Raw genomic sequence first — 57,671 nt, forward strand, 5'->3', positions numbered from 1 at the left:
ATCCTGCTCGATACGAGACTTCGCGGCCGGTCGCTTCCCACATCCGAATGAATCTCCAGCTGCGCGGCAATGTCGGCCGCCATCCGCATGTCGAACTCGACATAGACCGCAAGCAGAGGACGATCGGGGCTGGCCGTCGATTCCATCCGAAACGGAACAGGGACCGACACCGCCAGATAATGGTCTTCATCGTACAGGTAGACCTCTCGTTCGAGGATGCCTCGCTTGCTTCCCTGCAGGACAAACACCGCACCCGGTTCATAAAGTACCGGGACGTCGTGAAGCACCGCCTCGGTCCGGAGCACGCGCACACGCTCGAGCGCGGTCGCATTATAGCCAACACGGTCGGCGATAGCTCCGGCCAACTCGACCAGCTTTCGTCTTCGCCCGATGTCCGCCCTGATAGGATTTGGCAAGCCATTCATAGGAACCGCAATCGTGGACGTTACCGCACCATACTATTTGCCAAGCTGCACTCCATCAATGAAGGACCGCAGATCATGGCAAAAAAGACCTTCTTCATCACTGGCGCCAATTCGGGCTTCGGCCTCGCCATCGCTTCCGCCGCCATCCAGATGGGCCATACGGTCATTGGCACCGTCCGGACCGAGACGTCACGCGCGGCACTTGCCGGATCCCTCCCAGCGATCCGCACCGTCATCTGCGATGTCACGGAGTTCGACCGCGTGCCGGACGTCGTCGCGCAGGCGGAGGAAGAGCACGGGCCCGTCGACGTCCTGATCAACAATGCCGGCTATGGCCACGAGGGCGTGCTCGAAGAGTCACCGCTCGAAGAGATGCGGCGTCAGTTCGATGTGAACGTCTTCGGCGCCGTGGCGGCCGCCAAGGCGTTTCTTCCCAGGTTCCGCGAGCGACGCCGCGGCTTCATCGTCAACGTCACGTCGATGGGCGGCATGATCACAATGCCGGGCATCGCTTACTATTGTGGCAGCAAGTTCGCGCTTCAGGGCATATCGGAAGTGATGCGTTCCGAAATGGCCCCATTGGGCGTTCGCGTTGCCGCCGTCTGCCCAGGCTCCTTCCGGACGGACTGGGCCGGACGTTCCATGGTCCGGACCGGGAGGTCTATCAGCGATTACGATGCGCTGTTCGATCCGATCCGGGAGGCCCGACAGGCGAAAAGCGGCAAGCAAATTGGCGATCCGGACAAGCTTGCAACGGCCGTATTGGCCCTGGTCGAAACCGAAGCCCCGCCGCCGCAGCTTCTGCTTGGCAGCGACGCCCTCAAGCTCGTGTCCGAGCGAATCCAGCGGCTGCAGCAAGAGATCGATGCCTGGAAAGCCGTAACTATCTCGACCGACAGCTGACCGCATAGCGACAAAGGCAAACGCGGTCAGGGGCATTCGGCAAGCCTGACCTTGCCGAGTGTTCGGCGGGGGGGCCATCGACGGGGCGAGTTTCGGACCAGCCTCACCGTCCGCATTGCCTTCCGCGCCGGCTCGCACAATAGTCGGGCCGATGTTCGAGGCGATTGCGAGTCACTGGTCGACGCTTATCCTGATCCTGTCGCTGGCGATGGCGGCGGTGGGCATCGTCCACGCCATCATGACGAAGGAAGACGTGCGCGCGGCCACCGGCTGGGTGGGCGTGATGCTTCTGTCGCCTTTCCTCGGCGCGATCATCTACGCCATTGCCGGCATCAACCGGATCCGCCGCGCGACGATCAGCGCCATGCGGCCGGTTTCGCCCGAGGCCGCTGCCGCCAGGCATGACCGGGACGTCGCGCTGGAAGCCTTGATCAACGCCGAATTCGGCCAGCGTTTCACCGGGCTGAAGACGCTTGGCGACAGAGTGGCGCGGCGCCCGCTCACCTCGGGAAACACCATCGCCGTGCTCAAGACAGGCGACGAAGCCTATACGGCGATGTGCCGGGCGATCGATGCGGCGCAACGAAGCGTCCTTCTGGAAACCTATATTTTCGACAATGACGCGGTCGGGGCGCTTTTCGTCCAGTCGCTCGGCAACGCCGTCAAGCGCGGCGTCACCGTGCGCGTGCTGATCGACGCCGTCGGCGTACGCTATTCGGTGCCCAGCATCCTGAAGCAGCTCAAGGAATCCGACGTCACGGTCGATCTCTTCAACGGCAACATCGTCATGGGCCTGAGACTTCCCTATGCCAATCTCAGGACCCACAGGAAGATACTGATTATCGACGGCACGGTGGCGTTCACGGGAGGCATGAACATCCGCAAGGGATTCTCGGCCGAGCTCGCCGGTTCCGACAGTTCGCGTGACACGCATTTCGAGGTCACCGGGCCGGTGGTGGCCGATCTGTTCTCGGTGGCCGCCGAGGACTGGCGCTTCGCCGGCAACGAGGCCCTGAAGGACGGGCCCTGGCAGGTCGAGCGTGTCGTGCCGCCGCCAGGGCAGCCGATGCTGGTGCGCGCGGTCGCGACCGGGCCGGACGCGTCTAACGAAACCAATCTCAAGTTGCTGATGGGAGCGTTTTCGGTCGCCCGCAAATCGATCCGCATCATGTCGCCCTATTTCCTGCCGGACCGGGAGTTCATCAGCGCGCTGACCACGGCCGGCCGGCGCGGCGTCGAAATCGACATCGTCGTGCCGGCGGTGAACAACCTCTTCCTCGTCGACCATGCGATGACGGCGCAGTTCGACCAGGTTTTGAAGCACTATTGCCGCGTCTGGCGCCACGAAGGCGCGTTCGACCATTCGAAGCTGATGGCGATCGACGGCGTGTGGGCCTATGTCGGCTCTTCCAATCTGGACGCCCGCTCGCTGAGGCTGAATTTCGAGATCGACTTGGAAGTGCTGGATAAAAATTTCGCCGCCGAGATCGACGCCCGTATCGCGGCCGCCATCTCGACCGCGCAGCCGGTGACGCTGCAGACGCTGAAGGCAAGGCCGTTCGCAATCCGCGTCTTCGACCGTTTGCTGTGGCTGGGATCGCCCTATCTTTAGAGCAGGAAATCGAGCATCGGGATCATGGAGATAGACGACATCAAAGGACGCAGCCTGCCCGAGACCGTGCTGCTCTCGATCCGCAGCAGAAGCGCACGCAAGGCGAAGGCGACGCCGCGCAAGCGCGTCAACGACACGGAAATCGTCGTTGCCTCCTACAACGTCCACAAATGCATCGGCACCGACCGCAGATTCGACCCCGAACGGACGGCGCGCGTCATCCGCGAAATGAGCCCCGACGTGATCGCGCTGCAGGAGGCCGACAACCGCTTCGGCGACAGGGCCGGGCTGCTCGACCTGGCCCGCCTGGAGCTGGAAACGGGGCTGGTGCCAGTGCCGGTCAGCGGCAACGGCAAGGGGCATGGCTGGCGCGGCAATGTGCTGTTGTTCAAGCGCGGCACCGTGCGCGACGTCCACCAGCTCAAGCTGCCCGGACTGGAGCCGCGCGGCGCGCTGGTCGCCGAGATCGATCTCGACGAGAAACGATCGCTGCGCGTCATTGCCGCCCATCTCGGCCTGCTGCGCCGCTCGCGCTCGGAACAGGCCCGCGTCGTGCTCGACATCATGAGCAGCGCCGACGAGAGGCCGACGCTGCTTCTGGGCGACCTCAACGAATGGCGGCTCGGCAACCGCTCGGCACTGAACACGCTGCACACGACCTTCGGCCCGACGCCGGCGGTGCCGACTTTCCCATCCGGCCTGCCGGTGCTGGCACTCGACCGCATCATGGGCAACCGGCACGACCTGGTTTCAGACGTCGAGGCGCATGACACGCCGCTGTCGCGGGTCGCCTCCGACCACCTGCCGCTGACGGCCTTCGTGCATCTTTGAGATAGGCCGCCTTCACCCTTCCCGCAGCCAGACCAGCATCTCGCCGGGATCGCGATTGTCCCAGGCAAAATACGGGACCGCCTTGAGCTTCGTTTCCTGCGTCACCGGCGGTTCGGGGCGGTAGAGATCGGCACCCCAGTTCTCGGTCTCGGCCCGGCTGCCGATGGCCGAGAGGGTGACGACGCCGCCGAGCAGGTTCGGTTCTTTGTGCGCCTCGAGCCTTGCCTCGCGCGGCAGGGCGATGCGATGCAGCCCGCCGCCATTGTCGGTTTCCTCGACGCAATAGATCAGCGGGCCGCGCGCCAGCGCCACGCGGCCGATGTCCTGGCGCACCTGCGGATTGGCGAAGAGGCGCGCCATCGACATTTCGAGGTCGAGCTCGACCTCGTCGCCCTTTTGCCATTCGCGGTGGATGGCGGCATAGCCGTCGACCGTCGCCGCTTCGAGATCGACGAGCTTGCCGTTGACGCGCAACGCCGCCTTGCGGCACCAGGCGGGTATGCGCAGGTGAAGCGTGAACTCTACGGGCGCCTCCGGCCCGATCTCGATCGCAATCGCGCCGTCCCAGGGATAGCTGCTGGTCTGGACGAGCGTCACCTGCCGGCCGGCGATCTCGAAGCGCGCAGTCGAATCGCCATAGAGGTGCACCGCCAGCGCATCGTCGGCGAGACCGTAGAAATAGCTGCCGATGGACGCCACCATGCGGCCGATATTGGGTGGGCAGCACGGGCAGCGGTGCCACTTCCAGCGATGATGGCCGCCGCGGCTCTCCAGCGGATTCTCGTAGAAGAACAGCGAGCCGTCGAGCGACAGGCCCGAGATCGAGCCATTGTACAAAGCCCGCTCCATCATGTCGGCATAGCGGGCGTTCGGCCCCATGCCGAGCATGCGGCTTGCCCAGAACACCAGACCGACCGAGGCGCAGGTCTCGGCATAGGCGGTGTCGTTGGGCAGGTCGTAGTCGCTCGTAAAACCTTCATTGTGCGCCGACGGACCGAGGCCGCCGGTGACATAGAGGCTCTTCGTCGTGAGATCGTCCCACAGGCGGTCAAGCGCGACCCTGAGCGTGTCGTCGCCATATTCGGTGGCGATGTCGGCCATGCCGGAATAGAGATACATCGCCCTCACCGCATGGCCGACGACCTTGTCCTGCTCGCGCACCGGCTTGTGCGACTGGTTGTATTCATAGGTCTTGAAGTGATAGGCTTTGGGATCGGCGCCGCGGGCGCGCGCCTCCTCGTCGAAATAATGCGGCTGCTGACCGCGCTGGTCGATGAAATATTTCGCCAGGTCCATGTACTTCTTCTCGCCAGTCACCCGAGCGAGCTTGACCAGCGCCAGCTCGATTTCCTCATGGCCGCAATAGCCCTTCTTCTTGCCGGGCTCGGGACCGAACGTCGAGGCGATGTGGTCGGCGTAGCGGCTCATGATGTCGAGCAGCTTGCGCTTGCCCGTCGCCTGAAAGTAGGCGACCGCGCCCTCGATCAGATGGCCGGCGCAGTAGAGCTCGTGGCAGTCGCGCAAATTGGTCCAGCGCAGGCCGGGCTGGATGCGCTGGTACCAGCTGGAGAGATAGCCGTCCTCCTGCTGCAGCTTGCCGAACATGTCGATGACGGCGTCGATCTTCTTCTCGAGCTCGGGATTGCGGCGACGGTAGAGCGAATAGGCCGCGGTCTCGATGGTCTTGCCCCAGTCGGAGTCCCAGAACATCTGTGTCGTCACAGTCGAGCCGGTGAAGGTAGGATTGGCTGCCTCGTCCGGCGACGGCGAATGGAAGGGAATGACGACGCCCGGCGACGGCACGTCCGGATCGATCTGCTCCAGCATGCGCGCCTCGACGCAGCGGTCGTAGAGGATCTCGGCGGTGCGCGTCGCGACCGCGTCGACACGGTCGCCCCAGAAGCCGCGGACATCGACCTGCGGTACTGGCAACGGGCGGAAGGCGAGCTTCGGCCTGGCGGAGGGCTGCGCGGCGGGCTGCGATGCGGTCATGATTTCACTCCATTCGAATTACTTGACGGCCCCGGCCATGAGGCCGCGGATGTAGAAGCGCTGCAGCGCCAGGAACAGGATCAGGCAGGGCACCATCATCACCGTGACGCCGGCCTGCACCGCGCCCCAGTCAATCGCGCCGAAGCGGCCGGACTGAAGTGCGGTCATCATCACCGGCAACGTGAATTTGGACTGGTCGGTCATCAGCACGAGCGCCGCCAGGAATTCGTTCCAGGCGCCGAGGAAGGCGAACAGCGCGATGGTGACGACACCCGGCCAGACGAGTGGCAGCATCACCTTGATGAGCATGGTGACGTTGTTGGCGCCATCCATGCGCGCGGCCTCCTCGATCTCGCGCGGCACGGCGTCGAAGGCGTTGCGCATCATGAAGATCGAGAAGGGCAGCTGCAGCGTGACATAGACGCAGACCAGGCCGGTCAGCGTGTTGTGCAGGCCAAGCTTCGTCAACACCAGGAAGATCGGCGTCAGGATCGACTGGAACGGGATCATGATCGTCGACAGGATCAGGACGAAGAAGAAATCCCGCAACGGGAAGCGGAAGCGCGAGAAACCGTAGCCGGCAAGCACGCTGACCAGCACCGAGAGCAGCACCGTCATAACCGAGACATAGATGCTGTTCTGCGCCGAGACCCAGAGCCCGTCGCCGAAGGAGTTCAGCGTCTGATAATTCTCGATCGAGAAACCGGTGGTCGGCCAGGGCGGCAGCGGCGGCTGGCGTGCCTCCTGCGCCGGCTTGAAGGTCGACAGCACCGTCCAGACGATCGGCGCCAGGAACAGCACCGAGGCGATGATGCCGGTGGAGTGCCTGGCCAGGCTGAAGCCGACTTTCCGGTTTTGCGACATCGCCTCGGCCATCAGTCGAGCCCCTCCGGCTTGCGCAGCAGCCAGAGCTGGATGAGGCTGAGCGCCACCAGGATGACCAGCAGCACCATCGAGAGCGCGGCGCCGTAACCGAGCTTGAACGAGACGAAGGACTGGTTGAAGATCCAGTAGACCGCCGTCAGCGTCTGGTTGCGCGGGCCGCCGCGCAGGATGATGTAGAACTGGTCGAAGGCAAGGATCGAGCCCGCCACCGACAGGATCAGCGCCAGCGCCAGCGTGCGGCGCATCAAGGGCAAGGTGATCGCCCTGAACCTGGCGAACGGCCCTGCCCCGTCGATGACGGCCGCCTCCTGCAGGTCCTGCGGGATCGATTGCAGGCCGGTCATCAGGATGATCATGGTGAAGCCGGCGACCTTCCACACCACCATGGCGATGATCGACCAGAAGGCCGGCTGGAAGGTGGCGAGAAGATTGACCTTCCTTTCGGTCAGGCCGAGGTCGTAAGCGGCCGGGCTGAACAGGCCGGAATCGACATTCAAGAGCCAGGACCAGAGCAGGCTCGCCGAGGCGAAGCCGACCACCGCCGGCATGAAGAAGGCGGTGCGGTAGAGGTTGGTCAGCGGACGCGGTTTTTCGATGAAGATCGCCAGCGGGAAGGCGACGGCGAAGATCGCGATGGTGACGATCACCGTATAGTAGAAGGTGAATTTCAGCGCATTCCAGAAGCGCGTGTCGCGCAGGATGGCAAAGTAGTTGTCGAGGCCGATGAAGGCATGCTCACCCATCAGCGGCCAATTGTGCAGCGACATCCAGGCGGTCATGCCGAGCGGAATGACGAAGAAGACGGTGACCAGGGCGACGGCCGGCAGAACATAGAGCAGGCCCACCCATTGCCGACGGCTGACGCCGATGCGTAAGCGGGCGGGAGCGGAGGTTGCGGTGATGGCGGTCATGGCCGGGCTCCTCCTTCTCCCCTTGTGGGAGAAGGTGGATCGGCGCGTAGCGCCGAGACGGATGAGGGGTGTTCCAGGGAACGCCAACGCCTCACTCCGCTGGAACACCCCTCATCCATCGCCTTCGGCGACACCTTCTCCCACGAGGGGAGAAGGGGGAGCGAACGTCGCGGCGCCGCAAATTGGTGAGCGTGCTTTCTCAACGCGATAAAACCCTGCCATTCAGCGATGCAGTCCCCGGCCGCCCGGCCAGGGAGACGGGGCGGGCGGCCGGTCAGAGCCTTGGCAGCGAGGCGTTGCGCTATCCTCGCCGCCGGCTGGCCCTGGTGTCTACTTGTTCGGCGCCTGGTCGATAATCGACTGCATCGTCTCCTGCGCGTTCTTGATGGCGCCATCGACATCGTCGCCGAAGAACACCTCGTTGATCATCTGCGTCCACGGCCCGTTTGCGGAGTTGATCAGGTCGTTGAACACCACCGAATAGGGCGTCCTGCCCTTGGCCATCGCTTCGGCCGCCACCTGGTAGCGCGGGTCGAGATCCTTCAGCGCGTCCTTGGCGATGTCGTTTCGCACCGGCAGGCTGCCATATTTGGCCAGAATGGTCTGGCCCTCCAGCGAATAGGCGAAGTCCAAAAACTCCTTCACCACGGCGATCTTCTTGGTGCCCTTGGTGACGACGAAATTGTCGCCGCCGGCAAAGGACGACCAGCCGCCATCCTTACCCGGCAGGAAGGTGATGCCGTAGTCGACGTCCGGGTATTGCGTGTTGAGCGCGCCGATGGCGAAGGCGCCGGACGGCGAGATGCCGATCTTGCCGCCGGCGAAGGCGGCGAAGAAATTGGCGCCGGTGTCGGTCTGCGCGCCCTCGGGCACCAGCCCCTTCTTGACCATCGAGCGATAGAGGTCGATCGCGCCGCGCAGTTGCGGGCTGTCCAGCGTCGCCTTCGAGCCGTCCTCGGACAGGATGTCGCCGCCCGAGGCCCAGATCAGCGGCGTGAAGGTGAAGATGTTGCAGCCGCCGCAATTGCCGGAGAAGTAGAAGCCCTTGATATCGCCGCCGAGCGCGTTGACCTTCTCGGCGTCGGCCTCGATCTCGGCCCAGTTGGTCGGGCCCTTCTCAGGATCGAGCCCGGCCTGCTTGAACAGCTTCTTGTTCCAGATCAGCACCGAGGCGTCGGCCGAGAACGGCAGGCCGTAGATGCGGTCCTTGTAGGTGCCGGTCTTCACATGCGCCGGCGACAGGCTGGCGAAATAGGGCAAGGATTTCGCCCAATCTGTGATGTCCTCCAACTGGCCGGCGGCGGCGAAGGACGGCGTGTAGATGAGGTCGAGCGAGAGCGCGTCGGGCGCGGTGCCGCCGGCGGCGGCGGCGCCATATTTCGGGATGATCTCGGCATTGGGAATGATATCGAGCTTGATCTGGTCCTTGTTGGCCTTGTTGAAGGCGTCGACGATGCGCGGCATGAAGTTCGAGCCGTCGGCGCGCACCCAGATGTTGGCGGTCTCGGCGGACGCCGCCTGCAGGCCGCCGCCGATGACGGCCGCGGCTAAAGCCAGCTTGGCAAACATGGTCTTCATTTTACTCCTCCTCATGGTTCTCCTCCCTGTTTTGGCCCGCCGCCCGGTCTAACCGGGCGCGTAGCCTTGTTGCTTCATTGCGGCGGACTGCCGCATGACTGACGCACCACCAGCCGGCACGGCAGTTTCCTGATGCCCGGCGCGGCCGGGTGGCCGTCGACGAGCGAAAGCAGGGCAAGCCCGGCCTCGCGGCCGAGGCTCGCCAGGTTCATGTCGATGGAAGTCAGCGGCGGGCGCGTCGCCTCGGCCACGATCTCCCAATTGTCGAAGCCGATGACGCCGACATCCTCGGGCACGCGGATACCGCGCTCGCGCAGCGCATCGATGACGCCGCGGGCAATCTGGTCGTTGCCGCAGAAGACGGCGTCCGGCCATCCTTCCCTGCCCGCCTTGCCGAACAGTCTTGCCACCGCATCGCGGCCCCAGGCCTCCGACCAGGCGCCGAGCAGCGGCTCGGCTGTGGCCAAGCCGTTCTCCCTCAGGACGTCGCGATAAGCCTCGGCCCGCGCGTGCACCACGGCGAAGCTCGCCGGGCCGCTGACATGGGCGATGCGGCGGCGGCCGAGCCGCAAGAACTGCTCGACCGCCAGCCGCGCGCCGCCGGCATCGTCGGAGACGAGGCCGACCGCGCCGGGATCCGGCTGGGTGAAGGCGTAGACTACCGGGATGCGCAGGTTGGAGAGATCGACCGGCAGATGGCGGTCGATGCGTTTTCCGGTGGCGACGATGCCGTCGACGCGCTTGTCGAGCATGGCCTCGACATGCAGCTGGCCGAGCCGCTGGTCATCCTCGACATTGCACAGGAACACCGACACGCCCTTGTCGACCAGCGCATCCGAAACGCCGGCCATGAGCGGCAGCGAGAAGCGGCCATAGGTATCGTTGGTGAGCAGGCCGACGGTGAAGGAGCGCTTTCGCAACAGGCTCTGCGCCAGGCTGTTCGGCCGGAAGCCGAGCAGCCGCGCCGTCTCGCGGATGCGCTCGCGCGTCTCCGCCGTCATCCGCCCCTGCCCGTTCAGCGCCTTCGACGCCGTCGCCACGCTGACGCCGGCCGCGGCGGCGACCTCGCGCAGGGTGACCGGCGGCTTGGCGGAAACTGGCGCTGGCTCGGCGTCGGCGGACATGATTGCGGCGGATTCCCTTAGCTGGGAAAAGGTTTTCTCTTATCGCCCTGCGCCGCGATGACGGGTGAGGTCAGCCGGCGCGGAGCGGGTTGGGAAAAGGTTTTCTCAGGGGGAGATTAGGGGAAGGTGGCGGGGTTGGCAAGGGGTGGGAGACAAGTGAATGGGGCCGAAGGCTGTCGGTCCGCTGTTGAGGCGAGCTCGGCGAATAGCTGCCATTCGGCAACTGACCCCGAAGCTGACGGGCCAACCGCACAGCGTTAATGACAGCTCTGCTTGCATGCGCACTCAGTTGCGATCGATCGGCTTTCAGAAGCGGCCCTTTTTGGATTTGACCGGAGTAGCGCCCGACCGCTCGAAACGCGTCAAGATGTACGGAAGCCGCCTTTGCAATACCAACTTGATGACGCCATTGCCTCGTATAGAGCCGCCTGCCATGAGTTGCCGCCCGACTTAAGCCGAGAACGGCATTTGCGCTCAAGATGAGCCGCTACGTCAGCGAAACCACCAGCTTGGAAGACCTCTTCGAGTTCCTCTGCTATCCCTGCAATCTCCTCAGTAGCGACGTTTGAATAGAGTTGCGCCAGATCGAGTGCATCGAATTGATGCAGCACGCGCGCTCGAAGATTGGAATGGAAGCCAGGAGTAATTCCTACGGAGAACAGAGCCGCAGCCGGCGTCGTCTCAACGATTTCGGCAATAAGCCAACGTTGGTCATCAACTTCGTCGAAATACGGGTGAACCGCGCAGTCCTTAGGCCCAGTCGGGACTGCAGCATGTTTGCCTTTGTTGCAACGATTACAACTCCCTACCAAATTTTTTGGAGCGACTGAGAGACCTGGATAGGACTCCTTGGGCAAAACATGATCAAGCGTCTCGATTGTGCCATATTGGCAGAAAGGACATCGATCGTGCCTTGGCAGGATTTTCAACGCGTCGTAGATAGCGCGGGCGGGCATCTTCTTGCCCACCATGCGACCCGTGTAGTTCTTGATAAGGTCAGCTCCTTCAACTGCACCGATGCCCTTTTTATGAGTTTCAATGAGATACAGTTTCCCGAGTTTTGCATAAGCATCGTACTCGGTGGAAAGATCAACGATCTCTTGCCTGATTCCCTTCATTTTGGCTCGTAGAACGGCCGACTTAATACGGTCCGCGCACAAATCGAATGTCGCGCCTGATTCGAACGAAGGCGACTTGACGGACCACATCACTAACCGTCCCGGCGGCCACGCTGAGCCAGGAGTGCCCGGATCAAGGCTTGTCCCTGCCCACCAATCTCATCGTCGAAGCGAGCCATCACGCCTTCAAAAGTATGTTCTCCTGCAACGATCTCGCCGATTATTCGATGAAAGCCAGATCGGTCGACCTCCAATCCGAAAACTTCGCGGGTCAACACGTTGACGGCCTCTGCAAATGTCTCAACTTCTGGTCTGCTAGCTGCAGAAGCGAGGCCATGTCTGGCAATCTTCCAAACGCACGATGCTGGAACCTCCTGAACGACGACCGGGGAATGGGTTGCAATAATGGCTACGCCGTTCCGATTGGTTAGGAGGTCCGAGAGTGCGCGCACAAAAGCCGCTAACAACGGCGGGTGAAGATGTGCCTCCGGTTCATCCATGAGGACAAGTGTCCGCTCCTCAACCAATTCAACTAATCTAGTGGTGGTGAGCAGAACGATCTTATGACCGGAGCTGAGTTTGCCGTAGAGAGCTTTCGCCTCGTCAACGAATGTTTCTTCGTCGTCGATTTCTGCAAGTTCGGCAACGCCGATTTCGGCAAAGAGATTGTCGGTCTCCAACGTTTGCAACGCGGCTCGCCAACGCTTCCGACGAACACCTTTAGCGCAGACACGGACACTCTTCGCAAAGTCGCCAGCTAGGCGGTCGATGTTTTGAGTAATGACGGCTGTTGTTCCATCGCGTTTGATGAGTTTACGAAGGCCAACATTTTCGTAGCCGATTTTGGCCTCTTCCTTCGCAGCGGTTTGCTGAACGGTCAGGAACTCGTCAAAGGCACTGAAGGTCACACTAACGAGGTTCGCGAACGTCTCATCCGCATCGCCGATCAAATCGACATCCAACGCTTCAAAAGAGAACGAACCGTCCCTTCGCTTCGTGGTTGAAGCGTCAACCAACGCACGTGTCATACCATTCAGAAGGCGTGTCTTACCAACCCCATTACGACCTACAAGCACATGAATATTAGTCGGTGGGAATGCTCCAGGTTTCACCTTGAATTCTAGTTCGACAGGATCAGTTAGAGAGCCGACCGTTTTGGCGGCCCGGTACGAGAACTCGTATGGTGTCAGTTCGACGCCCTCGTCCAGCACTCGTCGATACTGAATTTCGACATTGCGTGCACTAGATGAGCGCATGAGAGATGTCGTCATTACATCCTCTTCTAGAGCCCGCGCGTAAAGTATTTGATCGGCCGCAACGTCACGCAGAGCAATGAGTATCTCGGAGCGCTCCTCTTCATCAATTTCCATCAAGGCCTTGTAGTAGTCGACATCCTGGCCGAGTGAAAAGAACTCCTCTGGAAGTCTCACAAATTCTTTGGGTAGCGCGGGACGCCGCTGTTTTTCTGGCCAACCAAACTCACCTATCTTTACTTGGCCGATTTCATGTTTCTGGCCCGCTCGGTCGAAATAAGTTAGGTAATAGAGGGTATTATAGGTGAACCAATCATCCCAATTGTCTGTCCAAAGGTAGCCGGTTGCGACTCCGCTATCCGGGGCATGATTGGCGCTATTAGGGCGGACTACAAACGTCATTTTTATATTTAGCGTTTCCGCATATTGGAACCTTCAACCATCGAAGCACTATCCCGGATCAGCGTTCTGGTCGACTCACTAATGGCTCAAATACCGTGGATAAGTCGAAACGCTCATAGTGGACATGAATTTCATCGATAGACATTCCCAGCTCAGTCAGGCGATGCTGGCGAAGACCGTGGACTGCGCAGCCCCGTACTGCAAATTCGCCCAGAGTTATGTCCGCATTCCGGCGTCATGGTGAATGCCGGAAACGAACCGACATGAGGCGCAACGCTACCGATCATGTAGTGGAAAGCGCACATCGGCTCCGAGGCAATACAGACCAATCAGAGTTTGTCCTCCGACAAAAGCCACGTGCGGTCGGCGGCCCGCCCGCCATTCCACCGCGTCCCGCTTTCTGCTTGAATATCCACTCCACCCACCTCGGAGCCCCGCCAACTCCACCGACCCCTTCGCCCCTCTTCGCCAACGTTTCCTCGCTCGCTGCGCTGATCAGCTCGCGGAGCTGAAGGCCATTGCGCTTCAGGCCACTCTCCTGCCCGGCAACGATCCGCTGATCCGATTCACCCATTCGCTGGCCGGCGCGGGCACGTTCGGCTTTGCGGGGATCAGCGGGCGGGCTCCAGTGCTGGAGACGCTGCTTATCGAGCAGGCGGATGGCGCAAGCGTCCGTGCGGCGCTGGATGCGCTTATCGCTGAGATCGAGCGGGCGCTGGCGTGAATGGCGCTGGCCTGAGCGGGTCGGCCGCGCCTATTTCTGCGCGCCGCAGGGCAAGATTGGCCAAGAGTGAGCGCCAGATCTCGGTCATGACTTTCCAGCTCCTTTTTGCCGATAGATACCGGCAAAACCTATCCGAGGTCTAAAGAGCCCTGCGCATCGCCCGCGCTGGAGTGATTACCGCCTCGGGCTGGCCGTTTTGGGAACATCGCCTGCTTGCACCTGTCGTAACGGCAGTTTGCCCATGGGTGTGGTATTTTTGCCACCCCAAATTCCCACAACCCCTGCTAGAACCTCGACGGGTTTAATTGGGGTTATGGGCTATGCTTCTTCGTATTTCTGCGAAATCCGTTTTGTTGGGCGCCGTTTCGGCCGTCGCTTTGATGTCGGCCGCACAGGCCGCCGACGTGGTCCAGGAGCAGGCGGCTCCGGGCTTCAACTGGAGCGGCGTCTATGTCGGGTTCGGCCTCGGCGCCGGCGCCAATGTGCACAAGCTCAGCAGTGATTTTGTACCTGTTTCGCTGAACGGCATCGGTGGCGAAGGCGTCTACGGCCAGGTGACTGCCGGCTATGATTACATGGTCTCGCAGCGCTTCCTGCTCGGCGGCCTGATCGACGCGCATGTCGGCACGATCAAGACTTCGCTCGATGCCGGCGGCCTCAATGCCGATATCAAGGAAACTTACGGCTTCGATGTTGGCGTTCGCGCCGGCTACCTGTTGACGCCTACCACGCTCGGCTATGTCCTGGGCGGCTATGCCTGGCAGAAGTACAAGCTCGACACCAATGCCGGCTTCGGTTTCGATTGGGATCAGGGCGGCTACTTTGTCGGCGCCGGTGTCGAAACGGCGATCAACAGCAACTGGACGCTGAAGGGCGAGTACCGCTACACCCGCTTCAGCACCAACGACAGCCTGCTCTCGGATGCAGGCCTGCCGGTGCCGGACGGCACGCTCAACCTCGACACCTCGCGCCATACATTCGAGGTCGCCGCCAGCTATCGCTTCAACGCCAATGACGGCGGCGGCGCCAGCTTCGAGACGCCTTCCTACAACTGGACCGGCTTCTATGTCGGCGGTGGGCTCGGCGCCGGCGCGGTCGTGCACCAGATCGAGATTCCGCCGCTCGCCGGCGCCAAGTTCAATGGCCTCGGCGGCGAAGGCGTGTTCGGCGAAGCCAGCATCGGCTTCGATCAGGACATGGGCAGCTGGGTGGTCGGCGGCCTCGTCGACGCGCGTCTCTCCGGCATCAAGTCGAAGCTTGAGCTGGGCGGGTTCCTGGGTGTCGACTCGATCAGCCTCAATACCGATTATGGTTTCGACGTGCTCGGCCGCATCGGCATGAAGGTCAACGAGGCGACGCTGGCCTACGCGCTCGCTGGCTATAGCTGGCAGCACTTCAAGCTCGATGCTCCGGCACCGCTCGACGTCGATTGGGGCTCCAATGGCTTCTCGGTCGGCGCGGGCCTGGAAACTGCCCTGTCGGACAAGATGACCGTCGGCATCGAATACCGTTACTCGCAATTTGAGAAGGAAGACTTCTCGGATGCATTGCCGATCCCGAGCGGTCTCGCGATGGCGACCCCGTCCTTCCACACCGTTCGGATCGACGCCAAGTACAAGTTCAACTAAGCCAAGGCCTCCAGCCAAAGCGAAAGCCCGCCGGTCATTCCGGCGGGCTTTTTTATTTTGTCGGGAACGCGCCGGCGTGGCCGTCCTATGGTGCGAGACCTAACCAATAGAGGATGCCATGAGAAAGCTCATCGTCACCGAATTCATCACCATCGACGGAGTCGCCGAGCACGAGAGGCTGCCGAACGTCGCCTGGACCGACGAGATGCAGGCCTTCAAGGAGGATGAGCTTGCCGACAGCGGCGCCATGCTTCTCGGACGCGTCACCTACGAAATCTTTGCCGGCCACTGGCCTGCGGAAAAAGGCGACTTCGCCGACCGCTTCAACGCGCTGCCGAAATATGTCGCCTCGACGACCTTGAAAGCGGTCGATTGGCATCCGGCCGAATTGCTCGAAGGCCCCGTTACCGATGCGGTCACCCGGCTGAAGCAACGAAGCGGCGGCAACATCTATGTGCATGGCAGCGTGACTCTCGCCCGGCAACTGCTCGGCGTTGGCCTTGTCGATACCCTCAGACTGCTCGTTTATCCGGCAGCCGCGGGCCAGGGCGAACGGCTCTTTCCTTCGGGCAAACAGACCGCGCTCGAGCTTGTCTCGGCCGTGCCGTTCAGCAATGGCGTGGTGGCGATGGAATACAGGGCGGTCGCGAAAGCTTAGATTAGATCAGGATGACGTTTCGTTGAATCGCCATCCTGATCTAACTCTTTGTTGGAGCATGATCTTCTCCGAAAACCGGTTCCCACTTTTCGGGATCATGCTCTAGAGGGGCGGTTTTCCGTCCGGAATTGCGTCAAAACAAAGCGATAGGCGTTTCGCCGTTTCCGTGAACGGTGAAACGTACTGGTGGCCTACTGTCTAAATGCCCGGCTGATCTGATCCTGCAGCGGCTTGACCAGATAAGACATCACCGAGCGATCCTCGGTCCTGATGAAGGATTCCACCGGCATGCCGGGAACCAGCTTGACCTCGCCGAGCCGCGCGACCTCCGCGGCCGTCGTGGTAATGCGCACCGTGTAATAGCTGACGCCCGTGCGCTGGTCGGTGGTGATGTCGGGCGAGGTCCGCTCGACGACGCCGTTGATCTGCGGCGTGGTGCGCTGGTTGAAGGCCGAAAAGCGCAGCGAAGCGGGCTGGCCGACCCACAGCTGGTCGATGTCGCTCGGCGCGATCTTGGCTTCCACCGCAAGGCTGTCATTGTCGGGCACGACCTGCATGATGGTCTCGCCCGGCTTCACCACGCCGCCGATCGTATAGGCGATCGACTGCTGCACGACGCCGTCCTGCGGCGCGCGGATGTCAACCCGCTTCAGCTGGTCCTCGGCGGCGACCTTGCGCTCCAGAAGCTCGCCCATCTGGCCGTCGACGTCGCGCAGATCCTTGTTCACTTCGGTGCTGAGGTCGAGATCGATCTGGATGATCTGCAGCTTGATCTCGGCGATCCGTCCCTGCGCCTGAGCCTGGGCCGCAATCAGCTGGCCGCGCTCGCCGTCGAGGCGCGTGGCCTCTCGCTCGGTCTGGGTCAGCCGGTCGATGGAGATGAGCTTCTTGGCCCAGAGCGTACGCACCGAGGCAAGCTCCTTCTGCACCAGCTCTATCTCCTTGCTCTTGGCCTCAGCCTGCGCCGTGTCGCCAGCGATCTCCTTCTCGAGCTGGGCGATGCGTTCCCCAAGCTGGCTCTTCTGGCCCGCGCGGGACGTGCGCCGCGTCTCGAAATGCTGCTTTTCGCCTGCCACCGCCTCGGCGACGTCAGGATCGGCAATGCGGTCCAAAAGCTCGTTCGGAAAGATAATGGCGTCGCTGCCGCGGCGCTCCGAATCGAGGCGCGCCTTGCGCGCGGCGAGCTGGTCGAGCGCCTTGCTCACCACGCCAAGGTTGGCTGCCGGCACGGTGCGGTCGAGACGAACCAGAAGATCTCCCGCTTTCACGTGGTCGCCGTCCCGGGCATCGATCTCCGCAACGATGCCGCCGGTGGAATGCTGCACGTCCTTGACGTGGGAATCGACGACGAGGGCGCCGGGGGCGATGACCGCGCCGGCGATCTCGGTGACCGATGCCCAGCCACCGACGCCGCCCGCAAGCAGGAGCACCACGCCGACGCCAAGCCGCGTGTAGAAGCGGATGGATAAATGCGAGGCGCCTGATATAGCCATGTCAGCGCCCTGCCTCGGTTCCGTCGGCAACGGCCAGATGGGGACCGTCGGAAGCCACTCTCAGTTGCGGCGCGCCGGTCGGCACTGGCCGCAGCGTCGGGAACATCTTGGCGAACACCTCGTCCTTCGGGCCGAAGGCATGGACGCGCCCCTGATTCATCGCCAGCACGAAATCGACGGCCGCCAGCACGTTCGGCCGGTGCGCGACGAGCACGACAACCCCGCCCCGTTCGCGGACGGCCAACATGGCCTTGATCAGGGCCTGCTCGCCATCCATGTCGAGGTTGGAATTCGGCTCGTCCAGGACCACGAGGAAAGGATCGCGATAGAGCGCGCGCGCCAGCGCGATGCGCTGGCGCTGACCGGCCGAGACCGCCTCGCCATGCTCGCCGATCTCGGTCTCGTAGCCTTCGCGAAAACCGACGATCAGCTCGTGCGCGCCCGCCGCCTTCGCCGCGGCGATGATGGCGCCGGCGTCCGCGTCCGGCTCGAAGCGCGCGATGTTCTCGGCCACGGTGCCGGCGAAGAGCTCGACATCTTGCGGCAGGTATCCGATATGGCGGCCGCGCTCCGCCTGCGACCATTGATCGAGGTCGGCGCCGTCCAGCTTGATGCGGCCGGCGACCGGTTGCCAGGCGCCGACGAGCGCGCGCACCAGCGTGGATTTTCCCGACCCGCTCGGTCCGATGATGCCGACGCCATGGCCCGCCTCCAGAGCGAAGCTTGCATCGTGGACCAGCAGTCTCTGGGTGCCCGGGGCGCCGACCGAGACGTTTTGCATGCCGACATTCGCGCTCGGCGGCGGCAGCAACATCGGCTCGGTTTCAGCCGGCAGCGCCGCCAGCACCCTGTTCAGCCGCTGCCAGCCCTGGCGCGCGGTGACGAAGCCCTTCCAGTTGGCGATCGCAAGATCGACCGGAGCCAGCGCGCGGCCGCTGAGGATCGAGGCGGTGATGATAATACCCGCCGTTGCCTGCCCCTCGATGACCAGCCAGGCGCCGAGGCCGAGCATCGACGACTGCAGCAGCATGCGCAGGACCTTCGATATCGCGCCGAAGCCGCCGGCCACGTCGCTCACCTTGCGCTGCTCGGCGATGTAATCGAGGTTGGCGTCTTCCCACCGCGCGGTCAGACCGCCTGCCATGCCCATGGCGGCAACGACCTCGGCGTTGCGGCTCCCAGCCGAGATCAGACCGTTGCGCCGAATACCGGTCAAAGTCCCGGACGACACAGGCTTTCGCGTCAATCGCTCGGCAAGCACGGTCAGAGCCACCAGCACGATCGCCCCAAGCAGCGCTGTCACGCCTAGCAACCAATGGAACATGAAGATGATGACAAGGTAGAGCGGCAGCCAGGGCAAATCGAAGAGCGCCGTCGGCCCCATGCCGGACAGGAAAGCACGCACGCTGTCGAGGTCGCGCATCGGCTGCAGGCTATCGCCCGCGCGCCCGTTTTTCAGCGGCAACTGCAGCATCGACGCATAGACACGGCGGCCCAGCGCCTCATCCAAGGCTCCGCCAATGCGCACAAGCACGCGACCGCGCACGAAATCGAGAATGCCCTGGCCGCAATAGAGGATGACCAACAACACGGTGATGCCGATGAGTGTCGGCAGGCTGCGGCTCGGCAACACGCGATCATAGACCTCGAGCATGTAGAGCGAGCCCGCAAGCATCAACACGTTGAGCACGCCGCTGAACAACCCGACCGCGAGGAAAGCCGACCGGCAGGAGCGAAGCGCCTCGGCGAGTTCGGAGCGCGCGGATTGCGCTCGCCGGCCTGTCGGTTTTGCCGGCCGCTTGCCGCCTATAGGCGCATTGGTTTGCCTGGCGATATCGCCGATGCTGCTGTCCGGCGTGGGCCGGCGCGCGCGAAACAAAGCCAAGCCGCCGAAGCCCACCATCGCCACACCAAAAAGCGTCTCCCCCATCGAACCGGGCCGTCCTGGCGAAAGCCAGCCGTTGCCGCCGAGAAGGAGCAGCACAGCGCAAGCAACTAGGACCAGGCCGGCGAGCCTTACCTTTGCCTGCGCTGAACCAGATGCTGCCTTGGCTACCATTGTCGAAGCGACACTGAACAAAACACTCCGGTCATCCAACCTGCCTGTCGCACGTCATGGCTCGACAGGCCGACCGCTGCCTCAGCCGCCGTCATTGGCGTAGACATGCAGTATCGCCCCTTCGAAGGTCATGCCGGTATTGTTGTAGAAATCGAGCTCCTGGTGGATGAGGTTTCCGGAGAGCTCCAACCCGGCGGGGGACTCGTCATCCAGTCCCACGTTCCAGGCTGCGCTGCTCGCCTTCACGGCACTCCCACCGCCCCAGTCCTCGAAGTGAGAGGAAGAATTCCCGCCATTCGTGACCTGCAGCCAGTCGATCGCCTGGTCGAGATATTTGTGCGGGCTGTTGGGATCGGAGGCATCGCCGATCGGATTCCCGGCGAGGTAGTTGAGCCAGGTCGCGACCGCGTCGCGGGCAAGGACGAAGCGTGTATCCTGCTGATCCTTGACGGACGCATCGATCACCTTGAGCGCGTCGGCGTAGGAAATGAAGAACGTGTCCTCACCGGCGTCGGTCAAGCCGTTCTTGTTGTAGTCGCCGATCAAGAGGCCTGGCTTGCCCGGATCCAGCGTTCCGTTGTGATCGGCATCGACAACATAGCGCAATTCACCGGAGGCGAAGTTCGGGCCGGATTTGTCGGCGCCTGCGACGCCATCCCAGAATGATTTGCCGAGATTGGTCCAGAAGCCCGGCGTGCGCACGCCGGGACCTGCGAATGATTGGACCGTCGCGGTATCATTGGCGGAAACATCATTGGTGGTATCGTCGTCATGGGCATGCACCACGACCGTGTTGGTTCGCGAGTCGGCATTGGGAAGCAAGTTGAACGAGCTGTTGGCCGTGAAGACCCAAGTCTCGTTGCTGTCGACCTGATAGTCGTTGTCGAGATCGCCGGACACATAGTGAGTGCCATGCGAACTGTTGGCCACGAAGCCGCTGAGCAGGTTGATGTCGTCACCGGTATTTCCCGGTGTGCCATTGTCGTCGACGAGTGAGGTCAGCGTCAGCGGATCGAATGCACCGGCTGCGCTCGTGTTGGTTATCTCATAGTGATAGGTGACGTTCTGTGCACCCGACTGGACCGTTTCGGACGAGTGGAAAATACCGTCATGATCGGCATCGACGGTCTTCTCGATGGCCACTGATGGCGCGACATCCTTCACCGTCACGGTCGCGTCGTCGGTAGCATACACGTCGCTGGTGCTGTCGTCGTCATGGGCGTGCACGACCACCGTGTTGGTAATGCTGCCCGCATTGTGAGCATCGACGCCGACGGTGGCGCTGAACACCCACTTCTCGTCGCTGTCGACAAGGTAGTCGCCATCGGTGTCGCCCGACACATAGTGCGTGCCATGGTCGGAGCCGGCGACAAAGCCGGTCAGCAGGTCGATGTCATCGCTGGTGTCGCCAGGTGTCGCATCGTCGTCGATCAACGAAGTCAGCATCAGCGGATCGAAGGCGCCGGCCGCGCTCGTGTTGGTCACCTCGTACGTGTAGGTGACGTCAGCGGCCGAGCCCTCGTTGATCGAAGTCGGGTCGGCGGTCTTCTCAATGGCGATCGATGGCGCGACGTCGTTGACCGTCACGGTCGCAGTGTCGTTGGCGGACACGTCATTGGTGCTGTCGTCGTCGTGAGCATGCACCACCACCGTGTTGGTGATGGTGCTGCCGGTGGCATGAGCGTCAATGTTGACGTCAGCGCTGAATATCCAGGTCTCGTTGCTGTCGACAAGGTAATCGTTGTCTGTATCGCCCGACACGTAGTGGGTGCCATGCGAGCTGTTGGCGACGAAACCGCTCAACAGGTTGATATCGTCGCTGGTGTCTCCCGGCGTCGCATTGTCGTCTACCAGCGAGGTCAGCGTCAGAGGATCGCCGGCGCCATCAGCGCTCGTATTGGTCACCTTGTAGGTGTAGGTGACCGTCGTCGACTCGCCTTCATCTATTGAGCTCGGATCGACCGTCTTCTCGACCGCGACCGCGGGAGCGTGATCCACACTGGCTTTTGCGATGACGCCCCATTCCTCAAACCCGCCATCCGAGTCACTTGGGCTCCCGAAAGCCGAATAGAGATAGACGTAGTTACCGGTTGCCCCGGCGAAGAAACTGGTCGGAATGTAGACAAACAGATCGCCCACCCCGCTGCCTGCGGGCGCGTCCTTTCCAGCGTCCAACTGAACCGTCACGTCACCGTCGGTGGCATTTCCATCAACATTATAGAGTAGTTGCTGCGCCTGAAGCGTCGCAAGGGTGGTGATATTTGGATCCGTCGCCGAATATATCTGTAATGAGTTGAGCGACAGCAGCGATCCCTTGTCGCTGTTCGGCTCATTGGCGTCGAGCTTGAAGACGTAGTAATCGTGGCCGTTCACGGACACTACCTGCATATCGCTCAGGAGAAGCGCATTGGTGTGCTCCTGCTGCTTGTCATCCAGCGGCAGCGGAGAACCATCGGTGTTGAAGCCGCTCTCGGTGCCGTTCGCGCCAAGCACGAGGAAGCTATTGTAGTTGCCCGTGCCAGCACCGCTTTGCTGTTCAGCCGAAAATACGGTGCCGTCGGTCAAAGTCTGCGACGTTGTCCCGTTGGTCAGATCAACCACTGTGGCCATGTTCAACTCCCTTAGCGCCTAGGCGCGCCACTTGTTGGCCGCCTAAGGCGGCTGATTTACCCCATGCCAATAGCACCGAGATCGGCGCCCAATTCCGTGCGGGAGGAGGATCGACGTGGCATCCAGCAAGCAGCGAGCACCGGCCGGCAGCAAGCGCCACATACAAGATGGCTGCTCACGACTGCTGGTGGCTCGATGTGATGGCTGTAGCGGCACAGATGCCGCGCTGCGTTCCCCTACCCCAGTAGCGCAGTATCTCGTTGTTGCCGATCTCGAGATTGTTCACGCTACTATATTAGGATATTATTAACTCTACCGCAGCGTGCGTCAACGGGCAATTCGATGAAGAGTTAATGACAGAACTCAAATCCGGGTGCGAATTCGACCATTCGGCATAAAGAATACTGTGCTCTATTCTTAGGTCTTATTTTATAAGGGACCTTTGCGCCGACCATTCAGACTTCGGTTGTCGGACCTTCGTCGACGTCATATGCGCCTGAAGCGATGCGGCTGGAGGAGGCTCTCAAACCGCCTTCTTGTTGTCCTGCCTGCCGCCATGCGCTTCCACGGCCTTCTCCACGGCGCGCTTCAGCTCATCCTTGATCTCCGCCGTCTCGGCCATCAGCGCCTCGATCTTGAGAAAATCGAGCACGCGGTACTTCGAGACTTTTGGGCGGATCAGGATGTCGGGGCTGGACTGCTGCAGCTTGTTGGCGATGATCGACTGCATCATCAACTGCGAGGCGCCATACATCAGGTCGACCGTAGTCGGATGCTTGCGCTCGGCGTCGCTCGGCGCACCGACCACGTCGATTGCGATGATGATATCGGCATCCTTTTCGAGGAGATCGAAGGGGACGGGATTGTAGATGCCGCCATCGATCAGCAGGCAATCATTGCGCACCACAGGGCGGAACACCGCGGGAATGGCGGCCGAGGCCGCAAGCGCCGAATGCAATTCACCCTCGGCGAACACGGCGAGCTTGTGGCCGAAATAGTCGGTCGCCGTCACCTTGAGCGGAATCTTCAGCTCTTCGAAGGTGGCGGGGATATCCTGAGGCAGGAACGCCTTCAGGATGCGCTCTATATTGAACTGGCCGACGCGGATGCCGCCCTGCATGGCTTCGGCGATCGTGCCCGGCCGCGACCGCCACATGCGCGCCGCCACTTCGGCCCGGCTGCCGAGGATCGACCGGGCATAATCGTGAATCTCGGCACCCTTCATGCCCGCGGCCATGCCGGCGCCCATGATGGCGCCGATCGACGAGCCGGCGATCGCCGCCGGCTTGATGCCAAGCTCGTCGAGAGCCTCGATGATATGGATATGCGCAAGACCGCGCGCGCCGCCGCCGCCGAAGGCCACCCCGAAGGTCGGGCTCATCTCTTGCGGCCTCCCGCCACCTGAACCAGCGGCGGCCCGATGACCATCACCGCCGGATCGGAGGACAGGAGCTTCTTTGCCGCCGCCTTGACGTCGGCCAGCGTCACCGCGTTGATGAAAGCCGCGCGCCGCTTGATATAATCGATGCCGAGATGATCGATCTGCAGCTCCACCAGCGTCGCGGCAATGGAGCTGGACGAATCCAGATTGCTGATGGCGTAGGCGCCGACCATGTATTTCTTGGTCGCCGCGAGCTCCTCCTCCGAGGGGCCGTTCTCAGCCATGTCCTTCACCACCTGGCGCACGATCGCAAGCGTTTGGGCCGCGCGGTCGGAACGCGTCGCCGTCGTCACCAGCAGCGCGTTGGAATGCTCGTGATCGACGAGATCGGAGCTGACGCTATAGGCAAGGCCGCGCTTCTCGCGCACCTCTTCGTAGAGACGCGACGTGAACGTCGAGCCGCCGAGTATCTCGTTCATCAGCGCGGCGGCGTAGAAATCGGGATCGCTTCGCTTCACGCCCGGCCAGGCAAGCTGCAGGGAGGTCTGCGGCAAGTCGTAATTCACTTCGAGCTGCTGGCCGAGCTTGGGCGTGACGTCGACAATCGGCGCCAGCGCCTGCTTGTCCGGCAGGTCGCCGAACACCTCGTCGAGCCTGCCGCTCAACGTGGCGGCGTCGATATCGCCCACCACCGCCACATGCAGGCCGCCGCGGGCGAAATTTGCTTTGTGGAAGGCCCTGAGGTCGTCGGCAGTGATGGTGGCGAGGCTGTCTTTGTTGCCCTCGTCCGGCCGCGCATAGGGATGCTGGCCGTAGATCGCGCGCAGCCAACGCTGCTGGCCGATCGTGTTGGGGTCCCGCTCATTGGCGAGGATGCCGGACAGTATCTGGGCGCGGATGCGGTCGATCGGCGCCTGGTCGAAGCGCGGACTGTTCACCGCCAGCTTCAGCAGGCCGAAAGCCTCATCCTTCTGGTCGGACAACATGCGCATCGAGCCATAGGTGCCATCGCGGGCGGCCTGAAAACTCATCTCGGCGCCGGCATCGTCGAGCTTCACCTGGAAGCCCTCGCTGTCGAGGTCGCCGGCGCCCTCGTCGAACAGCCCGGTCATCAGGTTGACCAGGCCTTCCTTGCCGGCCGGATCCTGCGCCGTGCCGCCGTCGAAGACGAAACGGATCGCAACCAGCGGGATCGAATGGTCTTCCACCAGCCAGGCGGTGACGCCCTTCTTGGACTTCACCTCCTGGATGTTCATCTCGGCGCGCGCGGCAAGCGCCGGCAAAAGCAGGAAGAACAGGGCGAAGCAAAGGATGGCAACGGCGCGATAGACGCGCCCACCTTCTCCCCTTGTGGGAGAAGGAAAGGTGCTCGTGCGGCCAAGAACCATGCTCATCATCAATTCCCCGCCTGCTGCTGCGGCAAGAGATAGCCACTGGTTGAGCGATCGAGCACCAGATAGCGGGCGGCGACCGCCTTGACCTCATCGGCGGTTACCTTGCGGATGCGGTCGGGCCATTCCTGGACGTCCTTGACATTGCCGCCCGTCGCAAGCGTCGAGCCGTACATGTTGGCCATGTCGTCCTGCTTGTCGCGCGCAAAGATCATGGAGCGCACATAGCGGGTCTTGGCCCGCTCCAGCTCATCGTCGCTCACGCCGTCCTTGACGATGCGGGCGATCTCGGCATCGGCCGCCGCCTCGATATCGACAAGCTTGGCGTCGCCGCGCGGGGCGCCATAGACGGTGAAGTTGGTGGCGTCGAGCATGGTGCCCTGGAAATAGGCGCCGGCCTCGGAAGCGATACCCTGCTTGACGACGAGCTGCTGGTACAACCTGCTGCGGTTGTCGCCGCCGAGGATCTCGGCAAGCAGGTCGAGCGCCTCGGCTTCGCCGGGCTTGGCCGTGTGATAGGACGGCACCACCCATTGCGTCGAAAAACTCGGCACCGAGACGCGCGCGTCGGTCAGCGTCACCGTGCGCTTCGTGTTCTGCTCGGGCTCGACGGGACGGATGCGCGGCCGCAGGTCCGGGCCGCGGGCGACCTTGCCGTAGGTCCTTTCGGCCATCGCCTTCACCGCGTTGGGATCGACGTCGCCCACCACCACCAGCACGGCGTTGTTCGGCCGATAATAGGCGTCGTAGAAGGCTTTCGCGTCCGGACGGTTCAACTGCTCCATCTCCTGCATCCAGCCGATCACCGGAATGCGGTAAGGCTGGTTCTGCCAGAGCGTCGCGTCGACCTCCTCGTCGAGCACCGCCTGCGGGTTGCCGTCGATGCGCGAGCGGCGCTCCTCCAGGATCACGTCGCGCTCGGTCTTGATGACATCGTCGGTCAGGATGAGGTTACGCATGCGATCGGCCTCGAAGCCCATCATCTGCTCGAGCGCCGAAGGCGGCACCGTCTCGTGGAAGGCGGTGTAGTCGTAAGAGGTGAAGGCGTTGTTGGAGCCGCCGATCTCGGACACGGCGCGGTCGAACTCGCCGGCGGCGTGATTTGTCGTGGCCTTGAACATCAGGTGCTCGAAGAAATGCGCGATGCCGGATTTGCCGGGCGGCTCGTCGGCGCTGCCGATCTTGTACCAGACCATGTGGGTGACGATCGGGGCGCGATGGTCCGGGATGATGACCACTTCCATGCCGTTGTCGAGCAGGAAATCCTTGACCTCGCCGTCATCGGCCGCGCGGGCCGGAGCAGCCGCGGCAAGCCCCAGCGCGCCCGCCAGAAGCGCTGCGCGCAGCCCAATCCCTGTTTGTCTCATCAAGTTCTCCGGTCGCGGTTGCGCGACGATAGGCAAGGTTCGCTGGTGAGGCAAAGTGATTTGTTCGGCATTTTCGAGGCGAGACTAGTTGGCCTCGACGAAGCGGATGACCGTTTCGCCGTAATTGCGCTCGTCCATCACGGAAAAACCGGCGCCCGGTTCGAACGCCGCCGAGGCAGCCTCCTCGACGACGCAGAGCGCGCCAGGCAGAAGCCAGCCGCCGGCCTTGGCCGAGCGCAGCGCCCGCTCGCCGAGCCCTTTGCCATAGGGCGGGTCGGCGAAGATCAGGCCGAAGGGCGAGATCGTGCCGGCTTCCCCCAAATGAGCGGCGTCGCGACGAAAGATCTTGGTGCGGCCGGTGAGCCCATAGGCCTCGACATTCTCGCGGATCAGGCCTCGCCCTTCGGTCGATTCTTCGATGAAGACGCAGTAGGAGGCGCCGCGCGACAGCGCCTCAAGTCCGAGCGCGCCGGTGCCGGCGAAAAGGTCGAGCACGCGGCCGCCCTCGAGCTTTTCCGCGTAGCGATGCGCCAGGACGTTGAACACCGCCTCGCGGGTGCGGTCGGTGGTCGGGCGGATTGCGTTGCTTTTCGGCGTCGCCAGCGGACGCCCGCGGAACTCACCGCCGACGATCCGCATCGCCGCCCCTCTTCGGACCGCGCGGCCTGTCGCCGCCATCGCCTTCAGGACGCTCGCCGCGAGGCTTGCCGAACGGCTTCGCGCCCGGCTTGCCCTTGCCGCCCGGCTTGTAGGATGCCTTGCGCGCCTTCGCCTCGGCGGCCTTGGCGGCATCGGCCTCCGCCCTGCCCTTGCCGATCGGCCGGGCGCCCGGCGCCATCCAGACATTGGCCTTGCGTTGGCCCGGCGGCTCGATCGGCCGCTGCTCGCGCTCGGATTTCTTGCCCCCAAACCGCGGCTTGTCGCCGAAACCGCCGCGGTCGGATTTCGGGCCGCGCTCGCCGAACGCCCTGTCCGGCCCAAATGCCCTGTCCGGCTTTGTCGAGAGCTTGCTCAGCGCCTCGTCGCGGCTGCCTTCGCGGCGCTTGCGCGCCTTGATCAGCCCGCCCTCGCCGATCGGTCGATGGTCGCCGTCGCGCGTGAATTTCGGCCGGTCGGTCTCTTCACGGCGAGGCCCGCCGCCGCGCACCGGCTTGTTGGAGAACGGCTTTTGGATCTCGGCATCGAAATTGGCGCCGGACTCCTCGATCAGCCGCTCGCCAAGCTGTTCGCGCAACACGCGGCCCCTGATCTCGAGCACATGGCCCTCCGGCAGGTCCTCGAGCTGGAACGGCCCGTAGGAGATGCGGATCAGCCGCGTCACGTCGAGGCCAAGCGCGCCGAGTATGTTCTTCACCTCGCGGTTCTTGCCTTCGCGCAGGCCGAGCGTCAGCCACGCATTGGAGCCCTGCTCGCGATCCAGCGAGGCTTCGATCGAGCCGTAGAAGACGCCGTCGACGGCGATGCCTTCGCGCAGGCCGGCGAGCGCGCTCTCCTCGACCCTGCCGTGGACGCGCGCACGATAGCGCCGCAGCCAGCCGGTCGCCGGCAATTCGAGCACGCGCGACAGCCCGCCGTCATTGGTCAAGAGCAGCAGGCCCTCGGTGTTGATGTCGAGCCGGCCGATCGTCATCAGCCGCGGCAGGTCGGGCGGCAGCACGTCGAAGACGGTCCCGCGGCCTTCCGGATCGCGGTTGGTGGTGACGACGCCCGCCGGCTTGTGGAACAGGAAGAGGCGCGTGCGCTCGATCGGCGGGATCTCGGTGCCGTCGAGATGGATAACGTCGTTGGCGCCGACATTGAAGGCCGGCGAGTCCAGCACCTTGCCGTTGACCTTGACGCGGCCGGCCGCGATCAGCTCTTCGGCGTCGCGGCGCGAGGCGATGCCGGCGCGCGCCAGCCGCTTGGCGATACGCTCGCTGCTCTCCGGCGCGGCTTCCGAGGGACGCGGCCGCGGCTTGAAGCCGCCTTCCGGTTTCCTTGCGATGCTATCGCGCTGCGGACGATCGCTGAAGTCTCGCTTCGGCCGGTCGGCGAAATCGCGTTTGGGACCGTCATCGAACGCGCGCTTGGGGCGATCGAAACGTCGTTCGCCCCGCTCGCCTTCAGCCGCCACCGGCCGCTCGCCCCGCGGCGTATAGGGCTTGCGGCTCTCACGCTTGTCGAAGGGCTTGCCGTCGCGCGGCGGACCTTTGCGGAACGGCCTGTCGCCTCGCTCCCCGCCTTCCCCCGTTTCACGCGGCTTGTAGCTGCGCTTGAAGTCGCGGGCCGGGCGCTCACCTTCGGCCGCCATCGGCCGGTCGCCGCGCGGCGTGTAAGGCTTGCGGCCATCGCGCTTCTCGAATGGCTTGCCGTCGGGACGCGGACCTTTGTTGAACGGCTTTTCGGCGCGCCCGGCGCCCTCGCTCGTTTCGCGTGGCTTATAGCTACGCTCGCCATAGCGGCGCTCGCCTTCGGCAGCCGCGGGCCGCTCATGCTTGGCGAACGGCTTCTTGGTGCCATAGGCCGGCTTGCCGTCTCGCCGGCCCGCCGGTTTCGAGCCGCCTTTGCGAGGCCCGCGTGGAGATTTCTTGTCGTCGTTCATTACTTTGCTCGTTTTTGCCTGCTACGACGCCGCGCGCCCTTGCGGACGCCCAACGCAGGCAGTGTCATTCTTGATTTTGCGCATATGCCAGCGCGGCAAAAACCGATTCCGGTTTTCAAGGTCTCGCGCTAGATAACAGGATCGCTGTCGGGTGGCGAGGAGTAATCGGAATGGAGACCGCTTGAAACGACCGGATTTCATGGCCCTGGCGCTCGAAGAGGCCGAAGCGGCCGCCGGCCGCGGCGAAGTGCCGGTCGGCGCCGTGATCGCGAATGGCGGCACGGTGATCGCGAAAGCCGGCAACCGCACGCGCGAATTCTCGGACCCGACCGCGCATGCCGAGATGCTGGCGATCCGCGAGGCCTGCCGGAAGCTCGCAAGCGAGCGTCTCACCGGCCACGATCTCTATGTGACGCTGGAGCCCTGCGCGATGTGCGCCGGCGCGATCTCCTTCGCCCGGCTGCGGCGGCTCTATTTCGGCGCCGCCGACGAGAAAGGCGGCGCCGTGGTCAACGGCGCGCGCTTCTTCGCCTCGCCCACCTGCCATCACGCGCCGGATGTCTATGCGGGGATCGGCGAAAGCGACGCCGCCCTCATCCTCAAGGATTTTTTTCGCGAGAAACGGGATGGCGGGTGAAGTGGAGTGAGTAGTGAGTAGGTGACTACTGACTATTCAGAGCCCCAGCCAGTCGAACCAGCCGCCCTTCTTGCCTTCGGCCTGCGCCTTGAGACGGCGCTCCTTCTTGTACTCGTCCTCGCCGAGCTCGTTCTGCGGCGCGGTGGCGGCCGCCTGACGATAGGCAAGCGGCGGCTCGCTCAGATATTTGCGAGTGGTCGGATCGCCCTGCTTCTGTTCGGCCAGCCGGCGCTGAACCTCGGCGCGGCGCGTGGCGCTGGAATCATCCGGCGACCAGCGCGGCGGGTGGCTGGAACCCGAATCCGCCATCGCCTTCTTCACCGCTTCGGGATCGGTCTGGACATCCTCGGCCGCTTCAGGCTGGTAGTTCGGATCGTTCTGGTGCGCGGTGGCGTCGGCGCGGATGCGGGCGCGGCGCGCCTCCGGCGATTCGGGCCAGTCGGCGCTCGCCGTCTGGATGCTCTGCTGCGGCGCGGGCAAGCTTTCCTTCTGCCCAGGAGCTGGCTTCACCAGTTCAGGACGCGGCTTGTAGTCGATCGGATCGCGACGCTTCGGCGTGATCGCGGCAGCGCCGGAAACATCATCGAAGAGCTGCGCGGCAGCGGTCTTGCCGGTCCCGTAGGTGGGCGAGCTCACGCAGCCGGACATTGCGATGGCCGATACCACAAGCGGCGCCATCAGCGCGGCGCGCGCAAACGTTCTGTCGGTCATGCCAAAAAGTCCCACTCTAACAGCCTTTCGGTCGCCACCGGCCAAGGGCACGGTCCCCTGCTTCCCCGCATTTGCGATGGAAATCCGGCGACAATTTGTCTGCCGGAGTGTCGCGTGTTTACCTCAACCGCTCGTCAAGGGCAACGCACGGGCGGGTTTCCGGCCACCCGGCGCGCTGCTTTTGCACCGGCTTATAAACGGCCAAGCGCCTTCAGCTCGTGCAGCACGGCCGCATCGCGGGCCGAAACGTCCGGGAATTCCGGGTCCTGGCCGACATCGGCGGTGTAGCGCCAGGAGCGCGCGCATTTGACCAGACCGCGATCCTCGGCTTTCTCCACCACCACCGCCACGCCCTTGACGTCGTCGAGCGTGAAGGCGCCTTCCGGGGCTTTGCCATGCTTGACGACGAGGTCGCTGGTGATCGCCATCTCGGCCATGTCGACATCGGCGATCGCTGCTTCCAGCACCGCGTCGTCGAGCGTCACCACCGGCACCGCTTCGAGCGACGAACCGATCAGCTTCTCGGCGCGCGCGATCTCAAGCGCGCCGGTGACGACACGGCGCACTTGCCTTACCTTGCGCCATTTCTCGGCCAGCGCCTCGTTGCGCCAGTTCTGCGGGATCGCCGGGAACTGATCGAGATGCACCGATACGGCTTGCGGATGGCGGTCGAGCCAGGCTTCCTCGGTGGTGAAGGGCAGCATCGGCGCCAGCCACTTCACCAGGCATTCGAAGAGGTGGCGCACCACCTGCACGGCCGCCCTGCGGCGCAGGCTCGACGGCGCGTCGCAGTAGAGCGCGTCCTTGCGGATGTCGAAATAGAAGGCCGAAAGCTCCACCACCATGAAGTCCAGCAGCGTGCGGGTGATGCGCTTAAACTCGAACGCGTCGTAGCCCTGGCGCACCACCTCGTCCAGCTCGGACAGCCGATGCAGCATCAGCCGTTCCAGTTCCGGCATCGCCTCGACCGGCACATCCTGGCCGTCGTCATGAGCGAGCGTGCCCAGCATCCAGCGGATGGTGTTCCTGAGCTTGCGGTAGGCGTCGATATTGGTCTGCAGCACGTTCTTGCCGAGGCGCTGGTCTTCCCAATAATCGGTCGTCACCACCCAGAGCCTCAGGATATCGGCGCCGGACTGTTTGATGACGTCCTGCGGCACGACGGTGTTGCCGAGCGACTTCGACATCTTGCGGCCTTCCTCGTCCATGGTGAAGCCATGGGTGATGACCGTGTCGTAAGGCGCCCTGCCCCTGGTCCCGCAGCTTTCGAGCAGCGAGGAATGGAACCAGCCGCGATGCTGATCCGAGCCCTCGAGATAGACGTCGGCCGGCCATTTGAGATCCGGACGGTCTTCCAACGTGAAGACATGCGTCGAGCCGGAATCGAACCAGACGTCGAGGATGTCCATCACCTGGTGCCATTTCGAGGCATCGTGATTGCCGAGGAAGCGCGCCTTGGCGCCTTCGGCGAACCAGGCGTCGGCGCCTTCCTTCTCGAAAGCGTCCATGATGCGCCGGTTGACGGCCTCGTCCTTCAGCACATTGCCGTCCTCATCGGCGAAGACGGCGATCGGCACACCCCAGGCGCGCTGGCGCGACAGCACCCAGTCGGGGCGCTCCTCGATCATGGCGCGGATGCGGTTCTGGCCCGCCGCCGGCACGAAGCGGGTGTCGTCGATCGCCTTCAGCGCGCGGCCGCGCAGCGTCGTGCCGTCGCCAAGGTCCTTGTCCATATAGACGAACCATTGCGGCGTGTTGCGGAAGATGACCGGCTTCTTGGAGCGCCAGGAGTGCGGGTAGCTGTGCTTCAGCCGGCCGCGCGCGAAGAGCGCGTTGCGCTTGATCAGCTCGTCGATCACCGCCTGATTGGCATTGCCCTTCTTGCCGTTGTCATCGATGACGCGCGCTGCACCGCCGTCGTGTCCGGGGCCGAAGCCCGGCGCGTCCTTGGTGAAGAAGCCGGCATCGTCGACCGTGAAGGGGATCGCGGTATCGACGCCGCGCGCCCTCAGTTCGCTCGCGGCTTCCATCCAGGCGTCGAAATCCTCGCGGCCATGGCCGGGCGCGGTGTGCACGAAGCCGGTGCCGGCATCGTCGGTGACGTGCTCGCCGGCAACCATCGGCACCGGGAATTCATAACCGCCGCCGAGCCCCTTGAAAGGATGCGAAAGCGTAAGCTGACCAAGCTGTTCGGCCGAGACGCTGTGAAGCCTGTTGAACGTGACCTTGGCCTTGGCCGCACAGTCCTCGGCCAGCGCGTCGGCAAAAATCAGCTTCTCGCCGGGCTGCGGGCCGAATGCGTTCTCGGCCGCCGTCACCTCATAGAGGCCATAGGCGATGCGCGGCGAATAGCTCACGGCGCGGTTGCCGGGGATGGTCCAGGGCGTGGTCGTCCAGATGACGACATGCGCCTCGACCAGATCGAGCGCGGCCTCGTCCAGCGCCGGCGCGGCGCCGGCGACCGGCTGGGCGAGACTCGCGACGGGGAACTTCACCCAGATCGTGTCGCTCTCATAATCCTGATACTCGACCTCGGCCTCGGCGAGCGCGGTACGCTCGACCACGCTCCACATCACCGGCTTCGAGCCGCGGTAGAGCTGACCGGACATGGCGAATTTCAACAGTTCGCCGGCAATGCGCGACTCGGCATGGTAAGCCATGGTCGTATAGGGATTGTCGAAATCGCCGATGACGCCGAGGCGCTGGAACTCGTCGCCCTGCACCTTGATCCAATGAGCGGCGAAGTCGCGGCATTCCTTGCGGAACTCGTTGACCGGCACCTCGTCCTTGTTCTTGCCCTTGGCGCGATACTGCTCCTCGATCTTCCATTCGATCGGCAGGCCGTGGCAGTCCCAACCCGGCACGTAGTTGGCGTCATAGCCGCGCATCTGGAAGGAGCGGTTGATGACGTCCTTGAGGATCTTGTTCAGCGCATGGCCGATATGAATGTTGCCGTTGGCGTAGGGCGGACCGTCATGCAGCACGAATTTCTCGCGGCCGGCGGCCTCCTCGCGCAGCTTTCTGTAAAGGTCCATGTCCTGCCAGCGCTTGACCAGGCCAGGCTCCTTCTCGGGCAGGCCGGCGCGCATGGGGAAATCCGTCTGCGGCAAATAAAGCGTTTTGGAATAGTCGATCATCTCAACAGTGTCGGTCATTGATCTGCCATCTCAGGGGTACCCGACGACAAAAGCCGGGCGTTCAGGTCTTGCCTTGACGCATATCGTTTTCCCAAAACCGAAGCCACCTTCGGGCGATATGCGTTGATGTTCATGAAAAAAACGCGAGGGGCGCGCGCGAAAACTCCCGGCGGCTCCAGCGGCGCTCAGGCCGCCCGGAACACCGGGCCCGTAATTCGTATCGCGATCGCGAAAAGGCGCGAAAAGCTCATCATGGCGTGGCTTTTAGCGGATGGCGCGGCAGGAATAAAGCGCGGATTTCAAGGCATGAGGCCGCTTTCGCGACCTACATCGTGAAATTGAAGCGGTAAGTGGTCGAGACACCGAAGGTCCACTGGTTGCGGTCGCCCCGTTCCTTGACCAGGCTGGAATCGGCAGCCGGCCCCATCAGGCGCGAATATTCGGTGAAGACGCTCGCCGTCATCGGCTCGGTCACCTTCCAGGTGATCGCGCCGCCGAGACCTGTCGACTTCACACCGCCGCCCGGATGGTACTCGCTCAAGCCCGAAGCCGCCGCTTCCTTGGCATTGACGCCGTAATAGGCGTCGAAATAGTCCGACGAGGCGAAGGAAACGCGCGGACCGCCGGAGATGCGAACGGTCGGCGTGATGTCGTAGAAGGCGTCGGCCGCGATATCGGCGACGAAGCCGTTGTGGGAGCGTATGCCATGCCGCAACTCGGCCCGCGCGCGCAGCCAGTCCAGCGGATAAAATTCGAAGAAGCCGCCCACCTCGCCGCCGAAGCGCACCGGATCGAGCCCCTTGAGCTCATCCTTGCTCTCGCGCGAGAATATGAATTTGCCGGTCAAGCCGGCGCGAACGGAACCGTCATCGATCAGCGCCAGCGAGATGTTGTCGTTGCGCGAGGTGAAACGCGCCTCCGGACCGACCTTGCCGAGCGAAATGATCGGCTGGGCGCTGAGCATGTATTTCTTGCCGCCCTCGAAATTCGGCGCGACCAGCGCTGTGGCGCCGAGCGTCAGATACCAGTCGCCGGATATCCAGCTGCCCTCGCCCGCCTGGGCGACGGGCGCGGTGGACAGGCCCATGGCAACGGCCAGCGGAATCGTCCCGACAATACGCATCGTCACCCCTTACGCGAAACGCGCCGGTAGCACCACCTGCCAGCACTCAAGCCATGCCGTGCGTTCGGTAAAATTTGACTTAAAGTCGTAACGTCGGAACCAGCGGAATCGACGGCGAATTAGGCGACACGCCGGGTGCGGCGAGACGTCTCTATCAGATCGCAGGCCGCTTCCAGTCCGCCGGTAAGCGGATTTGATGCCCCGTAGGCAAGAGCCGCCTTGTGCCATTGCGCGGGGACCGCCGGGTTGCCGGCCTTCAGGATTGCCTGCCGCCAGATTTCAGGATCGTCGCGGTTGGCCACAACCAGCCCCGCTCCGCTGGCTTCGACATATTTTGCATATCCGCAGGCGTCCGATGCGATGACGGGCAAGCCGTTTGCGAGTGCCTCGAGGATCACCGTGCCTGTATTTTCAAGACGAGCCGGATGCAGCATGAAATCGCTTGCAACCACAATCGCCGGAATGTCTTCCTGGATGCCCAGCAGGGTAACCCGTTCCGACATGCCGGATTTGGCAATCAGGGCGCGAAGTCGCGTTTCCTCCTCGCTGCCTTTTCGAAGACCGGCGATCAGCCAATGGATATCCGGGAACGGCTGAAGGCCCTTTACCGCCCGGTCGAGACCCTTCACCTTCAATCTGTTGGCGATGGTCAAGGCAATGACGGATTTGCGGGGAAGCCCAAAACGATCGCGGATCTCATTGCGGTCGACAGTGAGCAGTTCCGGTCTGCGGCGTTTCGGATCGAGCGTCGGGCCGACGACGTGAATGCGCGATTCCTCGGTTCGCCAGAAGTCTCGGTAAAGCGCTGCCTGGTTTTCGCTGAGCGCAATGATCTGCACGGTGTTGCCAGGGGCAAAGATCATCGATTCGAGGTTCTGCTGGCGCATGAAGCGGGGCGAAAACGGCCGCCACCATCCGAGCTTCGACACAAAATAGGGCGGATCGCCGGCATAGTAGATGTCCAGACCCGCCATCTTGTTGAAACCGACCACGCAGTCGAAGTCGCGCCTGGCCGTCAGCACCGACCTTCCCAGCGCATATTCGGTGCCCGGATTGGAGAGAACCCTTGCCGGCTGGATTTTTATCGTAGCCGAACTCTCGACATGACCCACCTGGCGCGTCGTCAGGATCGTCACGCTGTGGCCGCGCCCGACCAATCGATCGCTGATATTGAGACAATCCCTCTGCAGACCCCCATTCATGAAGAGGGTAGAGATTGCGCAGCAGATTCTCATCGCGTTTTCCGGAGCGCCACCCCACCCCCAGGTCAGATCGGAGAGAGACCCCGGGTGCGCCATTCAAACAAACACGCCGGGCGCTCAAATGTTGGTCGTGTTGAAAAGACGCATATGCTGTATATAGCCCGTTATCAAGAGACCTGGATGCTGTTGCATTCGAGCTTTTTCAAAAAACTCAATTGGAGCGCGCATGAAAATTCCACGGGGCGATCATGGCTGCCACGCCGGGTCCGACTGAAAGCGGCGGCCGTGCCAAAGGCCCTGCGCGAATATGACTTGCGGCAATGGCTGAGGCTGCAGCCGCTGCTGCATGCCGTCAAGAGTGCCCGTTACCGGAAAATCGACCGGAGGTTTCTGCGTCAGCCGCTCAAGAATGGCGACATCCAAGGGATCCGTGCCGCCGCCCGCGATCGGTGTGTCCTGATTACCGTCGCTTTCGGCGATGCTCAGTGCCTGGAATTGCAGTTGCGGCTGACGAGACGATTCGTTCGCCATGATCTCCACATCGTTGCCGACAACAGCATCAGCGAAGCTTCCGCACGCGACAACAGGCAGGTATGCGCAACCCATGGCGCCGCGCATGTCAGGCTGCCGACCAATCCGTGGACCGCAAGAAGCCCGAGCCGGTCCCATGGCGCGGCGCTCAACTGGATGTGGCACAATATTCTGAAGCCTGCCGCGCCGACCGCGTTCGGATTCCTGGACCAGGATCTTTTCCCGACGCAGCCATGCGACCCTTTCGAGCCTCTTGAAGTTGCGCCGTTTCACGGCGACCTCCGCAGGGCAGGCTCGCGATGGTATTTGTGGGCTGGCTATTGCTTCTTCCGATTCGACGCCGTCGGCCGCAAGCCTCTCGATTTCGGGCTCGACTGGTTCGCCGGCCTCGACACCGGCGGAGCCAACTGGGAGGCGCTCTATCGGTATGTGGATCCGAGCACAGTTCCGCAACGGCCGATAACCGCATTCGCGGCCTTGCCTGGGGTTGAGCTCAGACGGGCCTATTGCGAATGGCGGGGAAGCTGGCTTCATGAAGTCGGCCTCGATGGCGACCTCTCGTTGAAGGCGAAAAAGCGTGAGGCGGTGCTGCGGCTGCTCGCGCCCGCACTTGAGGTCCCGCTCGGATCGGCGCGACAAGGAAATTGACGGTCGACAGACCGAGGAAACTTTGGAATTGGAATTTTGAAGCCAGGCTGCCGACATCCGAGAATTCAACGGCCATTCGGTCGCGACCAATCATCGCAAGGAAAGTTCCATTGCCGATAGTAAGCGTCATCATTCCGGTGCGAGACGGCGCGCAATATGTCGGCGAGGCCCTGCAAAGCATCCTGGACCAGGATCTGGCGGATATCGAAATCATCGTTGTCGACGACGGATCTTGCGACGACAGCGCCGCGATCGCGACATCGATCGGCAACCGTGATGGCCGCGTCAAAGTTGTCGCCAACCACGGCAAGGGGATCGTCGATGCGCTGAACATGGGGATTTCGCTCGCGCGGGCCCCTCTTGCCGCGCGCATGGATTGCGACGATATCTCGCTGTCCGACAGGTTGCGCCTGCAGGTGGCGTGTTTCCAGGCCGACGCCGATTTGCAGTTGCTCGGCACGGCGGGATTGCAGGTCGACCGGGACGGAAACCCGTTGGGGCCGATAGACGTTCCGGCCGGCAACGACCAGTTGCGGGACGCGCTTGCCAGGTACAATCCGATGCTTCATCCGACGGTGATGTTCCGGACCGAGGCCGTCCGGCGCGCGGGAGGCTACCGTCGGGCGTTCACCTATGCGGAGGACTACGATCTTTGGCTGCGGCTTTCCGAGACCGGAAAACTGGCCAACATGGATGCGCGGCTCGTGAAGCTGAGATCGCATCCGGGACAGGTATCGCGCATGAAGCAGGACCAGCAGAAGGCTGCCGCGGCATTGGCCAGGCAGTCGGCGCTGCTGCGTCGCAATCGCACCGAGCCGTTCGACGCCAACAGCCAACCCGCGCAGGCCATCGCGAGCTTTCTGGCATCGCGCGCCGCCACAGGGGCCGGCATCTCCAGCCTGGAAAGACGCGACATCGAGTTGCTGTTGCGAACCGCGGGCATACCCATGGCGGTCACTTGCAAGCTGCTGTTCCTGGCGGCTGTCGGCGCCCCTTCCTTCAGGACGCTTGCGCTGGGACCTCGACTGGCCTGGCGCAGGATGATCGCGCGCCCTGCAAGAATTCGGCCCAGCTGATGCGGCTTGTCGTCGATCTCTCGAGCATGGTGCGCTGGCTCGGCCCCCCGGTCGGCCTGGTCCGCGTGCAACGCCACTACGCAGCCGCGGCGGCCGCATTCAAGGCCTCCGAGGTGGCATTCACGGTGTTCGACCCGATCGAGCGGGTGCTTAGACAGGTTTCGCCGACCATGGCGGCGGAGATCATCGCCGGCAACATTTCGTGCGACATGAGCTTTTACCCGGACCCTGCCCGCTTCAAGACGCGGTTTTACGATCGCTGGCCGAACTGGGCCCGGCGGTCGCTGATGGCGATCATCAGACCGCGCCGGATCCTGATAATGGAAATCGGCGCGTTCGGCCGACGCAATCCCGGCAGCCCTTTGCATCGTTTCCTCGAGCGGATCGAAAACCGGCTGATGAAGGAAACCGAGCGGCGGCAAGTCGCTGGCGTGGGCGGTTCACGCGCCCGGATCGTCCCGCTCAGGACCGTGGCCGGCAACAAATACGACCTTTCGCCCGGCGACCATCTGCTCTTGATGAACAACGACTGGGCGCACACCGATATCGAGGTCATTTCGCGTGAGGCGCGCTTGGCCGGCGCAAAGCTGATCGTGCTGTTGAACGACATCATTCCGATCCAGTTTCCCGAATGGTACAAGCCGCACGACGTCAAGAGATTCACGGATTATGTGGATCTGGCGATGAGGCTGGCAGACCGTTTCATCCTGACTTCGAGGCGCGTCACCACCGATGTCGTGGAATATGCCGCCAAGCGCGGCATCCACCTGCCGCAGCTGGAGCATGTCCCTCTCGGCTGCGACAGTGCCCGCAAATCGAAGGCGGACGGCCGCCTGCCGGATGGGCTCGAGACGGATCGCTACGTCCTCTTCGTTTCCACCATCGAACCGCGCAAGAACCACTCGCTGCTCATGGATGTCTGGACGCGCCTCGTCCTGGACGGAACAGTCGCGCGTAGCGGCATGAAGCTGCTTTTCGTCGGCCGCAGCGGCTGGATGGTCGACGGCATCCTGGCCAAGCTTCACGGCCATCCTGCCTACGGCAAGAGCCTCGTTCATCTCGACAACGTCGATGATGGTACGCTGTCCCTTCTTTACCGCAACAGCGCGTTCTGCGTGTACCCGTCGCTCTATGAGGGATATGGGCTGCCGCCTGTCGAGGCGCTGGCCTACGGCAAGGCGCTGATCGCCTCGACGGGCGGAGCCATCGCCGAAGTGGTCGGTTCGTCGGGACTCTGCCTCGATCCGCTCGACGTCGAAGCATGGGAAAACGCGATGCGGGAGTGGATCAGTTCGCCCGCGGCCCGTGCTCCGTACGAGGCGAAGGCCGCATATTTCGTGGCGCGAAGCTGGGGGCAGGCCGGCCGGGAGACGCTGGAGGCGACGCTGGCACCCTTCCCTGACGAAATCCAAACGCCGCAACGTTGAAATCGCTGTATGCCAGCCGATCGCGGTCATCCGGCCGACGCCGGCGAGTCGGTTCGTCGGCAAATGGCGGGCTGACGAAGGCGGCGCTTCGCTGGTGCCGCGCTGCTCGCTGGACGCTCAAGTTCATCGGGACTACCTTCCTTTCACCCGCAAGCGGCGCGGCGACATCGGAGGGAAAAGATCATGACTTTGCAAGGCGATGCTCTGAAAGACGCGATCGGCCAGACGCGGGACAAATGGGGATGGTTTGTGGCGCTCGGCGTGTTGCTGCTGATCTTCGGCGGCATCGCTTTCGGCAATCTGTTCATCGCCACCGTCGCTTCCGTCTATGTCGTCGGCTGGCTGATGCTGATGGCAGGTGTCATCGAGATCATCCACGCCTTCGGGGTCAAGACCTGGGGACGTTTCTTCTACTGGCTGCTGAGCGGCCTGCTCTACGCCGTTGCCGGCTTCTTCGCCTTCGACAACCCGTTGCTTGCCTCGGCGGTGCTGACGCTGCTATTGGCCATCGCGCTCGTCGCTTCGGGGCTTTTGCGGTCCTGGGTGGCCTTCAATCATCGGCCACAGCAAGGCTGGGGATGGCTGCTGGCCGCCGGCATCATCACCATTGTGCTCGGCCTGATGATTGCCATGGGCTGGCCGGTGAACAGCCTTTGGGTGCTGGGCCTCTTCCTGGCGATCGATCTAGTGTTCCAGGGATGGAGCTTCATCGCCATCGGGCTGGCGCTGAAGCGGTAGCAGCAAGCGGCGATCCAGGGTGTGTTGAGATTCAGGTCAGGCCGAGCCGAGAACGGCGGTTTCCGAGAACCGGAGCGGAGCGTACTTCTCGTACGTGAGCACCGGAAGCGCAGGAAACCGTCGTTCGCAGGCCGGCATCACCTGAATATCAACGCAGCCTAGAACGCGATTTCGGCGTCCAGTTGCGAAAGCGGGCGCACGCCCTTGAGCAGCGCCCTCGCCTCTGCCTCGTCCTTTTTCATCTGTGCTACCAGCGCATCGAGGCCGTCGAATTTGAGCTCCGGCCGCAGGAAGCCGAAGAACGACACCTGGCAGGTCTCGCCATAAAGATCGCCGGAAAAATCGAAGACGTAGGTTTCGAGCAGCGGCGCGCCATTGTCGTCGACGGTGGGACGCCGGCCGAAGCTGGCGACACCGTCATGAAGCGCGCCGTCGGCGCGACGGAAGCGGACGGCATAAATCCCCTCCTTCAAGGCCGCTTCCGGCGAAAGCCGCATATTGGCGGTCGGGAAGCCGAGGGTGCGGCCAAGCCGCTGACCGCCGATCACTTCGGTCTCGATGGTGAAACGGTAGCCGAGCAGGCCGGCGGCCTCCTCCACCTTGCCTTCGGCGAGCAGGTCCCGGATGCGGCTCGACGAAACCACCTCCGCGCCTTCATCGCGGAAGGCGTCGACCAGCGTCACGCCGAAGCCGTGCCGTTCGCCAGCCGCCATCAGAAAGGCCGGCCCGCCCTGGCGGTCCTTGCCGAAATGGAAGTCGAAACCGGTGACGGCGTGGCGGATGCCGAGGTTCTTCTCCAGCACATCGGTCACGAAAGCCTCAGGCGAGAGCGAGGCAAAATCGCGCGTGAACGGCTGCTCGACCAAAGCGGCAAAGCCAAGTCCGGCGAGCAGCCGCGCCTTCATCGGCGGCGGCGTCAGCACGAAGAGTGGCACCTGTGGCCGGAACACCTTGCGCGGATGCGGCTCGAAGGTGAGCACCAAAGCGGGCACGCCATTGCGGGTTGCTTCGCTCAGCGCGCGCTCCAGGACGGACTGATGGCCGCGATGGACACCGTCGAAATTACCGATCGCCACGACGCCGCCACGCAGATGCGCGGGCAGCGGCGCGACCGCCGAAAGACGTTGGAAGGCTTGGTTCATGTCGAGGCGCCCGTCATGGCGACACCACCAACCTATTGCAGACGCGCAATGACGGCGGCCGGCCGGTAGCCGTGCTTTTCAAGGAAGCCGGCCAGCCTTTCAGGATCGGGGCGGAGCGGATCGCCATAGTCGCGAGCGTGGATGCCGCCCGAAACATAGAGCACGTCAAAGCCGTTGTCGGCCGCGCCCTTGACGTCGGTCATCATGCCGTCGCCGATGGCGAGGACCTCGCTGCGCTCGACGGCGCGGCCAAGAAGGCCGGCGACCTCCTTCATGGCGACATCATAGATCGGCGCGAAGGGCTTGCCGGCAATCAACGTACGGCCACCCAGCTGCGCGTAATCTCGCGCGAGCGCGCCGGCGCACCAGATGGTGCGCTCGCCGCGCTCCACCAAGATATCCGGATTGGCGCAAATGAACGGCAGATTGCGGGCACGCAGCCGCCGCAGCAGCTCCGCATAGTCGGCGGGCTTCTCGACCTCGTCGTCATAGAGGCCCGTGCAGACGATGCCCGAGGCCTCGAATTCCTCGACGAGATCGACGTCGAGCCCATCATAAAGGGTGAAATCGCGCTCGGGACCGATGTGAAAGATCTTCGTCGGTCCTTCTGCGATCAGGTCGCGGGTCACATCGCCTGATGTGACGACGTGGTCAAAGGCGTCGGCGGGTACCCCGATGACCTTCATCTGGGCGACGACATCGGCGCTGCGGCGCGGCGAATTGGTGATGAGCACGACCGGCACATTCGCCGCGCGCGCCCTTGCAAGCGCCGCGGCAGCGGCCGGAAAGTGCCATTCGCCATTGTGCACGACGCCCCATACGTCGCACAGTATGGCGGCGTAGCGCCCTGCAAGATCATCGAGCGAAGCGATAATGTCAGGCGAATCCGCCATGCCGTGTCCCTGATTTCGATCCTGACAAGACCGCGACAGCCATTCTTCAGTTCAGAGGACGCCACGGCCGGTCCCGCATAACCGAAGCGCTTCATCCTGTCACCAGCTTTCCGGCATCGGCCTTCGACGGCGCGTCGGTGCACAGGGTTAATGCCCAGTCAAACGACCGTGCGATCTTGACGCTTCGAGGGAGCTAAAATTTAACGATTCATGGATCATGCTAAACGAGAAACTATAGGATCCTGGCGGGGGCTAAGGGCATTGATCCGCAAATTCCTACGCGACAGACGAGGCAACTATGCCTTGATGACGGCCGTCACCATGATACCGCTGATGGGCGGGGTGGCGCTTGCGGTCGACTATACCGAGCTCATAAGAGAGCGGCAGGAGACGCTGAACGCGCTGGACGCCGCCGGCATCGCGACGGCACAGCATATCGTCGCCGGCGCCACCGACGCCGAAGCCAAGGCCTATGCCAAGACATTTTTCGAGGCCAATCTGAGGCACGTCCTTCCGGCGAACACCACGCTGACGGTCACCTTGCCCAACAACAATGCGGGCGGCGGCACGCTGGTGCTCGAAGCCGCCCTGAAGTACCAACCTTACTTCCTGCCGGCCGCGGTCGCATTGCTTGGCGGAACGCCGGGCCAGACGAACGTCAACTTCTCGGCCAGATCTGAAATTCGCCTTAAGAACACGCTGGAAGTGTCGCTGGTGCTCGACAATTCTGGCTCGATGGCCGAACTCGGCCACGGCTCGAATCAAGTACGTTTCGACCTTCTGAAGAGTGCCGCCAAGCAGCTTGTCGACCAGTTGTCGGGGCAAGCGCAGCTGATGAAGCAGATTTCCAAGCCGGTTCAGTTCAGCCTAGTTCCGTTCGCCGCCTCGGTGAATATAGGCCCGGCCAACTCGACGGCGGCGTGGATGGATCAGGATGGCATCTCGCCCATCCAGCACGAGAATTTCGACTGGACGACGATGACCCAGGGGAATTCGCCCTGGCCCCAGAGATATGTCGAGAAGGTCGGCAGCATCTGGTATGCGCGGGGCACCGATTGGGATCCCACCCAAAAAGACAAGCCGCTGACGCGCTTCTCGCTCTACAAATGGATGCAGCGAATTTCGGCTTGCACCAAAGATTCGAACAATGTTTGCACGTCCAATATAACCTACGCGCCGATCGCGAGCTGGAGCGGCTGCGTCGAGTCGCGCCCCTATCCGTACAATATCCAGGATACGGCCGCCTCGACCTCCACACCGGCGACGCTGTTCGTGCCGATGTTCGCGCCTGACGAGACCGACTATACCGACGGCTACTCCCGGCCTGCAAACAACAACTGGCATCTCGACGTGACGTCCAGCAGCGACAGCCCGACACCGACGCGCCAAAAATACATGCCGAAATATTTCAACTACGGCAACAAGGTCACCCCCGCCTACGGCAACAATGCCGGCCCGAACACCAGTTGCAGCACGACCGCGATCACGCCGCTGACCGATGTCTCCACCTCTGCCGGCGCCACCACGGTCAAGAACGCGATCGACGCCATGGTCGATGTCGGCGCCACCAACGTGCCGGAAGGTATGGCCTGGGGCTGGCGGACGCTTTCCAGCACCGCGCCCTTCACCGAGGGACGCCCGGAAACACAAAAAGGCAACGACAAGGTTCTGATTGTGCTGACCGACGGGGCCAATACCTATTACACGCCGGATTCGGTGAGTGCCCAGTCGTACTCCGGCACCTACTACAGGAGCGGCGGCAACGATCTTTCCGGCAACAAGGCCATCTATTCCGCGCTTGGATATCTTGCCTACGGCAGCCAGACCAAGCCGTTCGGAAGCACCTACACCTATGGCCGGCCATTCCTCGGCACCAGCATCAACGTCAGCAAGAGCGATTATTCGAACGCCAACTACACCAAGGCCATGAGCGAGCATCTGGCAACGCTATGCGACAACGCCAAGGCGGCCAACATCGTCGTTATGACCATCGCCCTCGATCTCGATTCAACCAACACGGCCGAAGCGGCGCAGATGGCAGCGCTGAAGACCTGCTCGTCGGATTCGCGCTACGCTAAGGATCCAGCGGACCCGACCGGCAAGACGCCGAAGAAACTGTTCTGGAACTCGACCGGCGCCACGCTGTCGGACGACTTCAAGGCGATCGGCAACGAATTGTCGAACCTGCGCATCGTCAGCTAATCTGCTCGGACAAGCGATCGACGACGCCCGTCGTAAAGCGGGCGCTTCCATCGTGCAGCGCACCATCGGAAATGATTTGGTTAGCGGCTGGTGAAGTCGCCGTTAAGCAATCGAGCGGTTTGCCAAACCGGTCCTTCAGCGTTTTGTGGAAATGTCGCCCGACAGAGAATCCGCCGGCGGGGGGCCGCTCGAGAAAAATGCGCAAATTCTGGCATCAATTCTGCCGTGACCGCCGCGGCAACTATGCGCTCATGACCGCAATCGCCATGGTGCCGCTGATGGGAGCAGTGGCGATGGCCGTCGATTTCAGCGAGCTCAACCGCCAGAAGCAGATGGTGCTCAACGCGCTCGACGCCGCCAATTTCGCCGCGGCGCGGCGGCTTGCCGAAGGCGCCACGGATGACCAGATCAGAGCCTATGCGGTCGACTTCTTCAACGCCAATTTGAACAACATCGACCCCGCCGACATCTCGCTCAACATCACGCTGCCCACCAGCCAGACAGGCGGCGGTCTGCTCACGATGAGCGCGACGCTGAACTACCACCCTTATTTCTACCCGTCCTCCTCGCTGCTCGTCGGCGCATCCACGGTCGATGCGAACAAGTCGATCAACCTTGCCATGGACTCCCAGGTGCGGCTGAAGAACACGCTGGAAGTGGCGATGGTGCTCGACAATTCAGGCTCCATGACAACGCCCGGCACAGGCACGGGACAGAAGCGCATCGACCTGCTCAAGCAGGCGGCCAAGCAGCTCGTCGACACGCTGGGGCAGCAGGCGGCGCAGATCAAGCAGATCGACAAGCCGGTCCAGTTCAGCCTCGTGCCGTTCGCGGCGTCGGTCAATGTCGGGCCGAACAACGACAACGCCTCCTGGATGGACACCTATGGGCTGTCGCCAATCGCCAACGAGAATTTCGATTGGTCGACGCTGAACGCTCCCGCCAAATACGCCCAGAAAATCAACGGCATCTGGTATAAAAAGGGCACCGGCTGGGGCGCGGAGGAAGGGCAGATACTAACCCGTTTCGAGCTCTATCGGGATATGAAGGTCGTCACCAGCCACGAACGCATCGCCGGCAGCAAGCGCGTCGTCTGCGACGAATATCGCGACAACCATACCTGCGAGCGCAGCCACAACGAATATGACTACAACGACACCTATGGCCCGTTCGCCAGTTGGCAGGGTTGCGTGGAAGTGCGGCCCTATCCCTACAATGTCAACGACACGCCGGCCTCCGGCGGGCCTAACAACACGGGTATCGGGATCGGCGATCCGGCGACCATGTTCGTGCCGATGTTCGCGCCCGACGAGCCCGGCAACCATTGGTATGTCACACAGGATCCTGACGAACCGAGGCCGGTGACCTATGGCGCCGCCAACAGCTGGTGGAACGACGATCCGTCGAGCACCACCGGCAAGACCAGGCAGTCCAATATGGCCAAATACTTCATGCCACGGCCGATCAATGCTCCGGTATTGAGCTCGGGCGCCGGGCCGAATTACAGCTGCACCACCACACCGATCACGCCGCTCACCGACGTCACCCAAACAAATGGGCTCGCGGCCATCAAGGCGGCGATCGACCTGATGCAGCCCAACGGCAACACCAATGTGCCCGAAGGCATGGCCTGGGGCTGGCGCACGGTTTCGAGCGCCGAACCCTTCACCGAAGGCCGTCCGGAATCCGAGCGCGGCAACGACAAGGTCGTCATCGTGCTCACCGACGGCGAGAACACCTATTCGACGGTCAGTTCCGATCCGGCCGGCAACAAGTCGACCTATGCCGCCTACGGCTATACCGGCGTCGGCTATAACGGCACATCGATCACCCGCCTGTTCGGCGGCACGTCGAGCGCCATCGGCCAGTTCAACTATTCGTCGAGCAACTACACCGCGGCGATGAACGAGCAGCTGGCGAAGCTGTGCGACAATGCCAAGGCGGCCAACATCATGGTGATGACGGTGGCGCTCGACATGTCGTCTATCAGTTCAAGCGACCAGAAGGCGATGGCCGCGCTGAAGGCCTGCTCTTCCGATTCCCGCTTCCGCAAGGATCCGACCGACCCTAGTAAACCGGCCAAGCTGTTCTGGAACGCCACCGGCGCAACGCTCTCCGACAACTTCAAGGAGATTGCCAACGAGCTGTCCAATTTGCGCGTGGTTGGGTAAGGGGGGCCGGCGCTGAGCTGCCAATCTCCCCCTTTGCGGGGGAGATGCCTGGCAAGGCAGAGGGGGTGTGAAGGAACGCCATCCCTTGTCAAATCGGCCACTGCTTAGACGATATGAAATTGTTGACGCCGGCGGGACAGCACCCCCCTCTGCCTTGTCAGGCATCTCCCCCGCAAGGGGGGAGATTGGCAGCTTCGCCGATTTCGCCAATTGTCCGCGCTGGCGCAAAAGCTCCCGCAATCATGCTCTTGCGAACGGCGAGGCGCGTGATGACTGTTACGCCGCCACCGGAGACTCCGATGCCCGACGCCGCCAATTATCTCACTTTCGCGCTGATCTGCCTCGGCATGGTGCTCACGCCTGGGCCAAACATGCTCTACCTGATCTCGCGCTCGCTGTCGCAAGGGCCGAAAGCCGGGCTGATCTCGCTCGGCGGCGTGGCGCTGGGCTTCCTGTTTTATGTGGTCTCGGCAGCCTTCGGCATCACGGCGCTCATCTTCGCCGTGCCATACGCTTACGACGCGCTTCGCTTCGCCGGCGCGCTCTATCTGTTGTGGCTCGCCTGGCAGGCGCTGAAGCCCGGCGGGCGCTCGCCCTTCCAGGTCCGCGAGTTGCCGAGGGACAGGCCGCGCAAGCTCTTCGTCATGGGGCTGATGACCAACCTGCTCAATCCGAAAGTGGCTGTGCTCTACCTGTCGCTGCTGCCGCAGTTCATCAATCCGGCCAAGGGCCATGTTCTGTCGCAGCTTCTGGTGCTCGGCGTGACGCAGATCTCGATCAGCCTCACCGTCAACGCCATCATTGCGGTGACGGCCGGCTCGATCGCGAATTTCCTCGCCGGACGGCCGTTCTGGCTGGTCGTGCAGCGCTGGATGATGGGCACGGTGCTGACCGCCCTGGCCTTGAAGATGGCGACCGAGGCGCAGCGCTAGGGCACATTGATATTCAGGTGAGACCGGCCTGCGAATGACGGCTGTCTGCGCTTCCGGTTCTCACGTACAGCAGTACGCTCCGCTCCGGCCTTCGCCGGCCGAAGCCCTCATAAGTGTCTTTGCCCTATGAAGGCTACGGCCGGCGTAGGCCGGTTCTCGAAAGCCATCATTCTCGACCCCGCCTGACCTGAATCTCAACGCACCCCAAGGGCGAGCCATCAGATCTACATCGGCCGGCGTACAGGCCGGATCTGCTCCGGCTCGACCACCTTGCGGTAGAGATGCCAGGTCGCGTGGCCGAGGATCGGCATGACGACGGCAAGCCCGGCAAACAGCGGGATCGAGCCGACCACCAGCAACACGGCGACCGTAAGCCCCCAAAGCGCCATCGTCAGCGGATTGGCCATGACGGCACGGGCCGAGGTTTCAATTGCCGAGACGGCGCCGACATCGCGGTCAAGCAGCAGCGGAAAGGCAATGACGGTGGTGGCCAAAACGACGGCGGCGAAAACGAAACCGACGGCGTTGCCGACGAGGATCAACGTCCAGCCCCTGCCGGTCGTCAGCACATCGCGCAAAAAGGCGCCGACGGAAGCGGGCGGCTCGGCGCCGAACAGGCTGGTGTAGAGCGACTGCGCGGCGAACAGCCACAACAGGAACAGCGCGAAAAGCAGGACGCCGATGACAGCGATCGACGGCAGCGCCGGCGAATGGCGCACGTCGAGCGCATGGTGCCAGCGGCTGCTCATGCCGAGCTCGCGCCGGCGGCTGATCTCATATAGGCCAATGGCCGCGAAGGGCCCGATCAGCGCGAAGCCCGACATCAGCGGATAGACGAGCTGGATGGCGTTGGAGCCGGAGCTCCACCGGGTCAGGATCAGGCCGACGATCGGATAGATCAGGCACAGGAACACATAATGCGACGGCTTGGCCCAGAAATCCTCGGCGCCGAGCCTCAACGCATCCCAGAGATCCGACGTGGTGATGTGGCGCACCGTGGGCTGCACATGCATCCCGCGCGCGTCCGCCATGACATGAAAACCAGCCATAACCGTCCTCCGTTTTATACCGGGGGCGGTCACCGCCTGGGTGGCCGCCCGTGGCTGCCACTTTCAAGAACGCCGGGATGATAACCGATCTTCCGGGGAATGTCGCGCTTCATGCGATTTTCATCGCCCTGCCCGGCAAAAGCCACGATCGCCGGTATCAGAGGCCGCATGACCACCTTGATCACCACCTCCCCCGATTTCAACCGCCGCACGTTGCTCGCGGCCGCCGGCCTAGTGGCGCTTGCCGGCATAGCCGCCTGCAGCACCGTCTCCGTGCGGACCGGCGAAGGCGCCGGCGTCTCTTCGTCCGCGACAGCGACGTTGGCCAGTATCCGCAACTCCGCCGGTCTGCCGACGCTGACGCCGGACGCGCAGCTCGAACAGGCGGCGCTGCAGCAGGCCGGCTATATGGCCTCGCGCGAGCGCATGAGCCACACCACTGGCTGGGGCAAGGATTTCGCCTCGCGCATGAAGGACAATGGCGTGCGGGGTGCTGCGGCCGAAAACATCGCCGAGGGCCGCTTCGACCTTGAGAAGCTGTTCGACATCTGGATGCATTCGGCCGGCCACCGCCGCAACATGCTCGATCAGGATTTCAGCCGCTTCGGGCTGGCTTACGTGCGCGACGGCCGCGATCCGGCTTTGCGCTATTGGGCGCTGGTGCTGGGCCGCTGAAAAGGCGGCCGGCTGAGAGCAGCGACTTTATCAATCCATATGCGCGGCCGGCGCCCCGCCCGCCGGTGCCGCTTTTGGCTTGCGCAGCAGAATGACGAAAGGAATGGCGGCCAGCGTCATCACCATCAGGATCTTGAAGTCGTTGATATAGGAAATCATCATCGCCTGGGCATTCACCGCGCGGTCGACCTGCGAAAGTGCTACGGGATCGCCGGCGGCGGCCGCCGGAGAAGCGGCCCACAGATTCGGGTTGTATGGATTGATGAAGGCCGACAGCTCGGTGTGGTTGACCTGGGTGTTGCGCACCATCAGCGCTGCGACCACCGATACGCCGATGGAGGAGCCCAGATTGCGCACCAGGCTGAACAGCGAGGTGGCGTCGGTGCGGTAGCGCGCGTCGAGCGTGGCGAAGGCGACCGTCGACAGCGGCACGAACACCATGCCCATGCCGAGACCCTGGATGACGCCCGAGGAGATGATCAGCCAATTGTCCATCTGCGGCGTGAAGCTCGCCATCGTGTAGAGCGACTGCGCGGTGAGCAGGAAGCCGATGGCGACGAGGATCCTGGCATCGATCCTGTGCATGATGCGGCCGACGACCAGCATCGAAATCATCGTGCCGATGCCGCGCGGACCCAGCACGACGCCGATGGTCACGGTCGGATAGCCGAAGATGTTGGCCAGCATCGGCGGCAACAGCGACATCGAGGCCAGGATCAGCACGCCCATGACGAAGATGAAGCCCAGCCCGGTCACGAAATTGCGGTCGAGGAATATCTTCGGATCGATGAAGGGATGCTCGGCCGTCACCGTGTGGATGATGAACACCCAGAAGCCGGTGAGCGACAGAGCGAGCTCGATCCAGATTTCGGCCGAGTTGAACCAGTCGACCTCGCCGCCGCGGTCGAGCAGAAGCTGCAGCGCGCCGACACCAAGCGACAGCATGGCGAAGCCGAAGAAGTCGAAGCCGCGCACGCGCTTGGCGATGACCGGCAGGTAGGCGGCCATGCCGAGGAAGGCGAGGATGCCGACCGGCAGATTGATGAAGAACACCCAGCGCCAGTTGAAGTTTTCCGTCAGCCAGCCGCCGAGCGTCGGCCCCAGGATCGGCCCGAGCATGATGCCGGCGCCCCAGATCGCCATTGCCTGGCCATGGCGCTCCTTCGGGTTGATGTCGAGCAGGAAGGTCTGCGACAGCGGCACGATGGCCGCGCCGAACACGCCCTGCAGCAGGCGGAAGAGCACTATGGTCTCGAGGCTCCAGGCAAGACCGCAGAGCATGGAGAAGATGGTGAAGCCGACGACGGCGGTGAGGAACAGCTCCTTGCGGCCGAGCCTGTCGGCGAGCCAGCCGGTAACCGGCGTCATGATCGCCGCCGCCACGATATAGGAGGTCAGCACCCAGTTGATGTTGTCGGGCGAGGCGCCGAGGTCGCCGGTCATGGTCGGCAGCGCGACATTGGCGATTGTGGTGTCGAGCGCCTGCATGATCGTCGCCAGCATCAGCGCGACTGTGATCAGTCCGCGGTGCGGCACTTCCTTGAAGACTTCGGGCGTGCTCATGACGCTGAACTTCCAGCAGGTAACAAAAACGTGTACATTAGAGCATGATGCCGAAAAGTGTGAAGCGGCGTTCGGACGCCATCATGCTCTATCTCTTTGATTTAGAGACGGATTCAGATTTCAGGTCGAACACCTGAAATCATCCGGCTCTAGGTTTCCGGGCGGCAAAGCCTCCCGTTGAGAGACCTTCATCGCGGTGGGACGCGACTATCGATGTGGGGGTTACATCGACTGAAAGTCTCTGTTGGAGCGGATGCCTGCCGCCCGGAAACCTGAGGACCAACGGGTCCGTGGCCGGGCCTCAGCTTTCGAACGAGCCGCCATGCGGCTTACCTTGCTGATCCCTTGCCACGTCTCCACCAGACCAATCCCCTCAATGCCCGCCGGATCGCGACGGGCTCGCTGTCTTACCGCGCCTGCTCCCCTGCCGTGGCGTGACCGAAGATCGACGGCAGGCCGCGCGCCACGCCGGTATCGACGGTGACGGTGGCGCTCATGCCGGTGCGCAACGCCATCTTGGCGTCGGGGTCGGTCAATTCCAGGCGCACGGGAATGCGCTGCGTGACCTTGACCCAGTTGCCGGTGGCGTTTTGCGCGGGCAGCAGCGAAAACTCCGCGCCCGTCCCGGCGCCGATGGCTTTCACGGTCGCCTCGAAGGTGCGGCCCGGATAGGTGTCGACGACGATCTCGGCCTTCTGGCCCGGCTTCATGTTGGTGAGCTGGGTCTCCTTGAAATTGGCATCGATCCAGGTGTCGCCCGTCTCGACCAGAGCGAACAGCGGCGTGCCGACGCCGACATACTGGCCGACCTTGAACGACGCGGCCTGGTAGACGATGCCGTCGGCCGGCGCCTTGACCGTCGTCTGCGCCAGATCGTAGGCGGCCTTGTCGCGCGCGGCGAGCGCCGCCATCACGGTCGGATGCTTGTCGGTCTCGATATCCGGATTGCCACCGAGCGCTGCCTTGGCGCTGACGATGCCCTGCTGTGCGACGGCGAGCTGCTGCTTGGCCTTGTCGAGATCGTTGCGGGCCTCGTCGAGCGACGACTTGGCGTTGATGCCTTTCTGCGCGAGATCGGCGGCGCGGCCATATTGCGACTGCGCATAGTCGACCTCGCTGGAGGCGGACTTTTCCTGCGCCATCGCCTGGCTGTAAGCGGCGCGCAGCTGCTCGACATTGAGGCGCGCGGCGGCGACCGCCGCATCGGCCTGGGCGAGCGCGATCTTGTAAGGCTCGGGGTCGATGACGAAGAGAAGGTCGCCCTGCTTGACCAGCTGGTTGTCGGCTATGCCGACCTGCACGATACGCCCGGCCGTGTCGGAGGCGACCGAAATCCTGGCCTGCTGCAGGTTGGCGTTCTCGGTTTCCTGATAGCGGCCGCCCGTGATCCAGACATACGCGCCGCCGGCAAGCAGGGCCAGCGGCAGGGCGACCATCAACAGGAAGCGTCCGGGGCGGCGCTTCTTCTTCGGCGCCGGAGCGAGCCGCGGCTCGGCAGCCGCCGCAACCGGAGCGGCCGCCGGCTGGGCCGGCGCTTCCGCGACCGGCTGCGCCGGCGCAAGCTTGGTGACGTTGTCGTCTTCTATCTTGGCTGCCGCGTTCATGCTGCTGCCCCTTCCGTATTCTTCATCTTTTCCAGGGACGTCTCGGCGTCCGTCAAATTCTGCACGATGGCGTCCAGCACTCGGATCAGGACGCGGCGTTCTTCCGCCGACACGCCGGTCAGCGATTCCTCATAGACCTCGCCGGCCAGGCTCTTGACGTCGGCATAGGCCGCGTTCGCCTTCTCGGTCGGAAAGATCATGCGCACGCGCCGGTCGGTCGCGTCCTGGCGACGCTCGATCCAGCCGCCCTCCTCCATGCGGTCGACCAGGCGGGAGACGCTGATCGGCTCGATTTCGAGGAGCTCGGCAAGCCGCGCCTGCGCGACGCCCGCCTCCTTGGCAACGCGCACAAGCAGGCGCCACTGCGCCGAGGAAAGGCCCAACCCACTGGCGCGCGCCTCGAAACGCTTGCGCATCAGGCGCTGCACGTCGTGGATCAAAAATCCTAATCTGTCGATGCCGTCGGAAACCATGAGCGACATATATAATAAGCGTGCTTACTATTCAAGGGGCCGCTTTGCTCCAGAAGCCAGCAAATCGACGTTGCAGCAAGGCAAGCTCCCTTACGGTTAGCGATCGATGAACGTGCAGGGGTCGGTGCCGGTAGGCCCATCCCAAGGCCAAGAGATCATGGCCGGTTGCGCATCAGCATGGTGACGACGAAGAAGGCGCCGAGCGAGCTCGTGATGATGCCGATCGAAGGGCGCCATACATTTGGAGCGCCGACGTCAATTCTTTCGAGCCTGTCTCTCGGACAAACATCGGAAAATTTTCAGAAACCGTTCGGGATTTCCCGGGCCGGAAACCGCAAGAAGATCGGGCTGGCGAAAGACAGGCCCGCGAACGCCCGATCCCCTCTCCAGCCAACATATTTCCCGGGCCGCATCCTCCCAGCGCGGCCGCAACCCTGGGCATGGAGACAACATGATTGCCGCACTCTTCCACAATAGGCCGCTGAGGCGCCGCCTTGTCGCCGGATCGATCGCCGTTCTTGCCGGCGGCGCCGCAATGGCCTGGCACGGCGCAAGAAGCGAGGCCTCGAGCGTCAAGCCCGCGACGCCTGAGACGAAGCTCGTCAAGACGATAGCGGTCGCCCCGATGCTCGGCGCGGACACCCGCACCGCCGTCGGCGAGATCCGTCCGAGGCTCGAAAGCGACCTCGGCTTTCGTTTATCCGGCAAGCTCATCGAACGCGTCGCCGAGATCGGCGCGATGGTGAAGAAGGGCGACGTGCTCGCCCGCATCGACGATCAGGACTATCGCAACCGGCTCGCCAGCGCCGAGGCCGATGTCGCGGCGGCGCAGGCCGTACTTGTCGAGGCAAATGCCGCCGAGGCGCGCATCGGCGCGCTGCTCGCCAAGGGTTTTACGACGCGGGCCAATTATGACGCGACGCTGAAGAACCTGCGCTCGGCGCAAGCCAAGCTCAAATCGGCGACCATTGCCTCCGATATGGCCAAGGACCAGCTCGGCTATACCGAGCTGCATGCGGAATTCGACGGCATCGTCACCGCCGCCGGCGCCGAAGCCGGCCAGTCAGTCAATGTCGGACAGATGGTGGTGCGCGTCGCCGATCCGGACAGCCGCGACGCCGTGTTCTCGATCGCGGAAGCCGCCTTCGCCAACGCTCCCGACCCCAAGCGGCCGCCGCAGGTGACCGTTTCTCTACTCAGCAATCCGGCGATCACGGCCGTCGGCACCATCCGCGAGATCGCGCCGATGGCCGATGCCGCGACCCGCACCTTCCAGGTGAAGGTCTCGATCGACAATGCACCCGACGAGATGCGTTTCGGCGCAAGCGTCGCCGGCCGCGCCGAGATGGGTGGTGGCGCGCCGGTCATGGTGCTGCCGGGCAGCGCGCTCTTCGACAAGGACGGCAAGCCGGCAGTCTGGGTTGTCACCTCTTCGTCCGCTGTCGAACTCAAGCCCATCACGGTCGCCCGCTACGAGACCGACCGCGTGGTGGTCAGCAACGGGCTCGCCAAGGGCGATATGGTCGTCACCGCCGGCGTGAACCGGCTGCGGGAGCACGAAAAAGTTCGTATCATCGAGGGAGAAGGAAAATGACCATGTCCAAGGCAAAGGTCCTCATCGCCGGTGCCGGCCCGACAGGGTTGACGCTCGCGCTATGGCTGACCAGGCTCGGCGTGCCGGTGCGCATCTTCGACAAGGCCGCCGCTCCCGGCGAAACCTCGCGGGCGCTGGCCGTCCAGGCGCGCACGCTGGAGTTCCACCGCCAGATCGGCATCGTCGACGACGTGCTGGCGACAGGCGTGAAGCTCGAGCGGCTTACCGTGCACACGCCGGCCGGCGTCGCCGCCAGGCTGCCGCTGTCGGATTTCGGCCGCGGCATCAGCCCTTACTCCTTCGCCTTCGCGCTGCCGCAGGACATCCACGAGCGCGTGCTGATCACGCATCTGGAGCGCGCCGGCGTCGAGGTCGAGCGCAATACGGAGCTCGTCGCTTTCCAGGACAAGGGCGAGGCGGTCATCGCCACGCTGAGCAGGAATGGCCGGATCGAGACCGTCAGCACCGCCTATCTCGCAGGCTGCGACGGCGCCCGCAGCGCGGTGCGCCACGGGCTGAACATCGGCTTCCCCGGTGGCACCTACGAGCAGTCCTTCTACGTCGCAGACGTGAAAGGTAGCGGCGATATCACCCGCAACGGCATGGACACGACGATCAGCACCTACGGCTTCGCAATCGTCATGCCGGTGCGGCAGTCCGGTTCGGTCCGGCTGATTGGGATCGTGCCGAAGGCGCATGAAGCCGACGAGACGATCAGCTTCGAGGCGATCCGCGCCGATGTCGAGCGCGACACCGGCGTCAAGGTCGACGAGGTCAACTGGTTCTCGACCTACCGCGTCCATCACCGGGTCGCCGAGCGCTTCCGCGTCGGCCGCGTCTTCCTCGCCGGCGATGCCGGCCACATCCACAGCCCGGCCGGCGGCCAGGGCATGAACACCGGCATGGGCGATGCGGTGAATCTCGCCTGGAAGCTCGCGGCGGTCGTACAGGGCCGGGCCGATGCGCGCCTGCTCAACAGCTACGAACCGGAACGCATTGCCTTCGCGCACAAGCTGATCGAGAGCACCGACACCGCTTTCCGTTTCATCACCAGCCGCTCGCGGCTCGTCGGCTTGTTCCGGCGCTACCTGATGCCGAAGATCCTGAACATCGCCCTGCACACCTCGATCGGCTCGCGCGCCTTCTTCGGCGTGATCTCGCAGGCGGCGATCCAGTATCGCGCCGGGCCGATCAGCTCGGGGGTGGCGGGCAAGGTCAGCGGCGGCGATCGCCTGCCCTATGTCGCTTGCAACATCATGGGCGCGGGCGGCGACAATTTCGAGCCGCTGCGGTCGCTCGACTGGCAGATCCATGTTTATGGCGAGGTCAATTGCGATTTCCGGGCGATGCTCGCACCGACAGGAATTGCAGTGCATGCCTTCGCTTGGACCGACGCAGCCGGGAAAGCCGGGCTTCAGCGCGACGCAGCCTATCTGGTGAGGCCGGACGGCCATGTCGCGCTCGCCTCGCCGGTTCAGGAAGCCGCCGTTTTCCAGCGCTATCTCGCCGGCCTCGCCATCCGACCGAGGACCGCCGAACGCGCGCCCTACCGTGTGCCGGGCACCATGCACAGCCTGGCCTGAATTGCGACGGTGCCCGCCGAGCGGCGGGCGCTGACTACCCAAACCGTCATTTGTTTTGGCCAGCCGGCAAGCGCCGGCGGAGCGCGCTTGCGCGCGCCCTGAAAAGGAACCGCATCATGACCAGCTTCAATCTTTCCGAATGGGCGCTGCGCCACCGCAGCTTCATCGTCTATCTGATGATCGCGGCCGCACTTGCCGGCCTCTACGCCTATGGCGGCCTCGGCCGCGAGGAGGACCCGCCCTTCACCATCAAAACCATGGTGGTGAAGACGATGTGGCCGGGCGCCAGCACCAGCGACACAGTGGAGCAGATCACCGACCGCATCGAGAAGAAGCTCGAGGAACTGCCGGACCTCGACTACGTCAAGAGCTACACGAAACCCGGCGAATCCGTCGTCTTCGTCAATCTCAAGGACACGGTGGCCGGCGACCAGGTGCAGCCGCTCTGGTACCAGGTGCGCAAGAAGCTCGACGACATCAAGCCGACGCTGCCGTCAGGCGTGCAGGGCCCGTTCTATAACGACGAGTTCGGCGACACGTATTCGCTGATCTATGCGCTCACCTCCGACAGCCTCAGCCATCGCGAGTTGAAGGATCTCGCCACAAGCCTGCGGGCCGGGCTGCTGACGGTGAAAGATGTCGCCAAGGTCGACCTCATCGGCTAGCAGGACGAGAAGATCTATCTCGAATTCTCGACGCAGAAGGTGGCGGCGCTCGGCCTCGATGTCGGCACGCTGTCGCAGGCGCTGCAGGCGCAGAACGCGCTGACGCCCAGCGGCACGGTCGATGCCGGCCCCGAGCGCATCGCCATCCGCGTCTCGGGCAGCTTCACCTCCGAGGAAAGCCTCAAGGCGATCAACTTCTATGCCAACGGCCATTACTTCCGGCTGGGCGACGTCGCCGAGGTCAAGCACGCCTATTCCGACCCGCCGCAGCCGATGTTCCGCTTCAACGGCAAGCCGGCGGTCGGCATCGCCATCTCGATGACTTCGGGCGGCGACGCGCTGGCGCTGGGCGAGACGGTCAAGGAGAAGATGCATGAGATGGAGTGCGAGCTGCCGCTCGGCGCCGAACTCGGCCTGGTCGCCGACCAGTCGCATGTGGTGGAAGAATCCGTCGGCGAGTTCACCAAGAGCCTCGGCGAGGCGATCGCCATCGTGCTCGCCGTCTCGCTGCTGGCGCTCGGCTGGCGTCCCGGCGTCGTCGTGGCGGTCGCCATCCCGCTGGTTCTGGCGATCACCTTCGTCACCATGGAGTATTTCGGCATCTCGCTGCAGCGCATCTCGCTCGGCGCGCTGATCATCGCGCTCGGCCTGCTGGTCGACGATGCGATGATCGCGGTCGAGATGATGATCGCGCGTATGGAGGAAGGCTACGACAAGATCTCGGCCGCCACCTATGCCTACACCTCGACCGCCTTCCCGATGCTCACCGGCACGCTGGTGACGATCGCCGGCTTCGTGCCGGTCGGCTTCGCCAAGAGCGGCGCCGGCGAATACTGCTTCTCGCTGTTCGCTGTCGTGGCGATCGCGCTCGTTGTATCCTGGGTGGTTGCGGTGCTGTTCACACCGCTGACCGGAGTCTTCCTGCTGCCCGATCGCATAAAGGGTCATGGTGGCAGCCATCATCCCTCG

General features: G+C 63.3%; 41 protein-coding genes and 2 pseudogenes (2 of these 43 running past the window's edge). 17 read left to right on the plus strand and 26 right to left on the minus strand.

Annotated features, from left to right (window positions below; translation table 11 throughout):
* Positions 1-425: pseudogene (locus CK219_RS16810) on the minus strand (AraC family transcriptional regulator) (it extends 508 nt beyond the left edge of the window).
* 75 nt (positions 426-500) lie between these two features.
* Between CK219_RS16810 and CK219_RS16815 the strand changes: the two are divergent.
* The 3 genes from CK219_RS16815 (at position 501) to CK219_RS16825 (ending at position 3,771) form a co-directional block, all read left to right on the plus strand.
* Positions 501-1,328, plus strand: a complete 828-nt coding sequence (locus CK219_RS16815) for an oxidoreductase (RefSeq protein ID WP_095767843.1) — start codon at positions 501-503, stop codon at positions 1,326-1,328.
* 151 nt (positions 1,329-1,479) lie between these two features.
* A complete protein-coding gene (locus tag CK219_RS16820) occupies positions 1,480-2,940 on the plus strand; it encodes a phospholipase D-like domain-containing protein (RefSeq protein ID WP_095767844.1) in 1,461 nt (486 codons plus the stop codon).
* A gap of 24 nt (positions 2,941-2,964) precedes the next feature.
* Entirely contained in the window at positions 2,965-3,771 is an 807-nt protein-coding gene (locus tag CK219_RS16825; protein WP_176477038.1) for an endonuclease/exonuclease/phosphatase family protein, read from the plus strand.
* A 12-nt stretch (positions 3,772-3,783) separates the two neighbouring features.
* On the opposite strand, the gene CK219_RS16830 is transcribed toward CK219_RS16825, so the two are convergent.
* From CK219_RS16830 to CK219_RS16860, 7 genes are all read right to left on the minus strand, one after another.
* Entirely contained in the window at positions 3,784-5,763 is a 1,980-nt protein-coding gene (locus CK219_RS16830; protein ID WP_095767845.1) for a glycoside hydrolase family 127 protein, read from the minus strand.
* Between the two features lie 18 nt (positions 5,764-5,781).
* Complete coding sequence (locus CK219_RS16835; protein WP_095767846.1) at positions 5,782-6,639, minus strand: carbohydrate ABC transporter permease; 858 nt, start codon at positions 6,637-6,639, stop codon at positions 5,782-5,784.
* Positions 6,639-7,559: a sugar ABC transporter permease gene (locus tag CK219_RS16840; RefSeq protein ID WP_095767847.1), complete on the minus strand. Its 921-nt coding sequence runs from the start codon at positions 7,557-7,559 to the stop codon at positions 6,639-6,641. Before CK219_RS16840 ends, CK219_RS16835 begins: the two co-directional genes overlap by 1 nt.
* A gap of 330 nt (positions 7,560-7,889) precedes the next feature.
* Positions 7,890-9,137: a sugar ABC transporter substrate-binding protein gene (locus CK219_RS16845; RefSeq protein ID WP_095767848.1), complete on the minus strand. Its 1,248-nt coding sequence runs from the start codon at positions 9,135-9,137 to the stop codon at positions 7,890-7,892.
* Positions 9,138-9,211: 74 nt separating this feature from the next.
* Positions 9,212-10,261 carry a LacI family DNA-binding transcriptional regulator gene (locus tag CK219_RS16850; RefSeq protein WP_095767849.1) on the minus strand — a complete coding sequence of 350 codons (1,050 nt, stop codon included), beginning with the start codon at positions 10,259-10,261 and terminating at the stop codon, positions 9,212-9,214.
* Between the two features lie 362 nt (positions 10,262-10,623).
* The gene (locus CK219_RS16855) at positions 10,624-11,379 is read right to left on the minus strand and encodes an HNH endonuclease signature motif containing protein (protein WP_141245362.1); all 756 of its coding nucleotides are present in this window, start codon (positions 11,377-11,379) and stop codon (positions 10,624-10,626) included.
* 92 nt (positions 11,380-11,471) lie between these two features.
* Positions 11,472-13,034, minus strand: a complete 1,563-nt coding sequence (locus CK219_RS16860; RefSeq protein WP_095767851.1) for an AAA family ATPase — start codon at positions 13,032-13,034, stop codon at positions 11,472-11,474.
* Between the two features lie 1,104 nt (positions 13,035-14,138).
* On the opposite strand from CK219_RS16860, the gene CK219_RS16870 reads away from it, so the two are divergent.
* Positions 14,139-15,386: an outer membrane beta-barrel protein gene (locus CK219_RS16870; RefSeq protein ID WP_245340506.1), complete on the plus strand. Its 1,248-nt coding sequence runs from the start codon at positions 14,139-14,141 to the stop codon at positions 15,384-15,386.
* Positions 15,387-15,504: 118 nt separating this feature from the next.
* Positions 15,505-16,044, plus strand: a complete 540-nt coding sequence (locus tag CK219_RS16875; protein WP_095767854.1) for a dihydrofolate reductase family protein — start codon at positions 15,505-15,507, stop codon at positions 16,042-16,044.
* Between the two features lie 191 nt (positions 16,045-16,235).
* Here CK219_RS16875 and CK219_RS16880 read toward each other — a convergent pair whose 3' ends face one another.
* The 8 genes from CK219_RS16880 to CK219_RS16915 form a co-directional block, all read right to left on the minus strand.
* The gene (locus CK219_RS16880) at positions 16,236-17,537 is read right to left on the minus strand and encodes an HlyD family type I secretion periplasmic adaptor subunit (RefSeq protein ID WP_095767855.1); all 1,302 of its coding nucleotides are present in this window, start codon (positions 17,535-17,537) and stop codon (positions 16,236-16,238) included.
* A 1-nt stretch (position 17,538) separates the two neighbouring features.
* On the minus strand, positions 17,539-19,467 hold the full coding sequence (locus CK219_RS16885; RefSeq protein WP_245340507.1) for a type I secretion system permease/ATPase: 1,929 nt from the start codon (positions 19,465-19,467) through the stop codon (positions 17,539-17,541).
* A 210-nt stretch (positions 19,468-19,677) separates the two neighbouring features.
* On the minus strand, positions 19,678-22,206 hold the full coding sequence (locus tag CK219_RS16890; RefSeq protein ID WP_141245363.1) for a hypothetical protein: 2,529 nt from the start codon (positions 22,204-22,206) through the stop codon (positions 19,678-19,680).
* 523 nt (positions 22,207-22,729) lie between these two features.
* Positions 22,730-23,587: a patatin-like phospholipase family protein gene (locus CK219_RS16895; RefSeq protein WP_095767857.1), complete on the minus strand. Its 858-nt coding sequence runs from the start codon at positions 23,585-23,587 to the stop codon at positions 22,730-22,732.
* A complete protein-coding gene (locus CK219_RS16900) occupies positions 23,584-24,981 on the minus strand; it encodes a pitrilysin family protein (RefSeq protein WP_245340510.1) in 1,398 nt (465 codons plus the stop codon). Before CK219_RS16900 ends, CK219_RS16895 begins: the two co-directional genes overlap by 4 nt.
* A 2-nt stretch (positions 24,982-24,983) precedes the next feature.
* Positions 24,984-26,345 (minus strand): pitrilysin family protein, encoded by a 1,362-nt coding sequence (locus CK219_RS16905; RefSeq protein ID WP_245340508.1) that lies wholly within the window; start codon positions 26,343-26,345, stop codon positions 24,984-24,986.
* An 84-nt stretch (positions 26,346-26,429) separates the two neighbouring features.
* Positions 26,430-26,984 (minus strand): 16S rRNA (guanine(966)-N(2))-methyltransferase RsmD, encoded by a 555-nt coding sequence (gene rsmD, locus CK219_RS16910; protein WP_095767859.1) that lies wholly within the window; start codon positions 26,982-26,984, stop codon positions 26,430-26,432.
* Positions 26,965-28,926, minus strand: coding sequence for a pseudouridine synthase (locus CK219_RS16915; RefSeq protein WP_095767860.1), 1,962 nt, complete (start codon positions 28,924-28,926; stop codon positions 26,965-26,967). The genes rsmD and CK219_RS16915 overlap by 20 nt, the downstream gene beginning before the upstream one ends.
* A 181-nt stretch (positions 28,927-29,107) precedes the next feature.
* Between CK219_RS16915 and CK219_RS16920 the strand changes: the two genes are divergently transcribed.
* Positions 29,108-29,563 carry a nucleoside deaminase gene (locus tag CK219_RS16920; RefSeq protein ID WP_095767861.1) on the plus strand — a complete coding sequence of 152 codons (456 nt, stop codon included), beginning with the start codon at positions 29,108-29,110 and terminating at the stop codon, positions 29,561-29,563.
* Between the two features lie 36 nt (positions 29,564-29,599).
* Here the strand turns inward: CK219_RS16920 and CK219_RS16925 are convergent, their stop codons facing one another.
* The 4 genes from CK219_RS16925 to CK219_RS16940 all read right to left on the minus strand — a co-directional run bounded on the left by CK219_RS16925 (position 29,600) and on the right by CK219_RS16940 (position 35,832).
* On the minus strand, positions 29,600-30,274 hold the full coding sequence (locus tag CK219_RS16925; RefSeq protein WP_095767862.1) for a hypothetical protein: 675 nt from the start codon (positions 30,272-30,274) through the stop codon (positions 29,600-29,602).
* 191 nt (positions 30,275-30,465) lie between these two features.
* Positions 30,466-33,429, minus strand: coding sequence for an isoleucine--tRNA ligase (gene ileS / locus CK219_RS16930; protein WP_095767863.1), 2,964 nt, complete (start codon positions 33,427-33,429; stop codon positions 30,466-30,468).
* Between the two features lie 307 nt (positions 33,430-33,736).
* Positions 33,737-34,534, minus strand: a complete 798-nt coding sequence (locus CK219_RS16935; RefSeq protein WP_095767864.1) for a MipA/OmpV family protein — start codon at positions 34,532-34,534, stop codon at positions 33,737-33,739.
* Between the two features lie 119 nt (positions 34,535-34,653).
* Positions 34,654-35,832: a glycosyltransferase family 4 protein gene (locus tag CK219_RS16940; RefSeq protein ID WP_095767865.1), complete on the minus strand. Its 1,179-nt coding sequence runs from the start codon at positions 35,830-35,832 to the stop codon at positions 34,654-34,656.
* Between the two features lie 84 nt (positions 35,833-35,916).
* On the opposite strand from CK219_RS16940, the gene CK219_RS16945 reads away from it, so the two are divergent.
* From CK219_RS16945 to CK219_RS16960, 4 genes are all read left to right on the plus strand, one after another.
* Positions 35,917-36,915 carry a hypothetical protein gene (locus CK219_RS16945; protein ID WP_141245364.1) on the plus strand — a complete coding sequence of 333 codons (999 nt, stop codon included), beginning with the start codon at positions 35,917-35,919 and terminating at the stop codon, positions 36,913-36,915.
* Between the two features lie 110 nt (positions 36,916-37,025).
* A complete protein-coding gene (locus CK219_RS16950; protein WP_176477040.1) occupies positions 37,026-37,991 on the plus strand; it encodes a glycosyltransferase in 966 nt (321 codons plus the stop codon).
* Positions 37,991-39,418 carry a glycosyltransferase family 1 protein gene (locus tag CK219_RS16955; RefSeq protein ID WP_095767868.1) on the plus strand — a complete coding sequence of 476 codons (1,428 nt, stop codon included), beginning with the start codon at positions 37,991-37,993 and terminating at the stop codon, positions 39,416-39,418. Before CK219_RS16950 ends, CK219_RS16955 begins: the two co-directional genes overlap by 1 nt.
* A 183-nt stretch (positions 39,419-39,601) precedes the next feature.
* Positions 39,602-40,156, plus strand: coding sequence for an HdeD family acid-resistance protein (locus tag CK219_RS16960; RefSeq protein ID WP_095767869.1), 555 nt, complete (start codon positions 39,602-39,604; stop codon positions 40,154-40,156).
* A 158-nt stretch (positions 40,157-40,314) separates the two neighbouring features.
* On the opposite strand, the gene CK219_RS16965 is transcribed toward CK219_RS16960, so the two are convergent.
* Entirely contained in the window at positions 40,315-41,298 is a 984-nt protein-coding gene (locus CK219_RS16965; RefSeq protein WP_095767870.1) for a bifunctional riboflavin kinase/FAD synthetase, read from the minus strand.
* A gap of 32 nt (positions 41,299-41,330) precedes the next feature.
* Positions 41,331-42,191: a TIGR01459 family HAD-type hydrolase gene (locus CK219_RS16970; protein ID WP_095767871.1), complete on the minus strand. Its 861-nt coding sequence runs from the start codon at positions 42,189-42,191 to the stop codon at positions 41,331-41,333.
* Between the two features lie 210 nt (positions 42,192-42,401).
* On the opposite strand from CK219_RS16970, the gene CK219_RS16975 reads away from it, so the two are divergent.
* From CK219_RS16975 to CK219_RS16985, 3 genes are all read left to right on the plus strand, one after another.
* Positions 42,402-44,393: a pilus assembly protein gene (locus tag CK219_RS16975; RefSeq protein ID WP_280950907.1), complete on the plus strand. Its 1,992-nt coding sequence runs from the start codon at positions 42,402-42,404 to the stop codon at positions 44,391-44,393.
* 197 nt (positions 44,394-44,590) lie between these two features.
* Positions 44,591-46,564, plus strand: a complete 1,974-nt coding sequence (locus CK219_RS16980; protein ID WP_176477041.1) for a pilus assembly protein — start codon at positions 44,591-44,593, stop codon at positions 46,562-46,564.
* A gap of 299 nt (positions 46,565-46,863) precedes the next feature.
* Entirely contained in the window at positions 46,864-47,496 is a 633-nt protein-coding gene (locus CK219_RS16985; RefSeq protein ID WP_095767873.1) for a LysE family translocator, read from the plus strand.
* Between the two features lie 224 nt (positions 47,497-47,720).
* Here the strand turns inward: CK219_RS16985 and CK219_RS16990 are convergent, their stop codons facing one another.
* The gene (locus CK219_RS16990; RefSeq protein WP_095767874.1) at positions 47,721-48,545 is read right to left on the minus strand and encodes a DUF2189 domain-containing protein; all 825 of its coding nucleotides are present in this window, start codon (positions 48,543-48,545) and stop codon (positions 47,721-47,723) included.
* Between the two features lie 168 nt (positions 48,546-48,713).
* Here CK219_RS16990 and CK219_RS16995 point away from each other — a divergent pair, with 168 nt between their 5' ends.
* Positions 48,714-49,220 (plus strand): CAP domain-containing protein, encoded by a 507-nt coding sequence (locus CK219_RS16995; RefSeq protein ID WP_095767922.1) that lies wholly within the window; start codon positions 48,714-48,716, stop codon positions 49,218-49,220.
* Positions 49,221-49,250: 30 nt separating this feature from the next.
* On the opposite strand, the gene CK219_RS17000 is transcribed toward CK219_RS16995, so the two are convergent.
* From CK219_RS17000 to CK219_RS17010, 3 genes are all read right to left on the minus strand, one after another.
* Positions 49,251-50,783 carry a DHA2 family efflux MFS transporter permease subunit gene (locus tag CK219_RS17000; protein ID WP_095767875.1) on the minus strand — a complete coding sequence of 511 codons (1,533 nt, stop codon included), beginning with the start codon at positions 50,781-50,783 and terminating at the stop codon, positions 49,251-49,253.
* 407 nt (positions 50,784-51,190) lie between these two features.
* Positions 51,191-52,387 (minus strand): HlyD family secretion protein, encoded by a 1,197-nt coding sequence (locus CK219_RS17005; protein ID WP_095767876.1) that lies wholly within the window; start codon positions 52,385-52,387, stop codon positions 51,191-51,193.
* Positions 52,384-52,860, minus strand: a complete 477-nt coding sequence (locus CK219_RS17010; protein WP_095767923.1) for a MarR family transcriptional regulator — start codon at positions 52,858-52,860, stop codon at positions 52,384-52,386. The genes CK219_RS17005 and CK219_RS17010 overlap by 4 nt, the downstream gene beginning before the upstream one ends.
* Before the next feature lie 451 nt (positions 52,861-53,311).
* Between CK219_RS17010 and CK219_RS17015 the strand changes: the two genes are divergently transcribed.
* The 3 genes and pseudogenes from CK219_RS17015 to CK219_RS17025 all read left to right on the plus strand — a co-directional run.
* Entirely contained in the window at positions 53,312-54,454 is a 1,143-nt protein-coding gene (locus CK219_RS17015; protein WP_095767877.1) for an efflux RND transporter periplasmic adaptor subunit, read from the plus strand.
* The gene (locus CK219_RS17020; RefSeq protein WP_095767878.1) at positions 54,451-56,037 is read left to right on the plus strand and encodes an FAD-dependent monooxygenase; all 1,587 of its coding nucleotides are present in this window, start codon (positions 54,451-54,453) and stop codon (positions 56,035-56,037) included. The genes CK219_RS17015 and CK219_RS17020 overlap by 4 nt, the downstream gene beginning before the upstream one ends.
* Positions 56,038-56,153: 116 nt before the next feature.
* Positions 56,154-57,671 (plus strand): annotated as a pseudogene (locus CK219_RS17025) (efflux RND transporter permease subunit); it runs 1,587 nt beyond the window's last position.

The sequence above is a fragment of the Mesorhizobium sp. WSM4313 genome (assembly GCF_002294725.1).
In the GTDB taxonomy this organism is placed as follows: Bacteria; Pseudomonadota; Alphaproteobacteria; order Rhizobiales; family Rhizobiaceae; genus Mesorhizobium.

What these genes read in the sequence shown, in the direction of transcription:
- CK219_RS16815 (WP_095767843.1), top strand. Translation starts at nt 501, where the DNA reads ATGGCAAAAAAGACCTTCTTCATCACTGGCGCCAATTCGGGCTTCGGC.
- CK219_RS16820 (WP_095767844.1), top strand. Translation starts at nt 1,480, where the DNA reads ATGTTCGAGGCGATTGCGAGTCACTGGTCGACGCTTATCCTGATCCTG.
- CK219_RS16825 (WP_176477038.1), top strand. Translation starts at nt 2,965, where the DNA reads ATGGAGATAGACGACATCAAAGGACGCAGCCTGCCCGAGACCGTGCTG.
- CK219_RS16830 (WP_095767845.1), bottom strand. Translation starts at nt 5,763, where the DNA reads ATGACCGCATCGCAGCCCGCCGCGCAGCCCTCCGCCAGGCCGAAGCTC.
- CK219_RS16835 (WP_095767846.1), bottom strand. Translation starts at nt 6,639, where the DNA reads ATGGCCGAGGCGATGTCGCAAAACCGGAAAGTCGGCTTCAGCCTGGCC.
- CK219_RS16840 (WP_095767847.1), bottom strand. Translation starts at nt 7,559, where the DNA reads ATGACCGCCATCACCGCAACCTCCGCTCCCGCCCGCTTACGCATCGGC.
- CK219_RS16845 (WP_095767848.1), bottom strand. Translation starts at nt 9,137, where the DNA reads ATGAAGACCATGTTTGCCAAGCTGGCTTTAGCCGCGGCCGTCATCGGC.
- CK219_RS16850 (WP_095767849.1), bottom strand. Translation starts at nt 10,261, where the DNA reads ATGTCCGCCGACGCCGAGCCAGCGCCAGTTTCCGCCAAGCCGCCGGTC.
- CK219_RS16855 (WP_141245362.1), bottom strand. Translation starts at nt 11,379, where the DNA reads ATGAAGGGAATCAGGCAAGAGATCGTTGATCTTTCCACCGAGTACGAT.
- CK219_RS16860 (WP_095767851.1), bottom strand. Translation starts at nt 13,034, where the DNA reads ATGACGTTTGTAGTCCGCCCTAATAGCGCCAATCATGCCCCGGATAGC.
- CK219_RS16870 (WP_245340506.1), top strand. Translation starts at nt 14,139, where the DNA reads ATGTCGGCCGCACAGGCCGCCGACGTGGTCCAGGAGCAGGCGGCTCCG.
- CK219_RS16875 (WP_095767854.1), top strand. Translation starts at nt 15,505, where the DNA reads ATGAGAAAGCTCATCGTCACCGAATTCATCACCATCGACGGAGTCGCC.
- CK219_RS16880 (WP_095767855.1), bottom strand. Translation starts at nt 17,537, where the DNA reads ATGGCTATATCAGGCGCCTCGCATTTATCCATCCGCTTCTACACGCGG.
- CK219_RS16885 (WP_245340507.1), bottom strand. Translation starts at nt 19,467, where the DNA reads ATGGGGGAGACGCTTTTTGGTGTGGCGATGGTGGGCTTCGGCGGCTTG.
- CK219_RS16890 (WP_141245363.1), bottom strand. Translation starts at nt 22,206, where the DNA reads ATGGCCACAGTGGTTGATCTGACCAACGGGACAACGTCGCAGACTTTG.
- CK219_RS16895 (WP_095767857.1), bottom strand. Translation starts at nt 23,587, where the DNA reads ATGAGCCCGACCTTCGGGGTGGCCTTCGGCGGCGGCGGCGCGCGCGGT.
- CK219_RS16900 (WP_245340510.1), bottom strand. Translation starts at nt 24,981, where the DNA reads ATGAGCATGGTTCTTGGCCGCACGAGCACCTTTCCTTCTCCCACAAGG.
- CK219_RS16905 (WP_245340508.1), bottom strand. Translation starts at nt 26,345, where the DNA reads ATGAGACAAACAGGGATTGGGCTGCGCGCAGCGCTTCTGGCGGGCGCG.
- rsmD (WP_095767859.1), bottom strand. Translation starts at nt 26,984, where the DNA reads ATGCGGATCGTCGGCGGTGAGTTCCGCGGGCGTCCGCTGGCGACGCCG.
- CK219_RS16915 (WP_095767860.1), bottom strand. Translation starts at nt 28,926, where the DNA reads ATGAACGACGACAAGAAATCTCCACGCGGGCCTCGCAAAGGCGGCTCG.
- CK219_RS16925 (WP_095767862.1), bottom strand. Translation starts at nt 30,274, where the DNA reads ATGACCGACAGAACGTTTGCGCGCGCCGCGCTGATGGCGCCGCTTGTG.
- ileS (WP_095767863.1), bottom strand. Translation starts at nt 33,429, where the DNA reads ATGACCGACACTGTTGAGATGATCGACTATTCCAAAACGCTTTATTTG.
- CK219_RS16935 (WP_095767864.1), bottom strand. Translation starts at nt 34,534, where the DNA reads ATGCGTATTGTCGGGACGATTCCGCTGGCCGTTGCCATGGGCCTGTCC.
- CK219_RS16940 (WP_095767865.1), bottom strand. Translation starts at nt 35,832, where the DNA reads ATGGCGCACCCGGGGTCTCTCTCCGATCTGACCTGGGGGTGGGGTGGC.
- CK219_RS16945 (WP_141245364.1), top strand. Translation starts at nt 35,917, where the DNA reads ATGCTGTTGCATTCGAGCTTTTTCAAAAAACTCAATTGGAGCGCGCAT.
- CK219_RS16955 (WP_095767868.1), top strand. Translation starts at nt 37,991, where the DNA reads ATGCGGCTTGTCGTCGATCTCTCGAGCATGGTGCGCTGGCTCGGCCCC.
- CK219_RS16960 (WP_095767869.1), top strand. Translation starts at nt 39,602, where the DNA reads ATGACTTTGCAAGGCGATGCTCTGAAAGACGCGATCGGCCAGACGCGG.
- CK219_RS16965 (WP_095767870.1), bottom strand. Translation starts at nt 41,298, where the DNA reads ATGAACCAAGCCTTCCAACGTCTTTCGGCGGTCGCGCCGCTGCCCGCG.
- CK219_RS16970 (WP_095767871.1), bottom strand. Translation starts at nt 42,191, where the DNA reads ATGGCGGATTCGCCTGACATTATCGCTTCGCTCGATGATCTTGCAGGG.
- CK219_RS16975 (WP_280950907.1), top strand. Translation starts at nt 42,402, where the DNA reads ATGGATCATGCTAAACGAGAAACTATAGGATCCTGGCGGGGGCTAAGG.
- CK219_RS16980 (WP_176477041.1), top strand. Translation starts at nt 44,591, where the DNA reads ATGCGCAAATTCTGGCATCAATTCTGCCGTGACCGCCGCGGCAACTAT.
- CK219_RS16985 (WP_095767873.1), top strand. Translation starts at nt 46,864, where the DNA reads ATGCCCGACGCCGCCAATTATCTCACTTTCGCGCTGATCTGCCTCGGC.
- CK219_RS16990 (WP_095767874.1), bottom strand. Translation starts at nt 48,545, where the DNA reads ATGGCTGGTTTTCATGTCATGGCGGACGCGCGCGGGATGCATGTGCAG.
- CK219_RS16995 (WP_095767922.1), top strand. Translation starts at nt 48,714, where the DNA reads ATGACCACCTTGATCACCACCTCCCCCGATTTCAACCGCCGCACGTTG.
- CK219_RS17000 (WP_095767875.1), bottom strand. Translation starts at nt 50,783, where the DNA reads ATGAGCACGCCCGAAGTCTTCAAGGAAGTGCCGCACCGCGGACTGATC.
- CK219_RS17005 (WP_095767876.1), bottom strand. Translation starts at nt 52,387, where the DNA reads ATGAACGCGGCAGCCAAGATAGAAGACGACAACGTCACCAAGCTTGCG.
- CK219_RS17010 (WP_095767923.1), bottom strand. Translation starts at nt 52,860, where the DNA reads ATGGTTTCCGACGGCATCGACAGATTAGGATTTTTGATCCACGACGTG.
- CK219_RS17015 (WP_095767877.1), top strand. Translation starts at nt 53,312, where the DNA reads ATGATTGCCGCACTCTTCCACAATAGGCCGCTGAGGCGCCGCCTTGTC.
- CK219_RS17020 (WP_095767878.1), top strand. Translation starts at nt 54,451, where the DNA reads ATGACCATGTCCAAGGCAAAGGTCCTCATCGCCGGTGCCGGCCCGACA.